Raw genomic sequence first — 55,833 nt, forward strand, 5'->3', positions numbered from 1 at the left:
AGCGCCCTTCCCAATCCCTGACGCTGATAGTCAGGATCGACCGCAATATTGAACAATGTAGCTTCATCCAGCACCACTTGCGTAATCGCAAACGCCGCCATTTTGCCGTTTTGCGTTAACTGAAAGTTGAGATAACGCTCGCCCTGATTGCTGGCAAAGGTTTTTTCACTCCACGGAAAGGCGTGGGCGCGTTGTTCAATGTGGTAAGCCGCTGGTAAATCAGTCGTTTCGAGGGAAGAAATCGTGTTCATATGTGCAAATCTGTTGCCATAACGCGGCGCGTGCCGTTGGGTTTGCCCGTAATTCGGTGAGCGCCGGTGATGCCACCTGAGCGCCTTCCAGTGATAGCGGTTCGTCAGTACCCAACCGCCAGCTGTTGCAGCGACTGCCTTGCGGCAGCATCGCGATTTTTTCTGGCGTCAGTTGCAGCACCTGGTCGGGGCTGACGGTTAATGCGCGCAGAACATCGCTCACTAAAGGATCGGTCAGGGCGGGAAGATCGTTTGCCACCATCACCAGACGGACGTGTGCCGGGATCGCAATGGCAATCTCCCCCTGCAACGCGCCAGGGCGACGCAGCGACCACTGGGTAATGCCCAGTTGCTGTAACTGCCAGTCTCGTCGGGATGTCATAGCGAATCGCTCCTGTTGTCAGGGGCGCAAATATAGCAAATTCGTCGATACCGCGCCAACATATGGCTATAATCGCCGCCAGTATCAATTGAGGAGCATTCCATGTCTGCATTTACCCCGGCAAGTGAAGTCTTGCTGCGTCACAGTGATGATTTCGAACAAAGCCGTATTCTGTTTGCCGGAGACTTACAGGATGACCTGCCCGCGCGTTTAGATACCGCGGCCAGCCGTGCTCATACCCAGCAATTCCACCACTGGCAGGTATTAAGCCGCCAGATGGGGGATAACGCCCGTTTCAGTCTGGTCGCCACGGCGGATGACGTCGCAGATTGCGATACGCTGATTTACTACTGGCCGAAGAACAAACCGGAAGCCCAGTTCCAGTTGATGAATTTACTTTCTCTGCTGCCAGTGGGGACAGATATTTTTGTCGTTGGCGAGAACCGCAGCGGCGTGCGCAGCGCCGAGCAGATGCTGGCAGATTATGCGCCGTTGAATAAAGTCGACAGCGCTCGTCGCTGTGGCCTCTATTTTGGTCGTCTGGAAAAACAGCCGGTATTTGATGCCGATAAATTCTGGGGCGAATACAGCGTCGATGGCCTGACGGTCAAAACGCTGCCTGGCGTGTTTAGCCGCGACGGTCTGGATGTCGGTAGCCAGTTGCTGCTCTCGACGTTAACCCCGCACACGAAAGGTAAAGTGCTGGATGTCGGCTGTGGCGCGGGTGTGCTTTCAGTTGCCTTTGCGCGCCATTCGCCGAAAATTCGTCTCACCTTGTGCGATGTCTCTGCGCCAGCGGTAGAAGCCAGCCGCGCAACACTTGCGGCCAACGGTGTTGAAGGTGAAGTCTTTGCCAGCAACGTCTTTTCCGAGGTGAAAGGTCGTTTTGATATGATCATCTCCAACCCGCCGTTCCACGATGGGATGCAAACCAGCCTGGATGCGGCGCAAACGCTGATTCGCGGCGCGGTGCGTCATCTTAATAGCGGCGGCGAGCTGCGAATTGTAGCGAACGCCTTCCTGCCTTACCCGGACGTGCTGGATGAGACATTTGGCTTCCATGAAGTGATTGCGCAAACCGGGCGTTTCAAGGTGTATCGCGCCATTATGACCCGCCAGGCGAAGAAAGGTTAATTATCTCGCCGAATACCGTGTCGGATGCGGCGTGAACGCCTTATCCGACCTACAAAACCTGCACGTTAGCCCTTCGTAGGCCAGATAAGACGCGCCCGCGTCGCATCTGGCATCTGCACCCAAATACCGTGTCGGATGCGGCGTGAACGCCTTATCCGACCTACAAAACTACCAAACCTGCACGTTAGTTTCCTGATGGACATTTTTCCAGCAATTACACCTCCGGCGATAATTAACTATTGACGAAAAGCTGAAAACCACTAGAATGCGCCTCCGTGGTAGCAATTCTTTTTAAGAATTGATGGTATGCGAAGGTGGCGGAATTGGTAGACGCGCTAGCTTCAGGTGTTAGTGTCCTTACGGACGTGGGGGTTCAAGTCCCCCCCCTCGCACCAAAAACCACGTTGATATTGCTCGCACTGGGCGAAGGTGGCGGAATTGGTAGACGCGCTAGCTTCAGGTGTTAGTGTTCTTACGGACGTGGGGGTTCAAGTCCCCCCCCTCGCACCAAACGAGGCGATATCAAAAAAAGTAAGATGACTGTGCGAAGGTGGCGGAATTGGTAGACGCGCTAGCTTCAGGTGTTAGTGTCCTTACGGACGTGGGGGTTCAAGTCCCCCCCCTCGCACCAATTATCTTTACTTCCTTTCTTGTTTCTTCCTTGATTTTTCATCCCTGATTCAAATTCATTAGCATCAGCATGATGCCAGCACTAAGCGCCAGGCACGATGGTAGCAAAATGTAATGCCGTAACTGTTTGTGATACAGCATCACCGGCGTCAATATCAATCCCATCAGAATGACAATCCGCCACTGATCCGGCGATAAATCCGCATACATCAGCCCTGCAATCAGCAATCCCGGCAGCAACACTCCCCAGCCACTGCCCAGCGTACGTTGCAACATGGTTTCATCTCTTTCATTGATAATGATAACCGATATCATATGATAATTTTTATCATTTGCAAGCCAGAGAAATCCCTTGCTATCGGGTAAACCTATCGCTAGGATTAGCAATCATTATCATTTAGATTACTATCCCGATTATGGCCTATCGTTCCGCACCGCTCTATGAAGATATCATCTGGCGAACGCATCTCCAGCCGCAGGATGCTGGGCTTGCACAAGCCGTACGTGCGACGATCGCCAAACATCGTGAACATTTGCTCGAGTTTATCCGCCTGGATGAACCCGCTCCGCTTAACGCCATGACGCTGGCGCAATGGTCATCACCGAATGCGCTAAGTTCTCTACTCGCGGTCTATTCCGATCATATCTATCGCAACCAACCAACGATGATCCGCGAGAACAAACCGCTGATCTCACTATGGGCACAATGGTATATCGGCCTGATGGTGCCACCATTAATGCTGGCGCTACTGACGCAGGAAAAGGCATTAGATGTGTCGCCGGAACATTTCCATGCTGAGTTTCACGAAACCGGACGCGTCGCCTGTTTCTGGGTCGATGTGTGTGAAGATAAAAACGCAACACCACATTCGCCGCAGCAGCGAATGGAAACGTTAATCAGCCAGGCGCTGGTTCCGGTTGTGCAGGCACTAGAAGCGACCGGAGAGATCAACGGCAAACTTATCTGGAGTAATACCGGTTATTTGATCAACTGGTATCTCACTGAGATGAAGCAGCTGCTCGGCGAGGCGACGGTTGAATCGCTGCGCCATGCCCTCTTTTTTGAGAAAACGCTCACGAACGGTGAAGATAATCCACTCTGGCGTACCGTGGTACTGCGCGATGGCCTGCTGGTGCGCCGCACTTGCTGCCAGCGTTATCGCTTACCGGATGTGCAGCAATGTGGCGATTGTACGCTGAAATGAAAGCACTGCCGGGGAAGTAAACCCGGCATCATGCGGATTAATAGGGATGCAACACATTACTTGCTTCGCAATGCCGCATACATAACAGAATATCTGCGGCCTCCAACAACCCTGCATCAGAACTGACGCCCAGTTTCGACATCACATTAAATTTATGTGCACGGATCGTTTTGATATTGCGTTTAAGCTGCTCGGCAATTTGTGTCATTGAGTAGCCACGCGACATAAAGCGCAATATTTCTCTCTCCGTGGGGCTTAGCGTCCGGCTTTGGTTAATGTACCACTGATTGTTCAGTCGGTCGGTCGCCTGACGTACACCATTTAATGACAAAAAGAGTTCCTGATGAAAAATCTCCAGCGTTGACGCTTTACTTAATACACCGTCCAGCGGTGATGGCGACAATGAACCAATCAGCCGAGCTTCAATATCATCATCCGCAATAACTAAACGCCGGGTACGCGGAAACTTAATCGCCAGTTCAGTCAGGCAAGATAATCCCTCTCTGCGCTCACTTCTCATGGCAGAAAAAGAAAAAATGACCGCCGCAAACGAGATCCGCGACATGGCATCCTGAAATGACTCCTGACTGGTATAGGTATGGAGCTTATAAGGGTTACCCGCAAACTTTCTGAATAAACTCTCAATACCGATACTACTCATGACGCATTTTTCTATGAGTGCGACATTTCTCTTCTTAATTCGGCTGTGTTCCATTCTGCGGCATCTCCATAAACAGAAGGCAAGTTAAGTTCTCTTGCACCCTGCGCGCTATTTATCCATGCATACATTTCAGCGTTGCTGTGAATTGCCAGTCGACGCATCGCACTGTTTTTTTGGGCGCTGATAGTTTTATTACTTTTCTTAAGCAATGAAGCTATCTGGTTGATGCCCCATCCTTTACCTAATAGCCGCAGCACCTTGCGCTCTGAAAGAGTGAGAATGACGGAGCGATAGCTAAAATCATGAGTTTCAGTCATTGCCGGAGAGGTCAGCATGGCGCTGATACGCTCTGCGTGCGTATTGCCGGAACGTACGGTCTTGACCAGATTCTCAATGGGTTCAACATCAGACAATAACGTCGCCGTAGGGCACATGAGCAGTTCTACTGCCTGGGAATACCAGGAGCGTGACACCATGAAAACCCAGTGAATTTCCCGATATTGTGAGATTAAAGAATAATAATGTTCACAAACAGAACGTGGATCTTCACTTTCACCGGCTAAATCAGCAATGACTAATCCGGAACGACGTAATTGTAATAAGGTAAGGTCCTCCGCAGAGGCGCTGGATATTATTTCATATTCAGGGAAGTGAGTCCTCATGACCTCTTTTAACCCTGCTTGCATAACAGGTATTTTACTGATAACAATTCCATTTTTGCAGCATCCTGGCAACATATTTCCTCCACATCCACTGTCTAAAAATTATGATGGTTTATTCAGGATATTCATTCCTTAAATGTTTCCAGCAAATTAATAGATTAAGCGAATAAATTATCCTTAGCATTCACTTTCATATCAGCATACTCCTGCTGCACAACAACTCCACTGCATGTGTCAGAAGGTTAGCATCAAATGATAACCTGGTGAAATAGCCTGGAGACATTTAAAATATCTACATTAAGTTGTTAGGAATACTTAATGAAAAACAGAAATCACATTCATTTAATTTATAATTAAATGATATCCCTTCCCGCAGAATGCGGGAATCACACAATCAATATTTATTCAATAAAATCTGATGATTTTAACTTGTTAACACTAAAAAACGCGCCCAGCTATCTATTATCCTGACCCGTAAAGGCTAAAACAATAAATTCATTATAGTGATAATATTCATGTGATAGTTTGTTTGCGGCGAGAGATAATTCGCTTTTTATCACCGAGCTTGTCCCGATAACCAGGATTAATCAGCGCAATTTTGATCTTAACCTACCGCAAAACAACCGTGCTTCATGATACAAATGGATTCTCATTATCTGAACAATACGCAGCACGTCTATGACAAAGGGCGAGTTATGCAAACTGAGCAACAGCGAGCCGTAACGCGGCTTTGTATCCAGTGTGGATTATTTCTTTTGCAACATGGTGCGGAAAGCGCGTTGGTTGATGAGCTTTCCTCACGACTGGGTCGGGCGTTGGGAATGGACAGCGTCGAAAGTTCTATCTCTTCGAACGCCATAGTGCTGACAACTATTAAAGATGGGCAATGCCTGACATCGACACGAAAAAATCACGATCGCGGCATTAATATGCATGTGGTGACTGAAGTCCAGCACATTGTGATTCTTGCGGAGCATCATCTGCTGGATTACAAAGGCGTAGAGAAACGATTTAGCCAAATTCAGCCATTACGTTACCCAAGATGGCTGGTAGCCTTAATGGTTGGCCTTTCTTGCGCCTGTTTCTGTAAACTCAATAACGGTGGCTGGGATGGTGCCGTCATCACCTTCTTTGCCAGTACGACCGCGATGTATATCCGCCAGCTGCTGGCACAACGTCATCTTCATCCACAGATCAACTTTTGCCTTACCGCTTTCGCCGCCACCACCATTTCCGGATTGCTTTTGCAACTTCCCACTTTCAGCGATACACCCACCATTGCGATGGCCGCCAGCGTTCTGCTGCTGGTGCCGGGCTTTCCGTTGATTAATGCCGTCGCCGATATGTTTAAAGGCCACATCAATACCGGACTGGCACGCTGGGCGATCGCCAGTCTGCTGACGCTGGCTACCTGCGTCGGCGTAGTGATGGCACTGACGATTTGGGGGCTACGCGGATGGGTGTGATCGAGTTTCTGTTTGCATTGGCGCAGGATATGATCCTCGCCGCCATTCCAGCGGTCGGCTTTGCGATGGTGTTCAACGTTCCCGTGCGGGCGTTACGCTGGTGTGCGCTGCTTGGCGCGATTGGCCATGGTTCACGAATGATCTTAATGACCAGCGGGCTGAATATTGAGTGGTCAACTTTTATGGCTTCTATGCTGGTCGGCACCATTGGTATTCAATGGTCGCGCTGGTATCTGGCGCATCCGAAAGTGTTTACCGTGGCGGCCGTTATCCCTATGTTCCCGGGCATATCGGCTTATACCGCAATGATTTCGGCGGTAAAAATCAGCCAGTTAGGTTACAGCGAACCGTTGATGATTACCCTGTTAACCAACTTTCTTACAGCTTCATCGATTGTTGGTGCGTTATCCATCGGTCTTTCCATTCCTGGATTATGGTTGTACCGCAAGCGCCCTCGCGTATAAAATTGCCTCGCTTAAGCACACGGATGAGAGACAGCCTCCTCTCCTCCGTGTGTTACTATAAAAGTTATCTCCCTTCTCGTTCATCGTTCCATATTTGAGAAACAGTATGTCTTCCAGAGTTTTGACCCCGGACGTCGTTGGTATTGACGCCCTGGTACACGATCACCAAACCGTTCTGGCAAAAGCTGAAGGCGGTGTGGTTGCCGTATTTGCTAACAATGCCCCGGCGTTTTATGCCGTCACGCCTGCACGTCTGGCTGAACTGCTGGCGCTGGAAGAAAAGCTGGCGCGTCCGGGAAGCGATGTCGCTCTGGACGATCAACTCTATCAGGAACCGCAAGCCGCTCCCGTTGCTGTCCCCATGGGGAAATTCGCCATGTATCCGGACTGGCAACCCGATGCCGACTTTATCCGCCTGGCGGCGCTATGGGGCGTGGCGCTAAGAGAGCCGGTGACCACCGAAGAACTGGCCTCATTCATTGCCTACTGGCAGGCGGAAGGTAAAGTCTTTCACCATGTGCAGTGGCAACAAAAACTGGCGCGCAGCCTGCAAATCGGTCGTGCCAGCAACGGCGGACTGCCGAAACGAGATGTGAATACGGTCAGCGAACCTGACAGCCAAATTCCACCAGGATTCAGAGGGTAACGATGAAAAACGTTGGCGACCTGATGCAACGCCTGCAAAAAATGATGCCTGCCCATATCAAACCTGCATTCAAAACGGGTGAAGAGCTACTGGCCTGGCAGAAAGAACAAGGGGCGATCCGCTCCGCCGCTCTCGAACGTGAAAATCGGGCGATGAAAATGCAGCGCACCTTTAACCGCTCCGGTATTCGTCCACTGCATCAGAACTGCTCCTTTGAGAACTATCGCGTTGAGTGTGAAGGGCAGATGAATGCGTTAAGCAAAGCGCGCCAGTATGTCGAAGAGTTTGACGGCAACATCGCCAGCTTCATCTTTTCTGGTAAGCCAGGAACCGGCAAAAACCATCTGGCGGCGGCAATCTGCAACGAGCTGCTGCTACGCGGTAAATCCGTATTGATCATCACCGTGGCCGATATTATGTCGGCGATGAAAGATACCTTCAGGAATAGCGGTACCAGCGAAGAACAACTGCTTAACGATCTGAGCAACGTTGATCTGCTGGTGATCGATGAGATCGGCGTGCAGACCGAATCGAAATACGAAAAAGTGATCATCAACCAGATCGTCGATCGCCGCTCTTCTTCCAAACGCCCAACCGGGATGCTGACCAACAGTAATATGGAAGAGATGACCAAGTTGCTGGGCGAACGCGTGATGGACCGTATGCGCCTGGGTAACAGTTTGTGGGTGATCTTCAACTGGGATAGCTACCGTAGCCGGGTAACAGGTAAAGAGTATTAATCCCCGTTTCTGGCGGTATACTGCGACACAATTCCACCTTGAGTAATGATGATGAAAACTGTTAAACATCTTCTGTGCTGTGCCATTGCCGCCAGCGCATTAATTTCCACTGGGGTGCATGCTGCGTCCTGGAAAGATGCGCTCTCCAGCGCCGCCAGCGAACTTGGCAACCAAAACAGCACGACACAGGAAGGCGGTTGGTCGCTCGCGTCATTAACTAACTTGCTTAGCAGCGGGAACCAGGCCTTAAGCGCAGATAACATGAACAACGCCGCAGGCATTCTGCAATACTGCGCGAAGCAAAAGCTGGCGTCGGTAACCGATGCCGAAAACATCAAGAACCAGGTGCTGGAAAAGCTGGGCCTGAACAGTGAAGAACAAAAAGAAGACACCAACTATCTGGATGGCATTCAGGGTTTGCTGAAAACCAAAGATGGTCAGCAACTCAATCTGGATAACATCGGAACGACTCCGCTGGCAGAAAAGGTGAAAACCAAAGCCTGCGATCTGGTGTTAAAGCAGGGGCTGAACTTCATTTCCTGAACCGCGAAACGCCGCGTTTTAGCTGTTACCCGGCTGACGCGGCTCTCTCCTGCCCTTTTCCCTGCTCCTGGACGGTTTTCCCCCTGTTACACGGGAAGCGACCGCGATCAAAAAAGTCTGTTTATAAACTAATTCCTAACAACATCGCATTTTTTTGACACTAGAATTGCAGCAATATGGCGACGCCATTACATTGTGCTTCTCAAAAAGCTTAAACGTTGGCTAAACGGCCCGGTTTAGTGAGGATCGCCCGTTGTCAGAACTACTCTCTTTCGCCCTTTTTCTCGCCTCTGTGCTGATTTACGCATGGAAAGCGGGACGTAACACCTGGTGGTTTGCAGCCACATTAACGGTGCTGGGGCTATTTGTCGTTTTAAATATCACCCTGTTTGCCAGCGACTATTTTACTGGCGCTGGTATTAACGACGCGGTTCTCTATACCTTAACCAACAGCCTGACCGGTGCTGGCGTCAGCAAATACATCCTGCCGGGTATCGGCATTGTGCTGGGGCTGACAGCGGTGTTCGGTGCGCTGGGCTGGATCCTGCGCCGTCGTCGCCATCATCCGCACCATTTTGGTTACAGCCTGCTGGCGCTCTTACTGGCGCTGGGTTCGGTGGACGCCAGCCCGGCATTTCGTCAGATAACGGAACTGGTGAAATCCCAGTCACGCGATGGCGACCCGGACTTTGCGGCTTATTATAAAGAGCCGTCGAAAACTATCCCTGACCCGAAACTCAACCTGGTTTATATCTACGGCGAAAGTCTCGAGCGGACCTATTTTGATAACGAAGCTTTCCCGGATCTCACGCCTGAACTGGGCGCGTTGAAAAATGAAGGCCTGGATTTCAGCCACACGCAGCAGCTGCCAGGAACGGATTACACGATTGCGGGCATGGTGGCTTCTCAGTGCGGCATACCGCTGTTTGCCCCCTTTGAAGGCAACGCCTCCGCCTCTGTCTCCAGCTTCTTCCCGCAGAACATCTGTCTGGGCGATATCCTGAAAAACTCGGGTTATCAGAACTATTTCGTGCAGGGCGCGAATCTGCGTTTTGCCGGTAAAGATGTGTTCCTGAAGTCGCATGGCTTCGACCACTTATACGGCTCAGAAGAGCTGAAAAGCGTGGTGGCCGACCCGCACTATCGCAACGACTGGGGATTCTACGACGATACCGTTCTCGATGAAGCGTGGAAAAAGTTTGAAGAGCTTTCCCGCTCAGGTCAGCGATTCTCACTGTTTACCCTGACAGTCGATACCCATCACCCGGATGGTTTTATCTCGCGTACCTGTAACCGCAAAAAATATGATTTTGACGGTAAGCCGAACCAGTCATTCAGCGCGGTAAGTTGCAGCCAGGAGAATATCTCGGCGTTTATCAACAAAATCAAAGCGTCACCGTGGTTTAAAGATACCGTCATCGTCGTCTCTTCTGACCATTTAGCGATGAACAACACGGCGTGGAAATACCTCAATAAGCAGGATCGCAATAACCTGTTTTTTGTCATTCGTGGCGACAAGCCGCAGCAAGAGACGCTGGCAGTGAAGCGTAACACGATGGATAACGGCGCGACGGTGCTGGACATTCTCGGTGGCGATAACTATCTCGGACTTGGTCGTAGCAGTTTATCCGGGCAGTCAATGTCGGAAATCTTCCTCAATATCAAAGAGAAAACATTGGCGTGGAAGCCGGATATCATCCGCCTGTGGAAATTCCCTAAAGAGATGAAAGAGTTCACCATCGACCAGCAGAAAAACATGATTGCCTTCTCGGGTAGCCATTTCCGTTTGCCGCTGCTGTTGCGGGTTTCAGACAAACGCGTGGAACCGCTGCCGGAAAGCGAATACTCAGCACCGCTGCGTTTCCAGCTGGCCGATTTCGCTCCACGCGACAATTTCGTCTGGGTTGACCGTTGCTATAAGATGGCACAACTCTGGGCTCCGGAACTGGCACTCTCCACCGACTGGTGTGTCTCGCAAGGGCAGCTTGGCGGTCAGCAAATTGTTCAGCATGTTGACAAAACAACATGGCAGGGCAAAACGGCATTTAAAGATACGGTCATCGACATGGCGCGTTATAAAGGCAATGTCGATACGCTGAAAATTGTTGATAACGATATTCGCTACAAAGCCGACAGTTTCATCTTCAACGTCGCCGGTGCGCCAGAAGAGGTGAAACAGTTTAGTGGGATTTCCCGTCCAGAGTCGTGGGGCCGCTGGTCCAACGCGCAGCTGGGCGATGAAGTAAAAATCGAGTACAAGCATCCGCTGCCGAAGAAATTTGACCTGGTGATTACCGCCAAAGCATACGGCAATAACGCCAGCCGTCCTATTCCGGTACGCGTAGGCAATGAAGAACAAACTCTTGTGCTGGGCAATGAAGTGACCACCACCACACTGCATTTCGATAACCCAACCGATGCCGACACACTGGTAATTGTGCCGCCGGAACCTGTCTCAACCAACGAAGGGAATATCCTCGGACACTCGCCGCGTAAGCTCGGGATCGGCATGGTGGAAATTAAAGTTGTGGAACGTGAAGGGTAATTTCTGACTGATGTGTAGGTCGCATAAGGTGCGACCTACACATCTTCTCCGGCCTACAAAACATCATTGAGAAACAGAAAAAAAACAGCGCCCAACACTTCCCCGGACGCTGCATGGCAACTTTAATAATCTCGCCTTATCAGAAAGTAATTACACCCTTAATCAACTCACGATTGTTAATCACATCGCGCTCGTAGGTTTCTGCCAGCGTGGCGAACGGATAGCGATGGGTTAACATCATGTCAGCAGTGATTTTTCCTTCCGCCATCAGTCGACCGACTTTAGCAAAATCTTCCGGCGTGGCGTTGCGGCTACCCATCATCGTCGTTTCTTTTTTATGGAATTCCGGATCGGAGAACTGCAACTCACCTTTAAACAGGCCGACAAATACCACCGTGCCGCCGTGACGAATCAAATTCACGGTGTTATTCATCGCATGTTGATTACCTGTCGCGTCGATCACTTTCTGCGCCAGCGAACCACCAAACTGCGCCCGCAGCTGCGCGTCAAAATCTTCGGCTGACGGGTCCAGCACGGGCAACTCCAGACGCGTTGCCACATGTTCACGGCGCGCTGGACTGGTATCCGCCACCACCACCTGTGCGCCATCAGCTTTAGCGATTGCCGCCGCGCCCAGACCGATTGGCCCCGCCCCGACCACCAGCACCTGCTCGCCGGGAGCAATGGCTGCGCGACGCACCGCATGAGCGCTAATAGCGAAAGGTTCAATCAATGCGGCCGCCTGCGGGTCAATACCGTCTGCGGGCAAAATGTTCGCCACCGGCACGCTCAAATACTCACTAAAACCGCCATCCTGATGCACGCCAATGACTGAAATTTTTTCACAGCAATTGGTACGCCCGCTTTTACACGCCGGGCATTGCTGACAGGCAACATAAGGGATCACAGCAACTTGCTGACCATTTTTAAGATCAGCAATATTTTTACCCAGCCCAACAATCTCCCCACATATTTCATGGCCTAAAACACGTGGATAACTAAAAAATGGTTGATTTCCACCCCAGGCATGAATATCGGTACCGCAAATCCCGACAGACTTAATTTTTATTAATGCTTCATTGTCACCCGGAATAGGTATCTCGCGTTGTTTCCAGACTAATTCTTTCGGCTGCTGGCAAATTAAAACATTCATCGTAGACATGATTCGGCTCTCCATTTTTTGTTGCCTTAGATATCAATGAAAATGAAAAATGGCAGCGGAACGGAAAATCTGTTTTGTGAAAACACACGCATAAAAATGTTTTAAATCGGGTTTTAATGGACTCACAAGGAGGAAAATATGAGTCGTTCACAAAATTTACGCCACAATGTGATTAACCAGGTCATTGATGATATGGCGCGGGGTCATATCCCTTCCCCACTTCCATCGCAAAGTGCGCTGGCGGAAATGTACAACATCAGCCGCACTACAGTGCGTCATATTCTCAGCCACTTACGCGAATGCGGCGTCTTAACGCAGGTTGGAAACGACTATGTGATTGCGCGTAAACCTGACCATGATGACGGTTTCGCCTGTACTACCGCTTCAATGAGTGAACAAAACAAAGTGTTTGAGCAGGCTTTTTTCACGATGATAAACCAGCGCCAGTTACGCCCTGGGGAAACTTTTTCTGAACTGCAACTGGCTCGGGCCGCGGGTGTCAGCCCGGTTGTAGTAAGAGAATATCTTTTAAAATTCGGCCGTTATAATCTTATTCAAAGCGAAAAGCGCGGCCAGTGGAGCATGAAGCAATTCGATCAATCCTACGCCGAGCAGCTGTTTGAACTACGCGAAATGCTCGAAACACATTCACTTCAGCACTTTCTCAACCTGCCTGATCATGATCCCCGCTGGCTGCAGGCGAAAACCATGCTCGAACGTCATCGGCTACTGCGTGACAACATCGGCAATAGCTTTCGCATGTTCTCGCAACTTGACAGAGATTTTCACTCCTTACTGCTTTCAGCTGCCGACAATATCTTTTTTGATCAATCTCTTGAGATCATCTCAGTCATCTTTCATTTTCACTATCAATGGGACGAAAGCGATCTTAAACAGCGCAATATCATTGCCGTCGATGAGCATATGACCATTCTCAGCGCTCTGATTTGCCGCAGTGACCTTGATGCCACCCTTGCGCTCCGTAACCATTTGAATTCAGCTAAACAATCAATGATTCGATCCATTAATGAGAACATGCGTTATGCTCATTAAGTACGGATTAAAAACAGCAAACTATTAGCGGGTGCACAGTTTTATCAAAAGATAAATACCGGAAAATTCCCGCTTACCTATGCTCACAATCAGTCGACTAAAAATGTTTTTTTGTGAGCGGTAGTAAAGTCCTAAAACTTTAACCTGCCGTTAATGTCAACCTTGCGTAATGCACAATTACGTAAACAATTAAAATTATAAATACAGGAGTCCGGCGTGGAAAAAGAAAATATCACCCTCGATCCGCGTTCTTCATTTACTCCATCTTCGTCGGCAGATATTCCCGTGCCACCAGATGGATTAGTTCAACGCAGTACCCGAATTAAACGCATTCAAACCACCGCCATGTTGTTATTATTTTTTGCGGCGGTAATCAATTATCTCGACCGCAGTTCGCTGTCGGTAGCAAATTTAACGATTCGTGAAGAATTGGGATTAAGTGCCACCGAAATCGGCGCTTTGCTCTCCGTGTTTTCACTCGCTTACGGGATTGCGCAACTTCCTTGCGGCCCACTATTGGATCGTAAAGGCCCGCGCCTGATGTTGGGACTGGGGATGTTCTTCTGGTCACTGTTCCAGGCAATGTCTGGCATGGTGCACAGCTTTACGCAGTTCGTGTTGGTGCGTATCGGTATGGGAATTGGTGAAGCGCCGATGAACCCATGCGGTGTAAAAGTCATTAACGACTGGTTCAACATCAAAGAGCGCGGACGCCCGATGGGCTTCTTCAACGCAGCTTCTACCATTGGCGTTGCCGTAAGTCCACCGATTCTGGCGGCGATGATGCTGGTGATGGGCTGGCGCGGGATGTTTATTACCATTGGTGTACTGGGGATTTTTCTCACCATCGGCTGGTATATGCTCTATCGCAACCGCGAGCACGTAGAACTGACTGCCGTTGAACAAGCTTATCTCAATGCAGGTAGCGTCAATGCCCGCCGAGATCCGCTCAGTTTTGCCGAATGGCGCAGCTTGTTCCGTAACCGCACAATGTGGGGAATGATGCTCGGATTCAGTGGCATCAACTACACTGCGTGGCTGTATCTGGCCTGGCTTCCTGGTTACCTGCAAACAGCCTATAACCTGGATTTAAAAAGCACAGGGTTGATGGTGGCTATCCCTTTCCTGTTTGGGGCTGCCGGGATGCTGGTCAACGGTTACGTTACTGACTGGCTGGTCAAAGGGGGAATGGCTCCGATTAAAAGCCGTAAGATCTGCATTATTGCCGGGATGTTCTGTTCTGCCGCCTTTACGCTGGTCGTACCGCAAGCGACAACATCCATGACAGCGGTTCTGCTGATTGGTATGGCACTGTTCTGTATTCACTTTGCCGGAACATCCTGCTGGGGCTTGATCCACGTCGCAGTTGCTTCTCGCATGACTGCGTCGGTGGGCAGTATCCAGAACTTTGCCAGCTTCATCTGCGCCTCTTTTGCGCCGATCATTACTGGTTTTATTGTTGATACCACCCACTCATTCCGTCTGGCACTAATCATCTGCGGTTGCGTCACCGCAGCGGGGGCACTGGCGTACATCTTCCTGGTTCGTCAGCCGATCAACGACCCACGGAAAGATTAATCTCCCTATGCCCGATAACATTTTGCTTATCGGGCATTTTTATGGCGATTAAAACGTTTCCCAGTTCTCACCGCTATCTGCCACGGCCATTTTACGCGGCGCAGCTGGCATCACGGTTTTTACCACAGCCGATGTTTCACGCTGCTGTTGCTGCTGTTGCTGAATCCGGAACACTGCCACTGCTTCGGTCAGGCGACTGGCCTGCTCTTCCAGCGCGGCGGCGGCGGCGGCAGATTCTTCCACCAGCGCGGCGTTCTGTTGAGTTACCCGGTCCATCTCAGCAACCGCTAAGCCAACCTGATCGATACCACGGCTCTGCTCATCAGAAGCAGAAGCAATTTCGCCCATAATGTCCGTCACGCGGGTCACAGCACTGACAATCTCCGCCATTGTTTCCCCGGCGCTTTCGACCAGCGTAGAGCCAACATCCACTTTCCCCACCGAGTCTTCAATCAGGCTTTTAATTTCACGAGCCGCCTGGGCGCTACGCTGGGCCAGATTACGCACTTCTCCCGCAACCACCGCAAAACCACGTCCTTGCTCACCCGCACGCGCTGCTTCAACCGCCGCGTTCAAAGCCAGAATATTGGTCTGGAAGGCAATGCCGTCAATTACGCTGATAATATCGGCGATTTTCTGCGAACTGGTGGAGATATCACGCATAGTCTGCACCACGTTATCTACCACTTTGCCGCCGCGTTGCGCCGTTTCAGAAGCACTTAACGCCAGGTGGCTGGCCTGGCGCGCATTCTCGGCGTTCTGTTTCACCGTTGCGGTCAGTTGCTCCATGCTGGCTGCCGTCTCTTCCAGCGAAGCAGCCTGTTGCTCGGTGCGCGAAGAGAGATCGTTATTGCCGGTAGCGATTTCGCTGGCACCGCTATAGATGGCATTGGCCCCGTTGCGCACATCACCGACGGTACGCATCAGCTCTCCCTGCATATGGCGCAAACTCTCTGCCAGTTGCCCCATCTCATTAGAGCCATCCACCTCAATCGGTTTCACCAGATCGCCGCCTGCAATATGACGAATGCTGTCAATCAGGCGATTCATTGGCGCTACCAGCGAGGCTTTAATACCGAACCAGACGGCGAAGATGACCGCCAGTACGACGATCATCACGCCCACCAGAATCCACATCGCCTGGCTGTAGGAGGCATTGTTATCGCTGACGGCGATATCATGGAGCCGATCGTTTTGTTCCATGTAAGCCACATACTGCTTCTCGAAACCGTCCTGATATCCCTGAGTCGGCTGATCAAAGAACTCGTTGATTTTGCCTGCACCTAACAGTTGGATCAGCTCCGCCAGCGCATTGTGATAAATATCGTAATTACGTTTGATCTCTGCCGCTGCGGCGGTGCTCTGACGCGGGTCACGCGGCAACGCTTCGTAATCCGCCCAGTTTTTTTCCGCCTGTTTCAGCGAAATACTGGCACTCTGCATCAGCTCAGCAACGGTTGAACCGCTACCAATATTATTCTGATCCATCATGTAGCGGATACCCGCGCGGTTGAGGGTGTTACGCGTCTGCAACAACGCGACCCAGCTGCCATTCAGCGTGGATTGCTGCTGGCGAATGGTTTGTAAAACAGTGAAATTTTCTTTGTCATTCTTTAAGGCATTAAAGAACAGACCGCCTGATGTCAGTTGTAAAAGGCCAAAAACGGCCAAAACCAGCAGTAAGCTGGTCACGATCTTGATACGTTTTAACATGGTTTCTCTTTCCTGTGGACCGATGCAAGATTTTCGGCCTGGAAAGCAAAAACTTTATGAAAAGGTGTAACCCGCCATCCATGGAAAAACCAGGGGCTGGTTATCAGATACTAAAAAGTTATTCATTATCGCCCGGGATGTCTTCTTGTCGGGAATTGCCCAGAGCAATAAATTCCTCTAACAGATGGGTTAACAGTTGCATTTTCTCGGCAGTAAACTGAGCTTCAATCTGCCGATAGGCTTCTTCAATCTGTGTCTGAGCGCGGTTATACAGCGCCTGCCCCTCTTTGGTCAGCGAGATATAGAGCTTCCGCTGATCATTGATCGGCTTTAATCGCAACACTAAACCGTCGCGTTCCATCCGCGTAAGGATCCCGGTCAGGCTTGGGCGCAAAATGCAGGCACGATACGCCAGATCGTGAAAATCCATTGATGGGCTTTCCGCCAGAATACGCACGATGCGCCACTGTTGCTCAGTCAAATTATGCCGTTTAACGATTGGGCGAAAATAACTCATCGCCGCTTCTCGCGCCTGGAGCAACGCAATGGTTAGAGAGTCGTGCATTATCTTTCCCCTGAAAAATTCAAAATCATTAATATAGAAACAGTTAATCGTCACGTTACCGGGACTGCGCTGTCCCTGCAATTCCTGATTTTATCAAAATTGATGATATTTTATTAACTTACTGATATTTAATATTTTATTATCTTTAAATGTAAATAGTTTGTTAATTAGATCACATTTACATCACTTACTTTTGCCAAACTACGCAATCGGGAATAAAAGTAATCATTAACATATTAATGATTAAGATGATCGAATCCGAGGAGTGGTAATGAAAGGCACTATCTTCGCCGTAGCGTTGAACCATCGCAGCCAACTTGATGCATGGCAGGAAGCGTTCCAGCAATCCCCCTACAAAGCCCCGCCTAAAACTGCGGTCTGGTTTATTAAACCGCGCAATACGGTGATTGGTTGCGGTGAACCGATTCCCTTTCCACAGGGTGAAAAGGTACTGAGCGGTGCGACTGTTGCGCTGATTGTGGGAAAAACGGCGACGAAAGTACGTGAAGAAGATGCGGCAGAGTACATCGCCGGATATGCGCTGGCTAACGACGTCAGCCTGCCGGAAGAGAGCTTTTACCGCCCGGCAATCAAAGCAAAATGTCGTGATGGATTCTGCCCCATTGGCGAAACCGTGGCTCTCAGCAATGTCGATAATCTGACCATCTATACCGAGATCAACGGGCGTCCTGCCGATCACTGGAATACCGCCGATTTACAACGTAACGCCGCGCAGTTGCTGAGCGCCCTGAGCGAATTTGCCACACTGAATCCAGGCGATGCCATTCTGCTCGGCACGCCACAGGCGCGCGTGGAAATACAGCCAGGCGATCGCGTTCGTGTTCTCGCAGAAGGTTTCCCGCCGCTGGAAAATCCGGTAGTGGACGAACGTGAAGTGACCACGCGCAAGAGCTTCCCAACGCAGCCACACCCGCACGGCACGCTGTTTGCCCTCGGCCTGAACTACGCCGACCACGCCAGCGAACTGGAATTTAAGCCACCGGAAGAACCGCTGGTGTTCCTGAAAGCGCCAAATACCCTCACTGGCGATAACCAGACCTCCGTGCGTCCAAACAATATTGAATACATGCACTATGAAGCGGAGCTGGTGGTAGTTATTGGCAAACAGGCGCGTAACGTCAGCGAAGCCGATGCCATGGATTATGTCGCGGGCTACACCGTGTGTAACGACTACGCCATTCGCGACTATCTGGAAAACTACTACCGCCCTAACCTGCGGGTAAAAAGCCGCGACGGACTGACGCCGATGCTTTCAACCATCGTGCCGAAAGAGGCGATCCCGGACCCGCATAATCTGACCCTTCGCACCTTCGTCAACGGCGAGTTACGCCAGCAAGGCACCACCGCCGATCTGATCTTCAGCGTGCCCTTCCTGATCGCCTACTTAAGCGAATTTATGACCCTGAATCCGGGCGACATGATCGCCACCGGCACACCAAAAGGCTTATCTGACGTGGTGCCTGGCGATGAAGTAGTGGTGGAAGTAGAAGGCGTGGGCTGCCTGGTGAACCGAATTGTGAGTGAGGAAACAGCGAAATGAAAAAAGTAAATCATTGGATCAACGGCAAAAATGTTGCAGGTAACGACTACTTCCAGACCACCAATCCGGCGACGGGTGAAGTGCTGGCGGATGTGGCCTCTGGCGGTGAAGCGGAGATCAATCAGGCGGTAGCGGCAGCGAAAGAGGCGTTCCCGAAATGGGCCAATCTGCCGATGAAAGAGCGTGCGCGCCTGATGCGCCGTCTGGGCGATCTGATCGACCAGAACGTGCCTGAGATCGCCGCGATGGAAACCGCGGACACGGGCCTGCCGATCCATCAGACCAAAAATGTGTTGATCCCACGCGCTTCTCACAACTTTGAATTTTTCGCGGAAGTCTGCCAGCAGATGAACGGCAAGACCTATCCGGTTGACGACAAGATGCTCAACTACACGCTGGTGCAACCGGTAGGCGTTTGTGCGCTGGTATCGCCGTGGAACGTGCCGTTTATGACCGCCACATGGAAGGTCGCGCCGTGTCTTGCGCTGGGCAATACTGCGGTGCTGAAGATGTCAGAACTCTCCCCGCTGACCGCTGACCGCCTGGGTGAGCTGGCGCTGGAAGCCGGTATTCCGGCGGGCGTGCTGAACGTGGTACAGGGCTACGGCGCAACCGCAGGGGATGCGCTGGTCCGTCATCATGACGTGCGTGCCGTGTCGTTCACCGGCGGTACCGCCACCGGGCGCAACATCATGAAAAACGCCGGGCTGAAAAAATACTCCATGGAACTGGGCGGAAAATCGCCAGTGCTGATTTTTGAAGATGCCGATATTGAACGCGCGCTGGACGCCGCCCTGTTCACCATCTTCTCGATCAACGGCGAGCGCTGCACCGCCGGTTCGCGCATCTTTATTCAGCAAAGCATCTACCCGGAATTCGTTAAACGCTTTGCCGAACGCGCCAACCGTCTGCGCGTGGGCGATCCGAACGATCCGAATACCCAGGTTGGGGCACTTATCAGCCAGCAACACTGGGAAAAAGTCTCCGGCTATATCCGTCTCGGCATTGAAGAAGGCGCAACCCTGCTGGCGGGCGGCCCGGATAAACCGTCTGACCTGCCTGCGCACCTGAAAGGCGGCAACTTCCTGCGCCCAACGGTGCTGGCAGACGTAGATAACCGTATGCGCGTCGCCCAGGAAGAGATTTTCGGGCCGGTCGCCTGCCTGCTGCCGTTTAAAGACGAAGCCGAAGGCTTACGCCTGGCAAACGACGTGGAGTACGGCCTCGCGTCGTACATCTGGACACAGGATGTCAGCAAAGTGTTACGCCTGGCGCGTGGCATTGAAGCAGGCATGGTGTTCGTCAATACCCAGAACGTCCGCGACCTGCGCCAGCCGTTTGGCGGCGTAAAAGCCTCCGGCACCGGGCGTGAAGGCGGTGAGTACAGCTTCGAAGTGTTCGCGGAAATGAAGAACGTCTGCATTTCCATGGGCGACCATCCAATTCCGAAATGGGGAGTCTGATATGGGTAAGTTAGCGTTAGCCGCCAAGATCACGCACGTACCGTCGATGTATCTCTCTGAACTACCAGGAAAAAACCACGGTTGTCGCCAGGGTGCGATCGACGGGCATAAAGAGATCAGCAAGCGTTGCCGGGAAATGGGCGTCGATACCATTATCGTTTTCGACACCCACTGGCTGGTCAACAGTGCTTATCACATCAACTGTGCAGACCATTTTGAAGGCGTCTACACCAGTAACGAACTGCCGCATTTTATTCGTGACATGACCTACAACTACGAGGGCAACCCGGAGTTGGGGCAGCTAATTGCCGATGAAGCCTTAAAGCTCGGCGTGCGGGCAAAAGCGCACAATATTCCCAGCCTGAAACTGGAATACGGCACGCTGGTGCCGATGCGCTACATGAATGAAGACAAGCACTTCAAAGTGGTCTCCATTTCGGCTTTCTGCACGGTTCACGATTTTGCCGACAGCCGCAAGCTGGGCGAAGCGATTCTGAAAGCGATCGAACAGTACGACGGCACCGTGGCGGTCCTTGCCAGCGGTTCGTTATCGCACCGCTTTATTGACGATCAGCGTGCGGAAGAAGGGATGAACAGCTACACCCGCGAGTTCGACCGCCAGATGGACGAGCGCGTGGTGAAGCTGTGGCGCGAAGGCCAGTTCAAAGAGTTTTGCAATATGCTGCCGGAGTACGCCGACTACTGCTACGGCGAAGGCAATATGCACGACACGGTGATGCTGCTGGGGATGCTCGGCTGGGATAAATACGACGGCAAGGTGGAGTTTATTACCGAGCTGTTCCCAAGCTCTGGCACCGGTCAGGTTAACGCTGTTTTCCCGCTGCCCGCGTAAGGACGTTTTATGCCGCACTTTATCGTGGAATGTACTGAAAATATTCGTGAAGAAGCCCGCTTACCTGAGCTGTTTGCCAGTGTTAACACTGCACTGGCGGCAACGGGGATTTTTCCGCTTGGGGGAATACGTAGCCGGGCGCACTGGATCGATACCTGGCAAATGGCTGATGGCAAGCACGATTACGCCTTTGTGCATATGACGCTAAAAATCGGCAGCGGACGCAGTCTGGAAAGCCGTCAGGAAGTAGGAGAAATGCTGTTTGATCTGATTAAAACGCACTTCGCCTCACTGATGGAGAGCCGTTACCTGGCGCTTTCATTTGAGATTGCAGAGCTGCACCCGACGTTGAATTTCAAACAGAACAACGTACACGCGTTGTTTAAATAAATTTGCACCAGCTTCCAGGCCGGATAAGGCGCAGCAGCATCCGGCAATGCCACAGGATATCGCTATGTTCGACAAACACACCCACACCCTGATCGCCCAGCGTCTGGATCAGGCAGAAAAACAGCGCGAACAGATCCGCGCGATCTCGCTGGATTACCCGGAGATCACCATCGAAGACGCCTACGCCGTACAGCGCGAATGGGTCCGACTGAAAATCGCCGAAGGCCGCACGCTGAAAGGCCACAAAATCGGCCTGACCTCGAAAGCGATGCAGGCCAGCTCACAAATCAGCGAGCCAGATTACGGTGCATTGCTGGACGACATGTTCTTCCACGATGGCAGCGATATCCCGACCGATCGCTTTATCGTGCCGCGCATTGAAGTGGAGCTGGCTTTTGTGCTGGCAAAACCGCTGCGTGGGCCAAACTGCACGCTGTTCGACGTCTACAACGCCACGGACTACGTGATCCCGGCGCTGGAGCTGATCGACGCCCGCTGCCACAACATCGATCCGGAAACCCAGCGCCCGCGCAAAGTGTTCGACACCATTTCTGATAACGCCGCCAACGCCGGAGTGATCCTCGGCGGTCGTCCGATCAAACCAGACGAACTGGATCTGCGTTGGATCTCCGCCCTGATGTATCGCAATGGCGTGATTGAAGAAACTGGCGTCGCCGCTGGTGTGCTAAATCATCCGGCAAACGGCGTGGCCTGGCTGGCGAACAAACTCGCACCGTATGACGTACAACTGGAAGCCGGGCAAATCATTCTCGGCGGTTCGTTCACCCGCCCGGTTCCGGCGCGTAAGGGCGATACCTTCCACGTCGATTACGGCAACATGGGCTCCATTAGCTGCCGCTTTGTTTAAGGAGAGAACGATGGAAAACAGTTTTAAAGCGGCGCTGAAAGCAGGCCGCCCGCAGATCGGATTATGGCTGGGGCTGAGTAGCAGTTACAGCGCAGAGTTACTGGCCGGAGCAGGATTCGACTGGTTGTTGATCGACGGTGAACACGCGCCGAATAACGTGCAAACCGTGCTCACCCAGCTACAGGCGATTGCGCCCTACCCCAGTCAGCCAGTGGTACGCCCATCGTGGAACGATCCGGTGCAAATCAAACAACTGCTGGACGTCGGCACACAAACCTTGCTGGTGCCGATGGTACAAAACGCTGACGAAGCCCGTGAAGCGGTACGCGCCACCCGTTATCCCCCCGCCGGTATTCGCGGTGTGGGCAGTGCGCTGGCCCGCGCCTCGCGCTGGAATCGCATTCCTGATTACCTGCAAAAAGCCAACGATCAAATGTGCGTGCTGGTGCAGATCGAAACGCGTGAGGCAATGAAGAACTTACCGCAGATTCTGGACGTGGAAGGGGTCGACGGCGTGTTTATCGGCCCGGCGGATCTGAGCGCCGATATGGGTTATGCCGGTAATCCGCAGCACCCGGAAGTACAGGTCGCCATTGAGCAGGCGATCGTGCAGATCCGCGAAGCGGGTAAGGCGCCGGGGATCCTGATCGCCAATGAGCAACTGGCAAAACGCTATCTGGAACTGGGCGCGCTGTTTGTCGCCGTCGGCGTTGACACCACCCTGCTCGCCCGCGCCGCCGAAGCGCTGGCAGCACGGTTTGGCGCGCAGGCTACAGCGATTAAGCCCGGCGTGTATTAATGCCGGATGCGCTGCGCTTATCCGGCCTACACTCGCACCAAATCGTAGGCCTGATAAGGCGTTACGCCGCATCAGGCAAAAAGCCGTACCAAATCGCGGACCGGATAAGGCGTTTACGCCGCATCCGCCATAAACCTTGTCGTACCCTACAAAAATCCCATTAGAGGAAGAAAAATGAGCGACACCTCACCTGCCATACCGGAGAGTATCGATCCGGCGAATCAGCATAAAGCGCTGACTGCCGGACAACAGGCGGTTATTAAGAAGCTATTTCGCCGCCTGATCGTCTTTCTGTTCGTGCTGTTTATCTTCTCGTTCCTTGATCGCATCAACATTGGTTTTGCCGGACTAACTATGGGACGCGACCTCGGTCTGAGCGCCACCATGTTTGGCCTCGCTACCACCCTGTTCTACGCCGCTTATGTCATCTTCGGCATTCCCAGCAACATTATGCTGAGTATTGTCGGTGCACGGCGCTGGATCGCCACCATCATGGTGCTTTGGGGCATCGCCTCTACTGCTACCATGTTTGCCACTGGCCCCACCAGCTTGTACGTACTGCGTATACTGGTTGGCATTACCGAAGCCGGCTTTCTGCCTGGCATTCTGCTCTATTTAACCTTCTGGTTTCCGGCCTACTTCCGCGCCCGTGCCAACGCCTTGTTTATGGTGGCAATGCCGGTAACGACAGCGTTGGGATCGATCGTTTCCGGCTACATTTTGTCGCTGGATGGCGTAATGGCATTAAAAGGCTGGCAGTGGCTGTTTTTGCTGGAAGGCTTCCCGTCGGTATTACTCGGCGTCATGGTGTGGTTCTGGCTTGATGACTCACCGGACAAAGCTAAGTGGCTGACGAAAGAAGACAAAAAATGCCTGCAAGAGATGATGGATAACGATCGTCTGACGCTGGTTCAGCCAGAGGGAGCCATCAGCCACCATGCCATGCAACAACGCAGCATGTGGCGGGAGATCTTCACTCCGGTGGTGATGATGTATACCCTGGCGTATTTCTGCCTGACCAACACACTTAGTGCGATCAGCATCTGGACACCGCAGATCCTACAAAGCTTTAATCAAGGCAGCAGTAATATCACCATCGGCCTGCTGGCCGCCGTACCGCAGATTTGTACCATTCTCGGGATGATTTACTGGAGCCGTCACTCAGATCGCCGCCAGGAACGAAGGCATCACACCGCCCTTCCCTATTTGTTCGCTGCCGCTGGTTGGTTACTGGCTTCGGCAACTGATCACAACATGATCCAGATGCTGGGGATCATTATGGCTTCGACCGGATCATTCAGCGCAATGGCGATTTTCTGGACAACACCGGATCAGTCCATCAGCCTGCGGGCACGAGCGATCGGTATTGCGGTGATCAACGCCACTGGCAACATTGGTTCAGCATTAAGTCCGTTTATGATCGGCTGGTTGAAAGATCTGACCGGCAGCTTTAACAGTGGATTGTGGTTTGTTGCCGCGCTGCTGGTGATTGGTGCGGGGATTATCTGGGCAATTCCAATGCAGTCCTCCCGTCCGCGAGCGACCCCGTAAGGAACGACGATGTGTGACCGTCAGATTGCCAATATTGATATCAGCAAAGAGTACGATGAAAGCCTGGGCACGGACGATGTGCATTATCAGTCGTTCGCCCGCATGGCGGCCTTTTTTGGCCGCCATATGCTGCCACATCGCCACGAACAGTACTTTCAGATGCATTTCCTCAATAGCGGACAGATTGAGCTACAGCTTGACGATCATCGCTACTCGGTGGAAGCGCCCCTGTTTGTCCTGACGCCGCCGTCAGTACCTCATGCGTTTATTACGGAGTCTGATGCTGACGGTCATGTATTGACGGTACGGGAAGATCTGATCTGGCCCCTGCTGGAAGTTCTTTATCCGGGCACTCGGGAAACCTTCGGCCTGCCGGGGATTTGCCTGTCACTGGCAGATAAACCCGACGAACTGGCGGCGCTGGAACACTATTGGCAACTGATAGAGCGGGAATCGGTAGAACAACTGCCTGGACGGGAACACACCCTGACGTTACTGGCACAGGCAGTGTTCACCCTACTGCTGCGTAACGCAAAACTCGACGACCATGCCGCCAGCGGAATGCGCGGAGAATTAAAACTGTTCCAGCGTTTTCATATGCTTATTGAAAGCCATTTTCATCAGCACTGGACAGTACCGGATTACGCTAACGAACTGCATATCACCGAATCACGCCTCACGGACATCTGCCGCCGCTTTGCCAACCGTCCGCCAAAACGGTTGATTTTCGACAGGCAGCTACGAGAAGCCAAGCGGCTGCTGCTGTTTTCTGATAACGCCGTGAACAATATTGCCTGGCAACTCGGTTTTAAGGATCCGGCTTATTTTGCGCGCTTTTTTAATCGCTTAGTCGGTTGCTCGCCCAGTGCTTATCGTGCCAAAAAAGTACCTGTGACGTGAAATTCCCTTAGCCTTAACGGGAAACCAGGCACCACCTGCTATTCCCCTTTCTCCGCCTGGAGCAAGGGGATTTAGTAACGTTAAAAATCGCTAAAAGCGACCTCGATCACAAAACCGTACCCGACCTGAAAAGTACCAGCCATTGTCCCAAAAGTCTCTTCCCGTAATCGCCCCTGCAAGCTTCAATTGAATAACAAAAACAATACACAAAATTAACAATCGTATTCCGATTAATACTGTAGAGGTCGATATGAAACCAGAAGATTTCCGCGCCAGTACCCAACGTCCGTTCACCGGGGAAGAGTATCTGAAAAGCCTGCAGGATGGTCGCGAGATCTATATCTATGGCGAGCGAGTGAAAGACGTCACCACTCATCCGGCATTTCGTAATGCGGCAGCGTCTGTTGCCCAACTGTACGACGCGCTACACAAACCGGAGATGCAGGACTCTCTGTGTTGGAACACCGACACCGGTAGCGGCGGCTATACCCATAAATTCTTCCGCGTGGCGAAAAGTGCCGACGACCTGCGCCAGCAACGCGACGCCATCGCTGAGTGGTCACGCCTGAGCTATGGCTGGATGGGCCGTACCCCAGACTACAAAGCCGCTTTCGGTTGCGCACTGGGCGCGAATCCGGGCTTTTACGGTCAGTTCGAGCAGAACGCCCGTAACTGGTACACCCGTATTCAGGAAACTGGCCTCTACTTTAACCACGCGATTGTTAACCCACCGATCGATCGTCATTTGCCGACCGATAAAGTGAAAGACGTTTACATCAAGCTGGAAAAAGAGACTGACGCCGGGATTATCGTCAGCGGTGCGAAAGTGGTTGCCACCAACTCGGCGCTGACTCACTACAACATGATTGGCTTCGGCTCGGCACAAGTGATGGGCGAAAACCCGGACTTCGCACTGATGTTCGTTGCGCCAATGGATGCCGATGGCGTGAAATTAATCTCCCGCGCCTCTTATGAGATGGTCGCGGGTGCTACCGGCTCGCCGTACGACTACCCGCTCTCCAGCCGCTTCGATGAGAACGATGCGATTCTGGTGATGGATAACGTGCTGATCCCATGGGAAAACGTGCTGATCTACCGCGATTTCGATCGCTGCCGTCGCTGGACAATGGAAGGCGGTTTTGCCCGTATGTATCCGCTGCAAGCCTGTGTGCGCCTGGCAGTGAAATTAGACTTCATTACGGCACTGCTGAAAAAATCACTCGAATGTACCGGCACCCTGGAGTTCCGTGGTGTGCAGGCCGATCTCGGTGAAGTGGTGGCGTGGCGCAACACCTTCTGGGCATTGAGTGACTCGATGTGTTCAGAAGCGACGCCGTGGGTCAACGGGGCTTATTTACCGGATCATGCCGCACTGCAAACCTATCGCGTACTGGCACCAATGGCCTACGCGAAGATCAAAAACATTATCGAACGCAACGTTACCAGTGGCCTGATCTATCTCCCTTCCAGTGCCCGTGACCTGAACAATCCGCAGATCGACCAGTATCTGGCGAAGTATGTGCGCGGTTCGAACGGTATGGATCACGTCCAGCGCATCAAGATCCTCAAACTGATGTGGGACGCCATTGGCAGCGAATTTGGTGGTCGTCACGAGCTGTATGAAATCAACTACTCCGGTAGCCAGGATGAGATTCGCCTGCAGTGTCTGCGCCAGGCACAAAGCTCCGGCAATATGGACAAGATGATGGCGATGGTTGATCGCTGCCTGTCGGAATACGACCAGAACGGCTGGACTGTGCCGCACTTGCACAACAACGACGATATCAACATGCTGGATAAGCTGCTGAAATAACGCAGCAGGAGGTTAAGATGCAATTAGATGAACAACGCCTGCGCTTTCGTGACGCGATGGCCAGCCTGTCGGCAGCGGTAAATATTATCACCACCGAGGGCGACGCCGGACAATGCGGGATTACGGCAACGGCTGTCTGCTCGGTCACGGATACACCACCGTCGCTGATGGTGTGCATTAACGCCAACAGTGCGATGAACCCGGTTTTTCAGGGCAACGGTAAGTTGTGCGTCAACGTCCTCAACCATGAGCAGGAACTGATGGCACGCCACTTCGCGGGCATGACAGGCATGGCGATGGAAGAGCGTTTTAGCCTCTCATGCTGGCAAAAAGGTCCGCTGGCGCAGCCGGTGCTGAAAGGTTCGCTGGCCAGTCTTGAAGGAGAGATCCGCGATGTGCAGGCGATTGGCACACATCTGGTGTATCTGGTGGAGATTAAAAACATCATCCTCAGTGCAGAAGGTCACGGACTTATTTACTTTAAACGCCGTTTCCATCCGGTGATGCTGGAAATGGAAGCTGCGATTTAAGCTCCAGCCCCTTCACGCATTCGTCGAAGGGGTATTTTTATTGTGATCTCAATCACATATCCACCCGATGAATAATTCTTGCCCAACCGCTCACCGCCATTCCTGACCGCTTACATCCCTAAAATAACCACTCAGTTATTTACCTTACTTTACGCGCGCGTATCTCTGGCAACATCACTGCAGGATAGCGGTCAATTTACCTCCTCAAACGCAACGCAAACCTAGAACGGCTTCGGCCTATGATTAACAAATTACTCTATGGATTTTGGTTTGCAGGAAGGCAGCAAGTGAGTGAATCCCCGGGAGCTTGCAACAGTAAGTGACAGGGGTGAACGAACGCAGCTGCCGCACCTGTAAGCCAAAAGACGACGAGTAAAATGCCAGGTTTTACTATGGATACGAAAAAACTATTCAAGCACATACCCTGGGTGATTCTCGGAATCATCGGTGCATTCTGCCTCGCGGTAGTTGCATTACGTCGGGGGGAGCACGTCAGCGCCCTGTGGATCGTGGTCGCCTCTGTATCGGTGTATCTGGTGGCGTATCGCTACTACAGTCTGTACATCGCCCAGAAGGTGATGAAACTCGACCCCACGCGCGCGACGCCTGCGGTTATTAACAACGACGGTCTGAACTACGTTCCGACCAACCGTTACGTGTTGTTTGGTCACCACTTCGCCGCTATCGCCGGTGCTGGTCCGCTGGTTGGTCCGGTTCTCGCCGCGCAGATGGGCTACCTGCCCGGCACGCTGTGGCTGCTGGCGGGGGTAGTGCTGGCCGGTGCGGTACAGGACTTTATGGTGCTGTTTATCTCCTCTCGCCGTAACGGCGCATCTCTCGGTGAGATGATCAAAGAAGAGATGGGACCAGTACCGGGGACTATCGCGCTGTTTGGCTGTTTCTTAATCATGATCATCATCCTTGCCGTCCTGGCGCTGATTGTGGTTAAAGCCCTGGCAGAAAGTCCGTGGGGTGTCTTCACCGTTTGCTCAACCGTACCGATTGCGCTGTTTATGGGTATCTACATGCGCTTTATCCGTCCGGGGCGTGTGGGTGAAGTCTCTGTAATCGGTATCGTGCTGCTGGTTGCCTCTATCTACTTCGGTGGCGTGATTGCTCACGATCCGTACTGGGGTCCGGCACTGACCTTTAAAGACACCACCATTACCTTCGCGCTGATTGGCTATGCGTTTGTTTCCGCGCTGCTGCCGGTGTGGCTGATCCTCGCACCACGCGACTATCTGGCAACCTTCCTGAAAATCGGCGTTATCGTCGGCCTGGCGCTGGGTATCGTGGTGCTGAACCCGGAACTGAAAATGCCTGCGATGACCCAGTACATTGACGGTACTGGCCCGCTGTGGAAAGGCGCTCTGTTCCCGTTCCTGTTCATCACTATCGCCTGTGGTGCGGTATCTGGCTTCCACGCGCTGATCTCTTCCGGTACGACGCCGAAATTGCTGGCTAACGAAACCGACGCGCGTTTCATTGGCTACGGCGCAATGCTGATGGAGTCCTTCGTGGCGATTATGGCGCTGGTTGCTGCGTCCATCATCGAACCAGGTCTTTACTTCGCGATGAACACCCCGCCTGCTGGCCTTGGCATCACCATGCCTAACCTGCATGAAATGGGGGGCGAGAATGCGCCGATCATCATGGCGCAGCTGAAAGACGTTACCGCACACGCGGCGGCGACCGTCAGCTCCTGGGGCTTCGTGATTTCGCCAGAGCAGATCCTGCAAACCGCGAAAGACATTGGTGAGCCTTCTGTCCTGAACCGTGCAGGTGGTGCGCCGACACTGGCGGTAGGTATCGCGCACGTGTTCCACAAAGTGCTGCCGATGGCTGACATGGGCTTCTGGTATCACTTCGGTATTCTGTTCGAAGCCCTGTTCATCCTGACCGCGCTGGATGCGGGTACCCGTTCTGGCCGCTTTATGCTGCAGGACCTGCTGGGTAACTTCATCCCGTTCCTGAAAAAAACCGACTCTCTGGTTGCTGGTATCATCGGTACTGCGGGCTGTGTGGGTCTGTGGGGCTACCTGCTGTATCAGGGCGTGGTCGATCCGCTGGGCGGCGTTAAGAGCCTGTGGCCGCTGTTCGGTATTTCCAACCAGATGCTGGCAGCCGTAGCGCTGGTACTGGGCACTGTTGTGCTGATTAAGATGAAGCGCACCCAATACATCTGGGTAACTGTTGTTCCGGCTGTATGGCTGCTTATCTGCACCACCTGGGCGCTGGGCCTGAAACTGTTCAGCACCAACCCGCAGATGGAAGGCTTCTTCTACATGGCAAGCCAGTACAAAGAGAAGATTGCTAACGGTACTGACCTGACGGCGCAGCAGATTGCCAACATGAACCACATCGTTGTGAACAACTACACCAACGCAGGCCTGAGTATTCTGTTCCTGATTGTGGTGTACAGCATCATCTTCTACGGTTTCAAAACCTGGCTTGCGGTGCGTAACAGCGACAAACGTACTGACAAAGAAACTCCGTACGTTCCAATCCCGGAAGGCGGCGTGAAGATTTCTTCGCACCACTAACCGTGTTTAGCCCCGCTTCGGCGGGGCTTTGTTCTTATCAGAGTGAACTATGTTTGGTAACTTAGGACAGGCAAAAAAATATCTCGGCCAGGCGGCGAAGATGTTGATTGGCATTCCAGACTACGACAACTACGTCGAGCATATGAAGACCAACCATCCCGACAAGCCGTACATGAGCTATGAAGAATTCTTCCGCGAACGCCAGAACGCGCGCTACGGCGGCGATGGTAAAGGCGGTATGCGCTGTTGTTAATGGAGAGAGCATGAACCCGATTGCAGTTACCCTACTCACCGGTTTTTTAGGCGCGGGCAAAACCACCCTGCTGCGCCATATTCTTAATGAACAACACGGCTACAAGATTGCCGTGATTGAAAACGAATTCGGCGAAGTCTCCGTTGATGATCAACTGATTGGCGACCGCGCCACGCAGATCAAAACGCTGACCAACGGCTGCATCTGCTGTTCGCGCTCCAACGAGCTGGAGGACGCGCTACTCGACCTGCTGGATAATCTCGACAAGGGCAATATTCAGTTCGATCGTCTGGTCATTGAATGCACCGGCATGGCCGATCCTGGCCCGATTATTCAAACCTTTTTCTCCCATGAGATTTTATGCCAGCGCTACCTGCTGGACGGCGTGATTGCGCTGGTGGATGCGGTACATGCCGATGAGCAGATGAACCAGTTCACCATCGCCCAGTCCCAGGTGGGCTACGCCGACCGTATTCTGCTGACTAAAACCGACGTCGCAGGCGAAGCAGAAAAACTGCGTGAACGTCTGGCACGCATCAACGCCCGTGCACCGGTCTACACCGTCACCCACGGCGACATCGACCTGGGTCTGCTGTTCAACACCAACGGTTTTATGCTGGAAGAAAACGTCGTCAGCACCAAACCGCGTTTCCATTTTATCGCGGACAAACAAAACGATATTTCGTCGATTGTGGTGGAACTGGATTACCCGGTAGATATCAGCGAAGTTTCCCGCGTGATGGAAAACCTGCTGCTGGAATCGGCGGATAAACTGCTGCGTTACAAAGGGATGCTGTGGATTGACGGCGAACCTAATCGCCTGCTGTTCCAGGGCGTCCAGCGCCTCTACAGCGCCGACTGGGACCGCCCGTGGGGCGATGAAAAACCGCATAGCACGATGGTGTTTATCGGGATTCAGCTGCCGGAGGATGAGATTCGGGCGGCGTTTGCGGGGTTGAGGAAGTAATCGTGAAAGGTTGAGTGTAAAGCAGCTCAATGCCCCATTTAGCAGTGAGGGGGGAAACAGAACGACGTGCTCCCCTCCGCTAAGTTTTATTGCGCGTGAATACCTGGATCTGGCAAAAAATTGCCGCGTTTGGCGTCAGACCATGCTTCGCTACCAGAAGCAGGAATGTCGCTGTAATCAATGTCTTCGTCGGATTTATTAACCAAAGCCATGAGTTCAGCTTCTTGCTGCACATCAAGTGTGTAGAGTGTGCCCCGTTTATGTTTAACCATGCTCATTTATGACCAGGGTAATGACTCCAACTTATTGATAGTGTTTTATGTTCAGATAATGCCCGATGACTTTGTCATGCAGCTCCACCGATTTTGAGAACGACAGCGACTTCCGTCCCAGCCGTGCCAGGTGCTGCCTCAGATTCAGGTTATGCCGCTCAATTCGCTGCGTATATCGCTTGCTGATTACGTGCAGCTTTCCCTTCAGGCGGGATTCATACAGCGGCCAGCCATCCGTCATCCATATCACCACGTCAAAGGGTGACAGCAGGCTCATAAGACGCCCCAGCGTCGCCATAGTGCGTTCACCGAATACGTGCGCAACAACCGTCTTCCGGAGCCTGTCATACGCGTAAAACAGCCAGCGCTGGCGCGATTTAGCCCCGACATAGCCCCACTGTTCGTCCATTTCCGCGCAGACGATGACGTCACTGCCCGGCTGTATGCGCGAGGTTACCGACTGCGGCCTGAGTTTTTTAAGTGACGTAAAATCGTGTTGAGGCCAACGCCCATAATGCGGGCTGTTGCCCGGCATCCAACGCCATTCATGGCCATATCAATGATTTTCTGGTGCGTACCGGGTTGAGAAGCGGTGTAAGTGAACTGCAGTTGCCATGTTTTACGGCAGTGAGAGCAGAGATAGCGCTGATGTCCGGCGGTGCTTTTGCCGTTACGCACCACCCCGTCAGTAGCTGAACAGGAGGGACAGCTGATAGAAACAGAAGCCACTGGAGCACCTCAAAAACACCATCATACACTAAATCAGTAAGTTGGCAGCATCACCCTAACTTCCATCTTATTTTCATTAATTTTTAGCTGGACTTTCCCCATATTTACTGATGATATATACAGGTATTTAGCGCGGTGCGGATGTGCGCCAACACACCCGCACCGCTAATCACAATCACTATTTATAGGGAATAGCAGTTATGACTGACACGCATTCTATTGCACAACCGTTCGAAGCAGAAGTCTCCCCGGCAAATAACCGTCAATTAACCGTGAGTTATGCGAGTCGCTACCCGGATTACAGCCGTATTCCCGCCATCACCCTGAAAGGTCAGTGGCTGGAAGCCGCCGGTTTTGCTACCGGCACGCCCGTTAATGTCAAAGTGATGGAAGGCTGTATTGTCCTCACCGCCCAACCACCCGCCGCCGCCGAGAGCGAACTGATGCAGTCGCTGCGCCAGGTGTGCAAGCTGTCGGCGCGTAAACAAAGGCAGGTGCAGGAGTTTATTGGGGTAATTGCGGGTAAACAGAAAGTCGCCTGATACATTGACCCGGTAGCGCCAGTACTACCGGGCATTTTTCGCCGCGTTATACCAAGGCGCTCTCCATCTGTTTTTCAAATGCCTGACGAATTAATCCCATAATGTAAGGAAGTTGTGCGAGGTCACTGAAACCAATTTCCACATCGCCATTGCCCCATCGCCCAACATTTGTCACATCTTTGGCAATACCTTTCGGATCGACCAGTTCATGAAACTGCATATTAAGCGACAATCGCAGTCGGCTTTTTTGCGGCACAACATCAACAAAATTCGTTTCCGCTTTAAACGCAATATAGAGCTTCAATACTTCCTGCGTGATCCCTGCGTCCAGGCGCATAACTTCATCGCGAAGATGATCAAATAACAACCGGCTATGCGAACCATCAGCAAGAAAAGGATAATCACTCAGGCTGTAACTGTTTTTGTTTTCAGGCTGTCCCCGATAAACAGCTAAAACCTCTTCAGGAAGAGAAGGCGCTTGCCAGACCTGAACCGCGAGATCGGCCAGGCGATCGGCACGGGCGCGAATGGCGGCTTCATCCCATTTTTCGCACTGCCCAAGACCGATATTCAAATAGAGCGGGCTATGTTTAAAGCCGTCTTCAATATCGCGTTTTTCCGCGAAAGGTCTGTCACTGTAGCGGGAGTTATAGCGCGTTAAAGTGAGATTCCCCAACGTATGTAACAGTTCTTTATGCACACGCTGCCAGTCGCTTCCCAGCTCTTCACGCCATTTAGCCGACAGATTTTCGTTCTGCGGCATAATGTGCTCAATCGTAAACTCTTCCACGCGCTCTCTGCGTTTATCGTTTTCCAGTCGTCGTAACCAGTAGCTGCGGCTGCGGAAGTTATAGAGATCGCGAATTTTTAATTCCCGTTTAAATTCATCATCGTTGGGGAAACGACGATATGAAGGCAGGTTCATAAAATGTACCTGAATACTTTCCAGATATTTTTCTTTATTAATGACCTTATAAAAAGTAGCAAACGTCTTGTTAAGAGAATTCGTCGGAATCGCACATACTGCACGGCGGAAAACATAAGATTCAATTAAACGAATTATGCTCAGGAAATCTTCGTGAGACAAAACGCCATTTTTATAGTCATGATAAAGCGCCAGTAAGAAAGGATACGCCACATCGACTTTTAACTCGCGCAAATCCTGAAAAGCCGTAGCAAGCGATTTGTCACTTTCTTTACCCAAAGCCATTGCACAGTAATACTCCGCGTAGATATGAATATCTTCAACCAGCCGATCTACGCCTTTTTCAGCAACACTCTGGCTGCGGGCATGGAGTTTAAATGCCTCATAGACTTCATCTGTCCGAGGGATCTCCCCCGTTTTTACCGTCAGATAATGACGCATAAAACTGTCAAAATATTCGCTGTAACCTTGCTGACCAAAGGCGACTTCCATTGGACGCCAGTGATCTTCATACAACCGGGTTTGATGCTCTGGTTCGAGGCCCATCAGAATAAAATTGCGCACCAGATCGGCCTGACTTAACGCCTTACCGGTGGAGTTCATACTTTCAAAAATCAGTTGCGGATTATCCTGACCACGATTAAGCGCCACATCGACAATTAATAACTTTGCTAACCCACGACATAAGGGGATCAAGTCATCACCGAGTTTGGCAATTTGTTCATCAAAGAAAGTAAAGTTTTCCATTATTCGATGGGAATAGTTTTCTGGCATCGGTCTTTGTTTTATTAACGCCAGCAAACTGTCTTTATCAGTCTCGGTCAGCAGTAATTTAAAACCTTTCTCGCCGGACTCATAAGGATTGAGCAAATAATAATTACGCAATTTCATTGCTGAAAAGCCATCAAAAACTTCGTCTTCGCCAAGATGGCGCGATAAAGCCTCAATCAGCAACATTGCGGTCGTCAGCCGTTGTTGACCATCAATGACCAGTAACGGAGAAATACCAGAAACCTGATACAACCCCTGCTCAATATAAACAACCGAACCGATAAAATGCGCTGATATATCGTCACGCTTTCCTGCACGAATGATGTCGTCCCAAAGTTGCCGACATTGTTGTTCTGTCCATGAATAAGTCCGTTGATAAATGGGAATAACAAACTGCTGCGAACGTTTTAAAAAATCGAGTAGGCGAGCTTCTGTAGCTTTCATTCTGACGTCTTTCCGTGAAGCGATGATTTCGCAATAATAACCACTTCCTTGTGGAGGTTATAGAGAAATCCTGTTTATCCGCGACGAACATCCCCCTCACTCCACATCCTCCCTGCGTAACCCAATATCTTTCAACCGCTCATCACTCATCTGCTGTAACACTCGTCGGGTCTGCATTTGCCGCCGCCAACGCCTCACCGCCTGCCAGAGTTGCACAAGTCTGATAAACGGCGTTTTGGCTTTGTTTTCGTGAAATTCCATCTGCTGCCTCCTCATCTTTCAGAGGCTTCATCATCCGCCTTCTGGCAGTTCACAATACAGATGCAAATATTAGTTTTATTTAACATACAGACAGGTTAAAACAGCATCTGCATCCGGTTTTTTAGCCTCATCTGTACCGGTTTCTCTCTCTGTATGGTCCAAATAAGGAATACAGCATGACGCGTTATCAACATCTGGCAACTCTGCTTGCCGAGCGGATTGAGCAAGGGCTGTATCGTCACGGGGAGAAATTGCCGTCGGTGCGCAGCTTAAGTCAGGAGCACGGCGTCAGCATCAGCACCGTGCAGCAGGCGTACCAGACGCTGGAGACGATGAAGCTCATCACTCCGCAGCCGCGTTCGGGTTATTTTGTCGCACAACGTAAAACCCAGCCGCCTGTACCGCCGATGACGCGTCCGGTGCAGCGCCCGGTGGAAATTACCCAGTGGGATCAGGTGCTGGATATGCTGGTGGCGCATAGCGACAGTTCCATTGTTCCGTTAAGCAAAAGCACGCCGGATGTCGAAACGCCCAGCCTGAAACCGCTCTGGCGGGAGCTAAGCCGGGTGGTGCAGCATAATCTGCAAACCGTGCTCGGTTATGACTTGTTAGCCGGTCAGCGGGTATTGCGAGAGCAGATTGCCCGCCTGATGCTCGACAGCGGCTCGGTGGTCACCGCCGATGACATCATCATCACCAGCGGCTGCCATAACTCGATGTCGCTGGCGTTAATGGCGGTGTGTAAACCGGGCGATATTGTCGCGGTCGAATCCCCCTGTTATTACGGTTCGATGCAGATGCTGCGCGGCATGGGCGTGAAAGTGATTGAAATCCCAACCGATCCAGAAACAGGCATCAGCGTTGAAGCGCTGGAACTGGCGCTGGAACAGTGGCCGATTAAAGGCATCATTCTGGTGCCAAACTGTAATAATCCGCTGGGATTTATTATGCCGGACGCGCGCAAACGGGCCGTTCTCTCTCTCGCTCAGCGTCATGATATTGTGATTTTTGAAGATGATGTCTACGGCGAACTGGCAACGGAGTATCCGCGCCCGCGGACCATTCATTCCTGGGATATCGACGGGCGAGTGCTGTTGTGCAGCTCGTTCAGTAAAAGCATTGCACCTGGCCTGCGCGTGGGCTGGGTCGCACCGGGGCGATATCACGATAAACTGCTGCATATGAAATATGCCACCAGCAGCTTTAATGTACCGTCCACGCAAATGGCGGCGGCAACGTTTGTGCTGGAAGGTCACTATCATCGCCATATCAGGCGGATGCGGCAGAACTATCAGCGCAATTTGGCGCTTTATACCTGCTGGATACGGGAATATTTTCCCTGCGAAATCTGTATTACGCGCCCGAAAGGCGGATTTTTACTGTGGATAGAATTGCCTGAACAGGTCGATATGGTCTGCGTTGCGCGGCAGCTGTGCCGCATGAATATCCAGGTGGCAGCAGGCTCGATTTTCTCGGCTTCCGGCAAATACCGTAATTGTCTACGCATCAACTGCGCTTTGCCGCTCAGCGAAACCTATCGCGAAGCACTAAAGCAAATTGGCGAGGCCGTGTATCGGGCAATGGAATAAATTCGAATTAGTGGCGAAGCACCTGATTTCCTCTCACGAATCGCCTGTAACTCGTTGTATCTTTGCAGGGTCATCGCCACGTTCCAGCATGGCTTAGGCAAAGTGTGCTTCGTTCATACCGGATGCGGCGTGAACGCCTTATCCGGCCTACAAACCGCGCAAATTCAATAGATTGCAGAGGAAATGTAGGTCTGATAAGCGTAGCGCATCAGGCAGCTTTGCGTTTGTCATCCGTCTCTGATTAGTATTCGATCCATGGATCGCGCTTGATTTCAGGCAAGGGCTGCTCTAATGCCTGCATTTGCTCTGTCGAAAGTCCGGTAATCTTTTGTATCCATTCAGGATCTGCCCCATTCTGCAACAACAATCTAAGGAGGCGTTGTTCCCCTTCTTCTTTCCCCTTTTCCATCCCCAACAGCCATCCATCATTATAAATTCGCTCTGCAATCGTCATTATTCGCTCCCTGTGTTGTGGCATCCGACGGGTAAGTTCGCTGATAAACTTCTTAAAACGCGCTTCATCGCCAGTCAGTAAAATGTAATTTAACAGCGCAGTTATCTGGCTGTCATTAGCACACTCTGTAACCAGTAATACTACCAGTTGGTCGATAAGCCCCATCAGATCGCGCTGGCGAATATGCTTTTGGATCAACTCCAACAGGGCGACTCTGCGATGCTGCACAATCACGTCGTCTGGCACGACAGTGATATCCACCAGCGGGAACGCGGCGGTATAAAGCTTCCGTGCGGTAGTCGGGTCGGCAAATTCGTCCAGCCAGCACAGGGACCAGGGATAAGGACTACGGCTACCGTGATAAAACAGCATCGGGATGACCAGCGGTAGCGGCCGGCGTTTATCATGCTCAATATGGCGCTGCATCACCGCCATGGAATATCGCATCAGGCGAAAGGCCATATGAATATCCTCACGGCTCTGATGTTCAATCACTACGTAAATATAACCACCACCTTCACGGGTCTTTACCGACCACAGAATATCGGAGTGTAGCGCCCGCAATTTTTCATCGACAAAGCTGGCGGATTCCAGTTTTAAACTGTCGAGATCGCACTGTTCACGTAAATCTTTAGGTAAGTGGATCTCCATAAAATCCCGCGCGGTGTCAGGGTGCATGAGAAAGGATTTAAATAATGCGTCATGCGGCGTGCTGGTCGTGAAGTTTGTCATGGCGATCCGTCACCTGTAGATAAGATGGCCCGACTGTAGCGACTAACAAAACCATTCTCACCCGGCAATTTCTCGTTCCCCGAGGTGCTTTCCAGGCTATTTTTGTTCCTCTGCAAACGATACATTTTTCCGGAAACAGGCTCGCGTTTTACATTTCCTGTACCCGGCAGATATTCCCCTTTCCAGCGCGCTCTTTTGATTAACCGCAAATTTTAATTACACTTAAGGTGTATATTTTCTATGCAACCCATCAATTCAAGAGGTGTAATGTGCTGATGACTATTTGTAATCGTTATACATTCTGACCCGAAGTCAGAAGGTATTTCTCTGTCTGTGTGTTCACAGGCAGTGTGGTTGATTACATGAAATTCAGTACATTTGCAGTCTCGTTGCCCTTCTCGCCTGCCTTTCGTCATTACCGACGGTATTGAATTTCGTTTTCCCCGTTGGGGTTCTCCGGACAAGGAGTTGTTTGTTATGCCACGTTTTTTTGCCCGCCATACCGCCACGCTGTTTTTCCCGATGGCGTTGATTTTGTATGATTTTGCCGCGTACCTGTCGACGGACCTGATTCAGCCAGGGATCATTAATGTGGTCCGTGATTTTAATGCCGATGTCAGTCTGGCCCCGGCTGCCGTCAGTCTCTATCTCGCTGGAGGCATGGCATTGCAGTGGCTGCTGGGGCCGCTTTCCGACAGGATTGGCCGCAGGCCGGTGCTGATTACCGGGGCGCTAATATTTACCCTTGCCTGCGCTGCGACAATGTTCACAACGTCTATGACACAGTTTCTTATCGCGCGTGCAATTCAGGGCACCAGTATCTGTTTTATTGCTACCGTTGGTTATGTCACGGTGCAGGAGGCGTTCGGACAGACAAAAGGGATTAAGTTGATGGCGATTATCACCTCCATCGTACTGATTGCGCCGATTATTGGCCCGCTTTCCGGCGCAGCTCTGATGCACTTTGTGCACTGGAAAGTCCTTTTTGCCATCATTGCGGTTATGGGGTTTATCTCATTTGTTGGCTTACTGCTGGCGATGCCAGAGACGGTGAAGCGCGGCGCGGTTCCATTTAGCGCCAAAAGCGTCTTGCGCGATTTTCGTAATGTCTTTTGCAATCGGCTGTTCCTCTTTGGCGCAGCAACCATCTCTTTAAGCTATATCCCAATGATGAGTTGGGTGGCTGTCTCGCCGGTGATCCTGATCGACGCGGGCGGCTTAACAACTTCGCAGTTCGCCTGGACACAGGTTCCGGTGTTCGGCGCGGTGATTGTCGCGAATGCCATCGTGGCGCGTTTCGTTAAAGATCCGACCGAACCGCGCTTTATCTGGCGTGCCGTACCCATTCAACTGGTCGGCCTCGCGCTGTTGATTATCGGCAATCTGCTGTCACCGCACGTCTGGCTGTGGTCGGTGCTGGGCACCAGTCTGTATGCTTTCGGGATTGGTTTGATCTTCCCGACCTTATTCCGCTTTACGCTTTTTTCCAATAACTTACCGAAAGGGACCGTCTCCGCATCGCTGAATATGGTGATCCTGATGGTGATGTCTGTCTCGGTCGAAATCGGCCGCTGGCTGTGGTTTAACGGCGGTCGCTTGCCGTTTCATCTGTTAGCCGTCGTGGCGGGCGTTATCGTCGTTTTCACCCTGGCAGGATTGCTCAATCGCGTGCGCCAACATCAGGCTGCCGAGCTGGCGGAGGAGCGGTGATTTTTGCGCGATCCTGCCGTCAGGCTCTATTCTTAACGTTATGAATAAACTCATTGAACTCAGACGCGCCAAAATGTTGGCGCTCTCTTTACTGCTTATCGCCGCTGCTACCTTTGTCGTTACGCTGTTTTTGCCGCCCAATTTTTGGGTGAGCGGCGTGAAGGCGATTGCTGAAGCGGCGATGGTCGGCGCGCTGGCGGACTGGTTTGCGGTGGTGGCGCTGTTTCGCCGCGTGCCGATTCCGATCATTTCTCGTCATACGGCGATTATCCCGCGTAATAAAGACCGGATTGGCGAAAATCTCGGTCAGTTCGTGCAGGAAAAATTTCTCGATACCCAGTCGCTGGTGGCATTGATTCGACGTCACGAACCGGCGTTGTTGATTGGCAACTGGTTTAGTCAGCCGGAGAACGCCCGCCGCGTTGGTCAGCATCTGTTGCAGATCATGAGCGGTTTTCTTGAACTGACCGATGATGCGCGTATTCAGCGCCTGCTTAAGCGCGCGGTCCATCGGGCGATTGATAAGGTCGATCTTTCCGGAACCAGTGCGTTGATGCTGGAGAGTATGACCAAAAACGATCGTCATCAGGTGCTGCTCGATACGCTGATCGCACAGTTGATCGCCCTTCTCCAGCGCGATAAATCGCGCAAGTTTATTGCCCAGCAAATTGTTCGCTGGCTGGAGAGTGAGCATCCACTGAAAGCCAAAATTCTCCCCACCGAATGGTTGGGCGAACATAGCGCGGAGTTGGTTTCTGACGCGGTGAATTCTTTGCTTGATGATATCAGCCGTGATCGTGCGCATCAGATCCGTCATGCGTTTGATCGCGCCACTTTTGCCCTGATCGACAAGTTGAAAAACGATCCGGAAATGGCAGCGCGAGCCGATGCCGTAAAAAGTTATCTGAAAGAAGATGAAGCTTTTAACCGCTATCTCAGTGAATTGTGGGGGGATTTACGGGAATGGCTGAAAGCGGATATCAACAGTGAAGATTCTCGTGTGAAAGAACGTATCGCGCGGGCGGGTCAATGGTTTGGCGAAACGTTAATTGCCGATGATGCCTTGCGGGCATCGTTAAATGGTCACCTGGAACAAGCCGCGCACCGCGTCGCGCCTGAGTTTTCCGCATTCCTGACGCGCCACATCAGCGATACAGTAAAAAGCTGGGATGCTCGGGATATGTCGCGGCAAATCGAGTTAAATATCGGCAAAGATCTGCAGTTTATCCGTGTCAACGGTACGCTGGTTGGCGGTTGTATTGGGCTAATTTTATATTTGTTGTCGCAGCTCCCGGCCTTGTTCCCCCTCAGCAATTTTTAGAAATCCATAAAAAACTAAGTGGCTAACCGCGAGAGAGATCAAATAAACCACACTAAAAGAATGGTAATAATGTGGCCTCTTTTCATTATCTCCCGTGGTACGGGGAAGGAAAATCATGTCACTTGTCACCGATCTACCCGCCATTTTCGATCAGTTCTCTGAAGCTCGCCAGAAAGGCTTTCTCACCGTCATGGATCTCAAGGAGCGCGGCATTCCGCTGGTTGGCACTTACTGCACCTTTATGCCGCAAGAGATCCCGATGGCAGCCGGTGCGGTTGTGGTTTCGCTCTGTTCTACCTCTGATGAAACCATTGAAGAAGCGGAGAAAGATCTGCCGCGCAACCTCTGCCCGCTGATTAAAAGCAGCTACGGCTTCGGCAAAACCGATAAATGCCCCTACTTCTACTTTTCGGATCTGGTGGTCGGTGAAACCACCTGCGACGGCAAAAAGAAAATGTATGAATACATGGCGGAGTTTAAGCCCGTTCATGTGATGCAGTTGCCGAACAGCGTTAAGGACGATGCCTCGCGTGCGTTATGGAAAGCCGAGATGCTGCGCTTGCAAAAAACGGTAGAAGAACGTTTTGGGCACGAGATTAGCGAAGATGCTCTGCGCGATGCCATTGCGCTGAAAAACCGCGAACGTCGCGCACTGGCCAATTTTTATCATCTTGGGCAGTTAAATCCTCCGGCGCTTAGCGGCAGCGACATTCTGAAAGTGGTCTACGGCGCAACCTTCCGGTTCGATAAAGAGGCGTTGATCAATGAACTGGATGCAATGACCGCCCGCGTTCGTCAGCAGTGGGAAGAAGGCCAGCGACTGGACCCGCGTCCACGCATTTTAATCACCGGCTGCCCGATTGGCGGCGCAGCAGAAAAAGTGGTGCGCGCGATTGAAGAGAATGGCGGCTGGGTTGTCGGTTATGAAAACTGCACCGGGGCGAAAGCGACCGAGCAATGCGTGGCAGAAACGGGCGATGTCTACGACGCGCTGGCGGATAAATATCTGGCGATTGGCTGCTCCTGTGTTTCGCCGAACGATCAGCGCCTGAAAATGCTCAGCCAGATGGTGGAAGAATATCAGGTCGATGGCGTAGTTGATGTGATTTTGCAGGCGTGCCATACCTACGCGGTGGAATCGCTGGCGATTAAACGTCATGTGCGCCAGCAGCACAACATTCCTTATATCGCTATTGAAACAGACTACTCCACCTCGGATGTCGGGCAGCTCAGTACCCGTGTCGCGGCCTTTATTGAGATGCTGTAAGGAGTGGCAGTGACATATTCGATTGGCATTGATTCTGGTTCTACCGCCACCAAAGGGATCTTACTGGCAGACGGCGTGATTACGCGCCGTTTCCTCGTTCCAACACCCTTTCGTCCGGCAACAGCAATTACTGAAGCCTGGGAAACTCTGCGCGAAGGGTTAGAGACAACGCCGTTTCTGACGCTCACCGGCTATGGACGGCAACTGGTGGATTTTGCCGATAAACAAGTGACGGAAATCTCCTGTCACGGGCTGGGCGCACGGTTTCTTGCGCCAGCAACGCGCGCGGTAATCGACATCGGTGGTCAGGACAGCAAAGTGATTCAGCTTGATGATGACGGTAACCTGTGCGATTTCCTGATGAATGACAAATGCGCGGCGGGCACCGGGCGTTTCCTGGAGGTGATCTCGCGCACGCTTGGCACCAGCGTCGAGCAACTCGACAGCATTACCGAAAATGTCACGCCGCACGCCATCACGAGTATGTGCACAGTGTTTGCCGAATCAGAAGTGATCAGCCTGCGCTCAGCGGGCGTCGCGCCAGAAGCGATTCTCGCCGGAGTGATTAACGCGATGGCGCGGCGGAGTGCCAATTTCATTGCTCGTCTCTCCTGTGAAGCGCCGATTCTGTTTACTGGTGGCGTTAGTCATTGCCAGACGTTTGCCCGGATGCTGGAATCTCACCTGGGAATGCCGGTAAATACCCACCCTGATGCGCAATTTGCTGGCGCAATTGGTGCGGCGGTAATTGGTCAACGAGTGAGGACACGCCGATGAAAGAGTTTTTATTTTTATTTCACTCCACGGTCGGCGTCATACAAACCCGCAAAGCGTTGCAGGCAGCGGGCATGACTTTTCGCGTCAGCGATATTCCCCGTGATTTACGCGGCGGCTGCGGGTTATGCATTTGGCTGACCTGTCCCCCCGGCGAGGAAATACAATGGGTGATCCCTGGGCTGACTGAGTCAATTTATTGCCAGCAGGATGGTGTCTGGCGCTGCATTGCACATTACGGGGTTTCTCCGCGTTAAGGATTCATTAAGGTCGCTACGTATACTTCTCGATATCTTATTGATTTGCCTTAAAGGGATTACCGTGACAAAAAGTATTTCGTTAAGTAAACGCATCTCCGTTATTGTGATTCTTTTTGCCATTGTGGCAGTGTGTACTTTCTTCGTGCAATCTTGCGCCCGTAAAAGCAATCATGCAGCATCATTTCAGAATTACCACGCCACCATTGACGGCAAAGAAATTGCAGGCATAACGAATAATATCTCTTCGCTGACCTGGTCGGCACAAAGCAATACTCTTTTTAGCACTATCAACAAACCTGCCGCCATTGTTGAAATGACCACCAATGGTGATTTTATCCGCACAATTCCTCTGGATTTTGTTAAGGATCTCGAGACGATCGAATACATTGGCGATAATCAGTTTGTCATTAGCGATGAGCGCGATTACGCCATTTATGTGATTTCACTGACCCCAAACTCGGAAGTAAAAATCCTCAAAAAAATAAAAATCCCGCTGCAAGACTCCCCAACCAATTGCGGTTTTGAAGGGTTGGCTTATTCTCGCCAGGATCACACTTTCTGGTTTTTTAAAGAGAAAAATCCGATTGAGGTCTACAAAGTTAACGGGCTGTTAAGTAGCAATGAATTACACATCAGCAAAGACGAGGCACTACAACGGCAATTTACTTTAGATGATGTGTCCGGCGCAGAATTTAACCAGCAAAAAAATACGCTTCTGGTGCTGTCTCATGAATCTCGCGCACTCCAGGAAGTAACCCTGGTTGGCGAGGTTATCGGTGAAATATCACTAACCAAAGGTAGTCGAGGTTTGTCGCATAACATCAAACAGGCCGAAGGGATTGCGATGGATGCCTCTGGTAATATTTATATCGTTAGCGAACCAAATCGTTTTTATCGCTTTACCCCTAAATCATCGCATTAACAGGCTGGCATATTTCACCTTTTTGTTATTAACTTGTTAACAACAAAAATGACATACAAGGTTAAACATGCCTTCGTCCTCGCATCCCGTAGAACGCTTTTCTTTCAGCACCGCGCTTTTCGGGATGCTGGTTCTGACCTTAGGTATGGGATTAGGTCGCTTCCTTTATACGCCTATGTTGCCCGTCATGATGGCGGAAGGGGCGTTTTCATTTAGCCAGCTCTCGTGGATTGCCAGCGGCAACTATGCGGGGTATCTGGCTGGCAGTCTGCTATTTTCGTTTGGCGCATTTCACCAGCCGTCGCGCCTGCGCCCATTTCTGTTGGTTTCTGCCCTGGCGAGCGGGTTGTTGATCCTCGCAATGGCATGGTTGCCGCCATTTATTCTGGTGTTATTGATTCGCTTCCTGGCGGGTGTCGCCAGCGCCGGTATGCTGATTTTTGGTTCGACGCTGATTATGCAGCACACGCGCCATCCTTTTGTGCTGGCAGCTTTGTTTTCTGGCGTTGGCATTGGCATTGCACTGGGCAACGAATATGTTCTGGCAGGCCTGCATTTTGCCTTATCCTCGCAAACGTTATGGCAAGGCGCCGGGGCGCTTTCTGGCATGATGCTGATTGCACTTACGCTTTTAATGCCCTCGAAAAAACACGCCATCGCACCAATGCCATTGGCAAAAACGGAGCAACAGATAATGAGCTGGTGGTTACTGGCTATTCTGTACGGCCTGGCGGGATTTGGTTATATCATCGTCGCGACTTACCTGCCGCTCATGGCGAAAGATGCAGGCTCACCATTGTTAACCGCCCATCTCTGGACGTTAGTCGGCTTATCAATTGTGCCAGGCTGCTTTGGCTGGCTATGGGCAGCAAAACGTTGGGGGGCTTTGCCTTGCCTGACGGCGAATTTGCTGGTGCAGGCTATCAGTGTGCTGCTTACTCTCGCCAGCGACTCTCCTCTCTTGCTTATCATTAGTAGTATCGGTTTTGGCGGTACCTTTATGGGCACGACATCTCTGGTGATGACTATCGCCCGCCAACTGAGCGTTCCGGGAAATCTCAATCTTTTAGGCTTTGTGACGCTCATTTACGGCATTGGACAAATCCTCGGCCCGGCGCTGACCAGTATGCTCGGCAATGGAACATCGGCGCTTGCCGGCGCCACTCTCTGCGGCGCGGCGGCGTTGTTTATTGCTGCGCTTATCAGCACAGTACAATTATTTAAGCTGCAAGTGGTCACTTCATGAGGAGTGTTTCCCTTACCACTCAAGAAACTCAACAGCAACCGTTGATGTCAGCCAGACCCCGTTTTCCGCTTGCCAGAAAGGGATGCCTCGTTTCGCCATTTCCTGTGCTTTGACGGTTAAGATAACCGGCGATCCGTGTCTTGCTCCCACTTTGCGTGCCGTTGCTTCATCAGCAGAGAGATGTACGTAATGACGCTCCCCTGCAATCAGCCCCTGTTTTTTTATCTCGTCAAGGAAACGGCTTGCCGTACCGTGGTAGAGAAACTGTGGCGGTGTTTTTTCGGCAAAGGAAATGGCGACCTGCGAAGTCGAATGCCCCTGAACCGCGCGGATGCACCTACCATCACTGGAATAACTAAAACGCTTTTTATCGCTGGTGGCAACCACAGTATCCAGCAATGCACGGGTTAACCGCTTGCCCGCTTTTTGGGCACAGAGTATAAGCTTATCGATATCCGCCCATCCTTCACGGTCAAGTACGATACCAATCGCCTCCGGTTTGTGTCGGAGGACAAAACTTAAAAACTTGCTCGTATCCGCCAGCTCTTTTTCGTTGTACTTTGCCATCTCGTTTTCGTCCCTGGATTTTCTGTTTTTATTTACTGATGTCATTGTCACTTGGTTTATGAATTTTCTGCAACTCAATCCTGCGCAGAGCCTTTTCCACACAGCGTAATTTTTCCGCTATGCAAAAAACGCATAGCCAGAAACATACTTGCATTTTCCCCATACCCACATGGCTGATAAGGTTTTTCAGTTCCAGGAATTTTCCTGGCTCAAGCAACACACAAACACAAAAAAACAATGGGGATTGTTATGACACAACAAGGGGATGCTGTAGCCGGGGAGCTGGCGACAGAAAAAGTGGGCATTAAAGGGTATCTGGCCTTTTTTCTCACCATAATCTTTTTTTCCGGTGTTTTTTCCGGAACAGACAGCTGGTGGCGCGTTTTTGATTTTTCCGTTCTGAACGGATCGTTTGGGCAACTGCCTGGTGCGAACGGAGCCACCACCTCATTTCGCGGCGCGGGTGGCGCGGGGGTTAAAGATGGCTTTCTCTTTGCGCTGGAGCTGGCACCGTCAGTCATTCTCTCTCTGGGGATTATTTCAATTACCGATGGTCTTGGTGGATTACGCGCCGCGCAGCAGTTAATGACACCTGTGCTAAAACCGTTGTTGGGCATTCCAGGGATCTGCTCGCTGGCGCTGATCGCTAACCTGCAAAACACCGATGCCGCCGCCGGTATGACCAAAGAGCTGGCGCAGGAAGGTGAAATTACCGAACGCGATAAAGTGATTTTCGCCGCATATCAAACCAGCGGTAGCGCCATCATCACCAACTACTTCTCTTCCGGCGTCGCGGTGTTTGCCTTTCTGGGCACGTCCGTAATCGTACCTTTAGCCGTCATCCTGGTGTTTAAATTTGTCGGAGCCAACATTTTGCGCGTCTGGCTTAACTTCGAAGAACGTCGCAACCCAACGCAAGGAGCGCAAGCATGACAACTCAGGTCCGCAAAAACGTCATGGATATGTTTATCGATGGTGCGCGCCGTGGCTTTACTATCGCCACGACCAACCTGCTGCCAAACGTGGTGATGGCGTTTGTCATCATTCAGGCGCTGAAAATTACCGGCCTGCTCGACTGGGTGGGGCATATCTGTGAACCCGTAATGGCGCTGTGGGGATTACCCGGTGAAGCGGCAACCGTCCTTTTAGCCGCATTAATGAGTATGGGCGGCGCAGTCGGTGTTGCCGCCAGTCTGGCGACCGCCGGCGCATTAACCGGTCACGATGTCACCGTTTTACTGCCCGCGATGTATTTAATGGGCAACCCGGTGCAAAATGTCGGTCGCTGCCTGGGGACAGCCGAAGTGAATGCCAAATATTACCCGCATATCATTACGGTCTGCGTGATTAACGCATTGCTGTCGATCTGGGTTATGCAGCTTATTGTTTAACAAGGAGTTACCATGATTGATTATACCGCAGCCGGTTTTACCCTGCTGCAGGGAGCGCATTTGTATGCGCCGGAAGATCGGGGAATTTGCGATGTCCTCGTCGCTAACGGCAAAATTATCGCCGTTGCCAGCAATATCCCTTCTGACATTGTACCGGACTGCACGGTTGTCGATCTCAGCGGGCAGATCCTCTGTCCTGGTTTTATTGATCAACACGTCCATTTGATTGGTGGTGGCGGTGAAGCAGGTCCTACGACGCGCACGCCAGAAGTGGCGCTAAGTCGCCTGACGGAAGCGGGCGTCACGTCAGTGGTTGGTCTGCTGGGCACCGACTCTATCTCTCGCCACCCGGAATCCCTGCTCGCCAAGACCCGTGCGCTCAATGAAGAAGGCATCAGCGCCTGGATGCTGACCGGCGCTTATCATGTCCCTTCCCGCACCATTACAGGTTCCGTGGAAAAAGACGTGGCGATTATCGATCGTGTGATTGGCGTGAAATGCGCCATCTCTGATCACCGTTCTGCCGCACCGGACGTTTATCACCTGGCTAATATGGCGGCGGAATCCCGCGTTGGCGGTTTGCTCGGCGGTAAACCTGGCGTCACCGTGTTCCACATGGGCGACAGCAAAAAGGCGTTACAGCCTGTCTATGACCTGCTGGAAAACTGCGATGTGCCGATCAGCAAGTTGCTGCCGACCCACGTTAACCGCAACGTTCCGTTGTTTGAGCAGGCGCTGGAGTTCGCGCGCAAAGGCGGCACTATCGATATCACCAGCAGCATTGACGAACCGGTCGCCCCTGCCGAAGGTATTGCCCGCGCCGTTCAGGCGGGTATTCCGCTGGCACGCGTCACCCTCAGCTCCGACGGCAACGGTAGCCAGCCGTTCTTCGATGACGAAGGGAATTTAACCCATATCGGTGTTGCCGGTTTTGAAACGTTGCTGGAAACCGTGCAGGTGCTGGTCAAAGACTATGATTTCAGTATCAGCGATGCCCTGCGCCCGCTCACCAGTAGCGTAGCCGGTTTCCTTAACCTGACCGGGAAAGGCGAAATTCTGCCAGGCAATGATGCTGACTTGCTGGTCATGACGCCAGAACTGCGCATTGAGCAGGTATACGCTCGCGGCAAACTGATGGTCAAAGACGGCAAAGCCTGCGTGAAAGGAACGTTTGAAACGGCTTAAACGGTTGTCAGCCGCCCGAATGGACGTAGAATGCCCGCAAGGGCGGCTGACAGAGTAAAACGTAATGGATGACTGTGGTGCGATTTTGCATAATATTGAAACCAAATGGCTTTATGATTTTCTGACCCTGGAAAAATGCCGCAATTTTTCCCAGGCGGCAGTCAGTCGCAACGTCTCGCAACCGGCATTCAGCCGCCGCATCCGTGCGCTGGAACAGGCGATTGGTGTTGAATTGTTTAACCGCCAGGTAACGCCGCTGCAACTCTCAGAACAAGGGAAAATCTTCCATTCGCAGATCCGCCATCTGTTGCAACAGTTAGAGAGCAATCTGGCAGAGCTGCGTGGCGGCAGCGATTACGCGCAACGAAAAATCAAGATAGCCGCTGCACACTCTCTTTCCCTCGGACTGTTACCGTCCATTATCAGCCAGATGCCGCCGCTCTTTACCTGGGCAATTGAAGCTATTGATGTCGATGAAGCGGTCGATAAACTGCGTGAAGGGCAAAGTGACTGTATTTTTTCCTTTCACGACGAAGATTTGCTGGAAGCGCCGTTTGACCACATTCGCTTATTTGAATCTCAATTGTTCCCTGTCTGCGCCAGTGACGAACACGGAGAAGCACTTTTTAACCTCGCGCAGCCACACTTTCCGTTACTGAAATACAGCCGCAACTCCTACATGGGGCGATTGATTAATCGCACCCTGACGCGCCACAGTGAGTTAAGTTTCAGCACCTTTTTTGTCTCTTCGATGAGCGAGCTTTTAAAGCAGGTTGCCCTCGACGGCTGTGGGATTGCCTGGCTGCCGGAGTACGCCATCCAACAAGAAATTCGCAGCGGGAAGCTCGTTGTACTGAATCGGGACGAACTGGTGATCCCGATTCAGGCCTATGCATACCGAATGAATACCCGCATGAATCCAGTTGCCGAACGCTTCTGGCGTGAACTGCGCGAGCTGGAGATTGTGCTTAGCTGACATTCTCCAGCATCGCACTACACCAACCGCCATTATCCCAGACCAGATCAAACGTTAGCGGTTCACCGTCGTGGTACAGCATTATCTCAAGGCTGATCGCCAGAGTGTGGCAGTACGCTTCTTTAAAATTAACCTGCAACGCCGCAATCCGTGGCTCATGAAATAACAGTGCAGAACGCAGCTGACGGCAATACCAGCTCTGGAGATGTTTGTCGCTCTGGTTATGCACTTGCCACTCGGGCATGCCTGAAACAAGTAATGACGGTAATGCCGAATGAGGAGAATTAAAAAGAGTGAGGATATCGCTGCATACCGATTTACGCAGCAATGACGTTTTATTGCCTGAAATTTCAGGTAAAACAGCCTGAAGTGATTGGCGCATCATTTTGCGCACTCCTGACGTTTAGCAACATATGCGGCTTGCCCTGAACACCGGGCACCACTGTATTGATGCTCATTTTCCATAGCCATTCCCTTTTGTTCATTACATCCATGTCAGTCTGAGACAGGCCTGAATCCTGTCAGCAAAGTATAAAACCTTACTTGCCTATGAATATCTACTGACTTTTCAGGAAAAAAGTCATGATTTGATAAAAATCATCAAACTCAAAAAAAAACCGCTAGTATATTCTGAATATTCCGAATAGTTACGTAGATGAAAATACTTGTCACCGCCGCTACTTAATTCCGGTGGAAAATTATTTATTTCCGCATAATCAGCCATGTATTATTTGAAACAATTAGTTTGTAAATAATATAAATTGATAACATATCAAATACATCAAAAATACCATTCACAGGCATTATTAATATAGACCTCAATATAGCAACATCAAATTCCAATTAGTAATAAGATATGCTTTTTAATTGCATGCAAATAATTTTAAATGAGCGTTTTTTGATACTTTAGAGTGTTTCCCACCCTTTAATATCACCATGTAGAGTTGATATCACTACAACAGAAACATGCATGTCATTTGTTTACTTCTCTTTTTACTACAGAAAAATTTATCTATTTTTCTAAACATCAGTGAAATACTCATAAAAGGTAACTATTATGTCTATGCCATTAAGCAATGCCCTTCAGAGTCAAATTATTACAGATGATCACTTCCTTCATCACCCAATAGTCGACAGTGAGTTAATACGTAAATATGAACGTGCACGCCTGGATACGGAAAATATCTATCTTCTGCCTCTTGTTCGTGGCAATAACCATAATTACGATGGAAAAAGCGTTGTCGAAATTAGAAAGCTTGATATTAGTAAAGAGTACTGGCCATTTAATTATGTGACAGAAACATGCAGAGAATCCGATGGTATTACAACAACAGGACGTATGCTCTATCGAAACTTGAAAATCACCTCAGCTTTAGACGATATATATGGTGGTATATGTAAAAAGGCGCATGCTGCCACAGAGTTAGCAGAAGGATTACGGCTAAATTTATTTATGAAGAGCCCTTCCTATCCTGTTGAGAACTATACAGTTCATGAAATAACATTAGGCCCTGGTTGCAATGTTCCAGGTTACGCCGGAACCACGATAGGATATATTTCAACCCTTCCAGCTTCTCAGGCAAAAAGATGGACCAATGAGCAGCCAAGGATTGATATCTATATTGATCAGATAATGACTGTCTCAGGGGTGGCAAATTCTTCCGGATTCGCCCTTGCCGCATTACTTAATGCTAATATTGAGTTGGGTAATGACCCAATAATTGGTATAGAAGCCTATCCCGGTACCGCGGAGATCCATGCAAAAATGGGATATAAAGTTATCCCGGGTGATGAAAATGCACCACTCAAACGTATGACTCTGCAACCGTCATCTCTTCCAGAACTGTTTGAATTAAAAAATGGTGAATGGAATTATATTGGTAAATAGCCACTGAGAAGAATGAGTACTAACATTCAGGTTATACAGATAGCTAAACAATACCCTGCAATTTACAAAGTAATACTCATTGCGACTTCTTAATTTAAGAAAGCGCAAGGAACGTTTACCCTTGCGCTTATTATAATAAGTCAGGCGTCGACTTTATCCAGCGGCCATGAATCAAACAGATAGCCATCAAAATAAATATCGTCAACGTTCGAGAATTCCAGCAGACGTTGCTTAACGTTTTCCAGATGCTGCCACATTGCCAGCTTCGCCGCTCGGGCATCTTTTTTGATTAACGCGGCGAGGATCTGTTTGTGATCGCCCAACCACTCTTTGCGATACAGGCTGTCATCCAGATGGCTGTGCAACTGGATCCACATTGGATTGTTTTCCCGCCACTGCCAGGACTGACGGAACAGCTCCACCAGCATGCTGTTATGCGTTGCTTCGGCAATAGCGAGATGGAACTGCATGTCACCGCTTTCGCTGCTGCCCGGCGCACTGGAAGCCAGTTCACGCTCTTCCAGTTGCAATGCCTGACGCATTTTGACGATATCTTCGCGGGTAGCCTGCAAAGCGGCAAACTCGGCGATGTTGCTCTCCAATAACTGCCGCGCCTGTAACAGCTCAAAAGGACCGGCATCGTTGCAGACGTTGGCATCCGGACTGTCTGTGTTCTGGCTGCCTGAGTTATCAAGAACATAGATACCGGCACCCCGGCGTACTTCCACCAGCCCTTTGATCTCCAGCATGATCAGCGCTTCACGTACCACCGTCCGCGTGACATCAAGCATTTCTGCAATTTCACGCTCCGGCGGCAGCCGTTCGCCAGGATTGTACGGCGTCTTTATGATCAGATCGCGGATCATCGCCCCGACTTCCTGGTAAGGTCTTTGCGCAGAGGTGGCAGATTTCATGGTGTTGTGTCCGTTAGGTGCGGTTAATCAAATTTTTGCCGGATGCGGCGTGAACGCCTTATCCGGCCTACAACGGGCAATTTTACGGCCCCCGTTAATCTCAAACTATACCATTAGCACTGGAAGTTGGCACGTATAGGTGGGCAAAAAAACGAAAACTGGTCAACCAAATATCAGTTTGATTGACCAGTAAGTCTGTAGGGTAATCAGTTAGTTACAGCGCAGCCACACACTCGCGCGCACCGCGTTCGCACAGCTGCTGATATGCCGCCGTCACTGCGCCAACAAAGTCGGCATTCTGCGGCAGATCATCGGCAAAAATACCGCTCAGGCCCAGCAGCGCTTTCACGCGGTCTGCGCCCTGATACTGCGCGTTGACCTTCTGGAACTCCGCCAGCATCGGGTCGACCACGTCAATGGCATTACCCTGCTCATCCACGCCCTGGGTGTAACGCATCCAGCCAGCCACGCCCAGCGCCAGGTGACGCCAGCTGCCGCCGTTTTGCAGGTGCAGACGCACCGGGTCCAGCAGACGCTGCGGTAACTTCTGGCTGCCGTCCATCGCAATCTGCCAGGTACGGTGACGCAGAGACGGGTTGCTGAAACGCTCGATCAGCAGCGTCGCATAGGCGTTCAGGTCCGTACCTTCCGGCATCGACAGCGTTGGCGCTTGTTCCTGCATCATCAAGGAGAAGGCCGCTTTGCGATAATCCGGGTTAGTCATGGTGTCGGCAATGGTTTCATAGCCGCCGAGGTAACCGAGGTATGCCAGGAAAGAGTGGCTGCCGTTCAGCATACGCAGCTTCATCATTTCGAACGGCACAACGTCTGCAACGAACTGTGCGCCCACTTTATCCCAGTCCGGGCGACCGTTAACGAAGTTATCTTCAATCACCCACTGACGGAACGGTTCGCAGGCAATGGCGCACGGGTCGTAAACACCCAGCTGGTCAGCAATTTCCTGCAAGGTTTCTGGCGTCGCCGCCGGAACGATGCGGTCAACCATGGTGCACGGGAAGGTGACGTTTTCTTCAATCCATGCCGCCAGCTGCGGGTCACGCGCCTGAGCCAGTCCCAGTACCGCGACCTTCGCCACATGGCCGTTTTCACGCACGTTATCGCAGGACATCACCGTAAACGCTTTCAACCCTTTTTCACGACGCAGCCGCAGGGCTTCGACGATGTAACCAATCGCGGACTTCGGCGCAGTCGGGTTTTCCAGATCGTGCTTGATCAGTGGGTTATTGAGATCCAGCTGACCGCTTGCCGCATCAGCGCAGTAGCCTTTTTCCGTGACTGTCAGAGAGACAATCGCCGTCTGCGGACGCGCCATCGCATTGAGAATACCTTCGCAGCCGTCGATTTCCGGATGCAGCGCTTCTTTCATCGAACCGATAATTTTCAGCTCGGTGCTTTCCGCGCCTTTTTCCGCCACGGTGTACAGCAGTTGCTGTTTTTTCAGGTTTTCGATCAGCACGCGGTCGTTGCCTGGCATCAGGTTAACTTCGCAGATACCCCAGTCGCTGTCGGTGCTTTCCAGCAGGTGATGGGTATACAGCGCCTGGTGCGCGCGGTGAAACGCCCCGCAACCGAGATGCACAATGCGTGATTCCAGACGAGAATGCTCCCATGACGGGCGGGCAACCGGCAGATTGCTGTCAACAATAGTAGTCATCGTAAACTCCAGAATCCGTCTTCAGAGAGTGACGGCAAGGAAGAAGGAACCGGCACGGCGCGCAGCCATGCCGGTGGGTATTAACGGCTAAAGAAAGCGCGCTGGATCGCCAGTTCGACACCGCGAACTTCGGCCAGGCCTTTCAGACGACCAATTGCGGAGTAACCTGGGTTGGTTTTCTTCTTCAGGTCGTCCAGCATCTGATGACCGTGGTCCGGACGCATCGGGATCAGGTCTTCTTTGCCTTCCGCTTTACGACGGTGTTCTTCTTCAACAATCGCTTTCACCACTTCGTACATATCAACGTCACCGTTCAGGTGCGCCGCTTCGTGGAAGGTTTTCGGGTTATCTTCACGCATGGTGGAGCGCAGATGGGTGAAGTAAATACGCGGACCGAACTGCTTGATCATATCAACCAGATCGTTGTCAGCACGCACGCCGTAGGAACCGGTGCACATGGTGAAACCGTTCGCCATGCTGTTTACGGTATCAACCATCCACTGCATATCTTCAATGGTGGAAACAATGCGCGGCAGGCCAAGGATCGGGCGCGGCGGATCGTCCGGGTGAACCGCCATACGCACGCCAACTTCTTCAGCAACTGGAATAATCGCTTTCAGGAAGACGGCAAAGTTTTCGCGCAGCTTCGCTTTATCGATATCTTTGTACAGCTCCAGGTGCTTACGGAACTGGTCGAGGGTATACCCTTCTTCCGCGCCCGGCAGACCGGCAATGATGTTACGCGTCAGACGCGCTTTGTCTTCGTCGCTCATAGTGGCGAAGCGAACAGCAGCCTGAGCAATTTCTTCTTCGGTGTAATCCGCTTCCGCGCCTGGACGTTTCAGGATATGCATTTCGAATGCAGCGAATTCGATCTGGTCGAAGCGCAGAGCTTTGGAGCCGTCTGGCAGCACGTATTCGAGGTCAGTACGGGTCCAGTCGAGCACCGGCATGAAGTTGTAGCACACGGTGCGAATGCCGCACTGCGCCAGGTTGCGCAGAGTCTGCTGATAGTTAGCGATCCACTGCTCATAGTTGCCAGTGTGGGTTTTGATATCTTCGTGAATTGGTACGCTTTCTACGACAGACCACACCAGGCCTGCGTCTTCAACGATCGCCTTGCGTTT

58 protein-coding genes, 3 tRNA genes and 1 pseudogene (2 of these 62 running past the window's edge) are annotated in these 55,833 nt (G+C 51.5%); 40 read left to right on the top strand and 22 right to left on the bottom strand.

Annotation, left to right across the window (positions count from 1 at the left end):
* Together rimI and holD are read right to left on the bottom strand one after the other, a co-directional pair.
* Positions 1-251, bottom strand: the 5' portion of a protein-coding gene (gene rimI, locus ACU8XX_RS20860) for a ribosomal protein S18-alanine N-acetyltransferase (RefSeq protein WP_001092461.1). The gene continues 196 nt to the left of window position 1, outside the view; the window shows 251 of its 447 coding nt (coding positions 1-251); its start codon is at positions 249-251; its stop codon lies beyond the left edge, outside the window.
* Complete coding sequence (gene holD / locus ACU8XX_RS20865) at positions 220-633, bottom strand: DNA polymerase III subunit psi (protein WP_000204018.1); 414 nt, start codon at positions 631-633, stop codon at positions 220-222. The genes rimI and holD overlap by 32 nt, the downstream gene beginning before the upstream one ends.
* A 102-nt stretch (positions 634-735) precedes the next feature.
* Here holD and rsmC point away from each other — a divergent pair, with 102 nt between their 5' ends.
* The 4 genes from rsmC to ACU8XX_RS20885 all read left to right on the top strand — a co-directional run bounded on the left by rsmC (position 736) and on the right by ACU8XX_RS20885 (position 2,398).
* Positions 736-1,767: a 16S rRNA (guanine(1207)-N(2))-methyltransferase RsmC gene (gene rsmC, locus ACU8XX_RS20870; RefSeq protein WP_001272323.1), complete on the top strand. Its 1,032-nt coding sequence runs from the start codon at positions 736-738 to the stop codon at positions 1,765-1,767.
* Positions 1,768-2,075: 308 nt separating this feature from the next.
* Positions 2,076-2,162: transfer RNA gene (locus ACU8XX_RS20875), tRNA-Leu, on the top strand.
* Between the two features lie 28 nt (positions 2,163-2,190).
* Positions 2,191-2,277 (top strand) — tRNA-Leu (locus tag ACU8XX_RS20880).
* A gap of 34 nt (positions 2,278-2,311) precedes the next feature.
* Positions 2,312-2,398: transfer RNA gene (locus tag ACU8XX_RS20885), tRNA-Leu, on the top strand.
* 38 nt (positions 2,399-2,436) lie between these two features.
* On the opposite strand, the gene ACU8XX_RS20890 is transcribed toward ACU8XX_RS20885, so the two are convergent.
* Positions 2,437-2,673 carry a DUF1435 domain-containing protein gene (locus ACU8XX_RS20890; protein ID WP_001360092.1) on the bottom strand — a complete coding sequence of 79 codons (237 nt, stop codon included), beginning with the start codon at positions 2,671-2,673 and terminating at the stop codon, positions 2,437-2,439.
* Positions 2,674-2,813: 140 nt separating this feature from the next.
* On the opposite strand from ACU8XX_RS20890, the gene fhuF reads away from it, so the two are divergent.
* Positions 2,814-3,602 (top strand): siderophore-iron reductase FhuF, encoded by a 789-nt coding sequence (fhuF, locus tag ACU8XX_RS20895; protein ID WP_000331559.1) that lies wholly within the window; start codon positions 2,814-2,816, stop codon positions 3,600-3,602.
* Between the two features lie 37 nt (positions 3,603-3,639).
* On the opposite strand, the gene bglJ is transcribed toward fhuF, so the two are convergent.
* Together bglJ and ACU8XX_RS20905 are read right to left on the bottom strand one after the other, a co-directional pair.
* Positions 3,640-4,317: a DNA-binding transcriptional activator BglJ gene (gene bglJ / locus ACU8XX_RS20900; protein WP_001300509.1), complete on the bottom strand. Its 678-nt coding sequence runs from the start codon at positions 4,315-4,317 to the stop codon at positions 3,640-3,642.
* Positions 4,275-5,000 carry a helix-turn-helix domain-containing protein gene (locus tag ACU8XX_RS20905; RefSeq protein ID WP_000936635.1) on the bottom strand — a complete coding sequence of 242 codons (726 nt, stop codon included), beginning with the start codon at positions 4,998-5,000 and terminating at the stop codon, positions 4,275-4,277. The genes bglJ and ACU8XX_RS20905 overlap by 43 nt, the downstream gene beginning before the upstream one ends.
* 620 nt (positions 5,001-5,620) lie before the next feature.
* Between ACU8XX_RS20905 and ACU8XX_RS20910 the strand changes: the two genes are divergently transcribed.
* The 6 genes from ACU8XX_RS20910 to opgB all read left to right on the top strand — a co-directional run bounded on the left by ACU8XX_RS20910 (position 5,621) and on the right by opgB (position 11,329).
* A complete protein-coding gene (locus tag ACU8XX_RS20910) occupies positions 5,621-6,391 on the top strand; it encodes a threonine/serine exporter family protein (RefSeq protein WP_001341281.1) in 771 nt (256 codons plus the stop codon).
* Positions 6,382-6,855 (top strand): threonine/serine exporter, encoded by a 474-nt coding sequence (locus ACU8XX_RS20915; protein WP_000538176.1) that lies wholly within the window; start codon positions 6,382-6,384, stop codon positions 6,853-6,855. The genes ACU8XX_RS20910 and ACU8XX_RS20915 overlap by 10 nt, the downstream gene beginning before the upstream one ends.
* Positions 6,856-6,961: 106 nt before the next feature.
* On the top strand, positions 6,962-7,501 hold the full coding sequence (dnaT, locus tag ACU8XX_RS20920) for a primosomal protein DnaT (protein WP_000098818.1): 540 nt from the start codon (positions 6,962-6,964) through the stop codon (positions 7,499-7,501).
* A gap of 2 nt (positions 7,502-7,503) precedes the next feature.
* Complete coding sequence (gene dnaC, locus ACU8XX_RS20925; RefSeq protein WP_000799911.1) at positions 7,504-8,241, top strand: DNA replication protein DnaC; 738 nt, start codon at positions 7,504-7,506, stop codon at positions 8,239-8,241.
* 48 nt (positions 8,242-8,289) lie between these two features.
* The gene (gene yjjA, locus ACU8XX_RS20930; RefSeq protein WP_001308243.1) at positions 8,290-8,784 is read left to right on the top strand and encodes a DUF2501 domain-containing protein YjjA; all 495 of its coding nucleotides are present in this window, start codon (positions 8,290-8,292) and stop codon (positions 8,782-8,784) included.
* Between the two features lie 253 nt (positions 8,785-9,037).
* A complete protein-coding gene (gene opgB / locus ACU8XX_RS20935; RefSeq protein WP_240765285.1) occupies positions 9,038-11,329 on the top strand; it encodes a phosphatidylglycerol--membrane-oligosaccharide glycerophosphotransferase in 2,292 nt (763 codons plus the stop codon).
* Positions 11,330-11,468: 139 nt separating this feature from the next.
* On the opposite strand, the gene lgoD is transcribed toward opgB, so the two are convergent.
* On the bottom strand, positions 11,469-12,491 hold the full coding sequence (gene lgoD, locus ACU8XX_RS20940) for an L-galactonate oxidoreductase (RefSeq protein WP_000106033.1): 1,023 nt from the start codon (positions 12,489-12,491) through the stop codon (positions 11,469-11,471).
* A gap of 138 nt (positions 12,492-12,629) precedes the next feature.
* Between lgoD and ACU8XX_RS20945 the strand changes: the two genes are divergently transcribed.
* A complete protein-coding gene (locus ACU8XX_RS20945) occupies positions 12,630-13,544 on the top strand; it encodes a GntR family transcriptional regulator (protein WP_001543395.1) in 915 nt (304 codons plus the stop codon).
* A gap of 216 nt (positions 13,545-13,760) precedes the next feature.
* A complete protein-coding gene (locus ACU8XX_RS20950; protein WP_202837336.1) occupies positions 13,761-15,122 on the top strand; it encodes an MFS transporter in 1,362 nt (453 codons plus the stop codon).
* A gap of 48 nt (positions 15,123-15,170) precedes the next feature.
* Here ACU8XX_RS20950 and tsr read toward each other — a convergent pair whose 3' ends face one another.
* Both tsr and hpaR read right to left on the bottom strand, forming a co-directional pair.
* Positions 15,171-16,835, bottom strand: a complete 1,665-nt coding sequence (gene tsr, locus ACU8XX_RS20955; RefSeq protein WP_000919544.1) for a methyl-accepting chemotaxis protein — start codon at positions 16,833-16,835, stop codon at positions 15,171-15,173.
* A gap of 118 nt (positions 16,836-16,953) precedes the next feature.
* Entirely contained in the window at positions 16,954-17,400 is a 447-nt protein-coding gene (gene hpaR, locus ACU8XX_RS20960) for a homoprotocatechuate degradation operon regulator HpaR (protein ID WP_000543914.1), read from the bottom strand.
* Positions 17,401-17,671: 271 nt separating this feature from the next.
* On the opposite strand from hpaR, the gene hpaG reads away from it, so the two are divergent.
* The 13 genes from hpaG (at position 17,672) to yjiA (ending at position 31,891) form a co-directional block, all read left to right on the top strand.
* Positions 17,672-18,961, top strand: coding sequence for a 4-hydroxyphenylacetate degradation bifunctional isomerase/decarboxylase (gene hpaG / locus ACU8XX_RS20965; RefSeq protein WP_000679090.1), 1,290 nt, complete (start codon positions 17,672-17,674; stop codon positions 18,959-18,961).
* Positions 18,958-20,424, top strand: a complete 1,467-nt coding sequence (gene hpaE / locus ACU8XX_RS20970) for a 5-carboxymethyl-2-hydroxymuconate semialdehyde dehydrogenase (protein WP_000757512.1) — start codon at positions 18,958-18,960, stop codon at positions 20,422-20,424. The genes hpaG and hpaE overlap by 4 nt, the downstream gene beginning before the upstream one ends.
* Before the next feature lies 1 nt (position 20,425).
* Positions 20,426-21,277 (top strand): 3,4-dihydroxyphenylacetate 2,3-dioxygenase, encoded by an 852-nt coding sequence (gene hpaD, locus ACU8XX_RS20975; protein ID WP_000516990.1) that lies wholly within the window; start codon positions 20,426-20,428, stop codon positions 21,275-21,277.
* A 9-nt stretch (positions 21,278-21,286) separates the two neighbouring features.
* Entirely contained in the window at positions 21,287-21,667 is a 381-nt protein-coding gene (locus tag ACU8XX_RS20980; RefSeq protein ID WP_001119868.1) for a 5-carboxymethyl-2-hydroxymuconate Delta-isomerase, read from the top strand.
* A gap of 64 nt (positions 21,668-21,731) precedes the next feature.
* On the top strand, positions 21,732-22,535 hold the full coding sequence (gene hpaH / locus ACU8XX_RS20985) for a 2-oxo-hept-4-ene-1,7-dioate hydratase (RefSeq protein ID WP_000459750.1): 804 nt from the start codon (positions 21,732-21,734) through the stop codon (positions 22,533-22,535).
* A gap of 10 nt (positions 22,536-22,545) precedes the next feature.
* On the top strand, positions 22,546-23,334 hold the full coding sequence (gene hpaI / locus ACU8XX_RS20990; protein ID WP_001612285.1) for a 4-hydroxy-2-oxoheptanedioate aldolase: 789 nt from the start codon (positions 22,546-22,548) through the stop codon (positions 23,332-23,334).
* A 174-nt stretch (positions 23,335-23,508) separates the two neighbouring features.
* The gene (hpaX, locus tag ACU8XX_RS20995) at positions 23,509-24,885 is read left to right on the top strand and encodes a 4-hydroxyphenylacetate permease (protein ID WP_001285764.1); all 1,377 of its coding nucleotides are present in this window, start codon (positions 23,509-23,511) and stop codon (positions 24,883-24,885) included.
* Between the two features lie 9 nt (positions 24,886-24,894).
* Positions 24,895-25,785, top strand: a complete 891-nt coding sequence (hpaA, locus tag ACU8XX_RS21000; protein ID WP_000332890.1) for a 4-hydroxyphenylacetate catabolism regulatory protein HpaA — start codon at positions 24,895-24,897, stop codon at positions 25,783-25,785.
* Between the two features lie 250 nt (positions 25,786-26,035).
* Positions 26,036-27,598, top strand: coding sequence for a 4-hydroxyphenylacetate 3-monooxygenase, oxygenase component (gene hpaB, locus ACU8XX_RS21005; protein ID WP_000801473.1), 1,563 nt, complete (start codon positions 26,036-26,038; stop codon positions 27,596-27,598).
* Between the two features lie 17 nt (positions 27,599-27,615).
* A complete protein-coding gene (locus tag ACU8XX_RS21010; RefSeq protein WP_001175455.1) occupies positions 27,616-28,128 on the top strand; it encodes a 4-hydroxyphenylacetate 3-monooxygenase reductase subunit in 513 nt (170 codons plus the stop codon).
* Positions 28,129-28,520: 392 nt separating this feature from the next.
* On the top strand, positions 28,521-30,671 hold the full coding sequence (gene btsT / locus ACU8XX_RS21015; protein ID WP_001298933.1) for a pyruvate/proton symporter BtsT: 2,151 nt from the start codon (positions 28,521-28,523) through the stop codon (positions 30,669-30,671).
* A gap of 49 nt (positions 30,672-30,720) precedes the next feature.
* On the top strand, positions 30,721-30,924 hold the full coding sequence (locus ACU8XX_RS21020) for a YbdD/YjiX family protein (RefSeq protein ID WP_000467859.1): 204 nt from the start codon (positions 30,721-30,723) through the stop codon (positions 30,922-30,924).
* A gap of 10 nt (positions 30,925-30,934) precedes the next feature.
* Positions 30,935-31,891, top strand: a complete 957-nt coding sequence (gene yjiA, locus ACU8XX_RS21025) for a GTPase (RefSeq protein WP_001295525.1) — start codon at positions 30,935-30,937, stop codon at positions 31,889-31,891.
* 86 nt (positions 31,892-31,977) lie between these two features.
* On the opposite strand, the gene ACU8XX_RS21030 is transcribed toward yjiA, so the two are convergent.
* Both ACU8XX_RS21030 and ACU8XX_RS21035 read right to left on the bottom strand, forming a co-directional pair.
* Positions 31,978-32,169, bottom strand: coding sequence for an antitoxin (locus ACU8XX_RS21030; protein ID WP_000063145.1), 192 nt, complete (start codon positions 32,167-32,169; stop codon positions 31,978-31,980).
* A gap of 25 nt (positions 32,170-32,194) precedes the next feature.
* Positions 32,195-32,892 (bottom strand): IS1-like element IS1A family transposase gene (locus ACU8XX_RS21035; RefSeq protein WP_103215986.1). Its coding sequence is split into 2 segments (ribosomal slippage): positions 32,195-32,643 and positions 32,643-32,892, totalling 699 coding nucleotides; the frame shifts between segments, so codons are not numbered across the junction.
* A 200-nt stretch (positions 32,893-33,092) separates the two neighbouring features.
* Here ACU8XX_RS21035 and symE point away from each other — a divergent pair.
* Positions 33,093-33,434 carry an endoribonuclease SymE gene (gene symE / locus ACU8XX_RS21040; RefSeq protein WP_000132628.1) on the top strand — a complete coding sequence of 114 codons (342 nt, stop codon included), beginning with the start codon at positions 33,093-33,095 and terminating at the stop codon, positions 33,432-33,434.
* Positions 33,435-33,480: 46 nt separating this feature from the next.
* Here symE and ACU8XX_RS21045 read toward each other — a convergent pair whose 3' ends face one another.
* From ACU8XX_RS21045 to ACU8XX_RS21055, 3 genes and pseudogenes are all read right to left on the bottom strand, one after another.
* Positions 33,481-34,644, bottom strand: coding sequence for a GmrSD restriction endonuclease domain-containing protein (locus ACU8XX_RS21045; protein WP_112924531.1), 1,164 nt, complete (start codon positions 34,642-34,644; stop codon positions 33,481-33,483).
* A gap of 276 nt (positions 34,645-34,920) precedes the next feature.
* Positions 34,921-35,574: pseudogene (locus ACU8XX_RS21050) on the bottom strand (DUF262 domain-containing protein); the annotation flags it as partial.
* Between the two features lie 96 nt (positions 35,575-35,670).
* Positions 35,671-35,835, bottom strand: a complete 165-nt coding sequence (locus ACU8XX_RS21055; RefSeq protein ID WP_016241822.1) for a DUF1127 domain-containing protein — start codon at positions 35,833-35,835, stop codon at positions 35,671-35,673.
* A gap of 176 nt (positions 35,836-36,011) precedes the next feature.
* Between ACU8XX_RS21055 and ACU8XX_RS21060 the strand changes: the two genes are divergently transcribed.
* Entirely contained in the window at positions 36,012-37,424 is a 1,413-nt protein-coding gene (locus ACU8XX_RS21060; RefSeq protein ID WP_240765286.1) for an aminotransferase-like domain-containing protein, read from the top strand.
* 241 nt (positions 37,425-37,665) lie between these two features.
* Here the strand turns inward: ACU8XX_RS21060 and ACU8XX_RS21065 are convergent, their stop codons facing one another.
* Positions 37,666-38,610 carry an Rpn family recombination-promoting nuclease/putative transposase gene (locus ACU8XX_RS21065; RefSeq protein WP_000181148.1) on the bottom strand — a complete coding sequence of 315 codons (945 nt, stop codon included), beginning with the start codon at positions 38,608-38,610 and terminating at the stop codon, positions 37,666-37,668.
* 477 nt (positions 38,611-39,087) lie between these two features.
* Between ACU8XX_RS21065 and mdtM the strand changes: the two genes are divergently transcribed.
* The 7 genes from mdtM to ACU8XX_RS21100 all read left to right on the top strand — a co-directional run bounded on the left by mdtM (position 39,088) and on the right by ACU8XX_RS21100 (position 46,110).
* Positions 39,088-40,320, top strand: a complete 1,233-nt coding sequence (mdtM, locus tag ACU8XX_RS21070; protein WP_001564407.1) for a multidrug efflux MFS transporter MdtM — start codon at positions 39,088-39,090, stop codon at positions 40,318-40,320.
* Positions 40,321-40,360: 40 nt separating this feature from the next.
* Positions 40,361-41,641 (top strand): DUF445 domain-containing protein, encoded by a 1,281-nt coding sequence (locus ACU8XX_RS21075; protein WP_001037377.1) that lies wholly within the window; start codon positions 40,361-40,363, stop codon positions 41,639-41,641.
* A 115-nt stretch (positions 41,642-41,756) separates the two neighbouring features.
* A complete protein-coding gene (locus ACU8XX_RS21080; protein ID WP_001299707.1) occupies positions 41,757-42,908 on the top strand; it encodes a double-cubane-cluster-containing anaerobic reductase in 1,152 nt (383 codons plus the stop codon).
* Positions 42,909-42,917: 9 nt separating this feature from the next.
* Positions 42,918-43,685, top strand: coding sequence for a putative 2-hydroxyacyl-CoA dehydratase activator YjiL (gene yjiL / locus ACU8XX_RS21085; RefSeq protein WP_000222495.1), 768 nt, complete (start codon positions 42,918-42,920; stop codon positions 43,683-43,685).
* Positions 43,682-43,939 (top strand): DUF3343 domain-containing protein, encoded by a 258-nt coding sequence (locus tag ACU8XX_RS21090; RefSeq protein ID WP_000657675.1) that lies wholly within the window; start codon positions 43,682-43,684, stop codon positions 43,937-43,939. Before yjiL ends, ACU8XX_RS21090 begins: the two co-directional genes overlap by 4 nt.
* A 64-nt stretch (positions 43,940-44,003) precedes the next feature.
* Positions 44,004-44,864: an SdiA-regulated domain-containing protein gene (locus ACU8XX_RS21095; protein WP_001298932.1), complete on the top strand. Its 861-nt coding sequence runs from the start codon at positions 44,004-44,006 to the stop codon at positions 44,862-44,864.
* 67 nt (positions 44,865-44,931) lie between these two features.
* Positions 44,932-46,110 carry an MFS transporter gene (locus tag ACU8XX_RS21100; RefSeq protein WP_001141202.1) on the top strand — a complete coding sequence of 393 codons (1,179 nt, stop codon included), beginning with the start codon at positions 44,932-44,934 and terminating at the stop codon, positions 46,108-46,110.
* A 12-nt stretch (positions 46,111-46,122) separates the two neighbouring features.
* Here ACU8XX_RS21100 and kptA read toward each other — a convergent pair whose 3' ends face one another.
* Positions 46,123-46,677, bottom strand: coding sequence for an RNA 2'-phosphotransferase (kptA, locus tag ACU8XX_RS21105; protein ID WP_001151854.1), 555 nt, complete (start codon positions 46,675-46,677; stop codon positions 46,123-46,125).
* A 249-nt stretch (positions 46,678-46,926) separates the two neighbouring features.
* Here kptA and ACU8XX_RS21110 point away from each other — a divergent pair, with 249 nt between their 5' ends.
* The 4 genes from ACU8XX_RS21110 to hypT all read left to right on the top strand — a co-directional run bounded on the left by ACU8XX_RS21110 (position 46,927) and on the right by hypT (position 50,229).
* Positions 46,927-47,610 (top strand): nucleoside recognition domain-containing protein, encoded by a 684-nt coding sequence (locus tag ACU8XX_RS21110; RefSeq protein WP_128424457.1) that lies wholly within the window; start codon positions 46,927-46,929, stop codon positions 47,608-47,610.
* Complete coding sequence (locus ACU8XX_RS21115) at positions 47,607-48,068, top strand: YjiG family protein (protein ID WP_000211971.1); 462 nt, start codon at positions 47,607-47,609, stop codon at positions 48,066-48,068. The genes ACU8XX_RS21110 and ACU8XX_RS21115 overlap by 4 nt, the downstream gene beginning before the upstream one ends.
* Positions 48,069-48,080: 12 nt before the next feature.
* Positions 48,081-49,253 carry a beta-aspartyl-peptidase gene (iadA, locus tag ACU8XX_RS21120; RefSeq protein WP_000568417.1) on the top strand — a complete coding sequence of 391 codons (1,173 nt, stop codon included), beginning with the start codon at positions 48,081-48,083 and terminating at the stop codon, positions 49,251-49,253.
* Positions 49,254-49,317: 64 nt separating this feature from the next.
* Entirely contained in the window at positions 49,318-50,229 is a 912-nt protein-coding gene (gene hypT, locus ACU8XX_RS21125; protein WP_446908312.1) for a hypochlorite stress DNA-binding transcriptional regulator HypT, read from the top strand.
* On the opposite strand, the gene iraD is transcribed toward hypT, so the two are convergent.
* From iraD to ACU8XX_RS21145, 4 genes are all read right to left on the bottom strand, one after another.
* Positions 50,222-50,614, bottom strand: a complete 393-nt coding sequence (gene iraD, locus ACU8XX_RS21130) for an anti-adapter protein IraD (protein ID WP_000986204.1) — start codon at positions 50,612-50,614, stop codon at positions 50,222-50,224. The two genes, hypT and iraD, sit on opposite strands and share 8 nt — an antisense overlap.
* Positions 50,611-50,694: an iraD leader peptide IdlP gene (idlP, locus tag ACU8XX_RS21135; protein ID WP_120795393.1), complete on the bottom strand. Its 84-nt coding sequence runs from the start codon at positions 50,692-50,694 to the stop codon at positions 50,611-50,613. Before idlP ends, iraD begins: the two co-directional genes overlap by 4 nt.
* Before the next feature lie 115 nt (positions 50,695-50,809).
* Positions 50,810-50,953, bottom strand: coding sequence for a protein YtiD (ytiD, locus tag ACU8XX_RS21140; RefSeq protein WP_001329085.1), 144 nt, complete (start codon positions 50,951-50,953; stop codon positions 50,810-50,812).
* Positions 50,932-51,033: a hypothetical protein gene (locus ACU8XX_RS21145; RefSeq protein ID WP_001144941.1), complete on the bottom strand. Its 102-nt coding sequence runs from the start codon at positions 51,031-51,033 to the stop codon at positions 50,932-50,934. Before ACU8XX_RS21145 ends, ytiD begins: the two co-directional genes overlap by 22 nt.
* Before the next feature lie 253 nt (positions 51,034-51,286).
* Here ACU8XX_RS21145 and ACU8XX_RS21150 point away from each other — a divergent pair, with 253 nt between their 5' ends.
* Entirely contained in the window at positions 51,287-52,117 is an 831-nt protein-coding gene (locus ACU8XX_RS21150) for a DUF2686 family protein (RefSeq protein ID WP_000062554.1), read from the top strand.
* Between the two features lie 140 nt (positions 52,118-52,257).
* Here ACU8XX_RS21150 and uxuR read toward each other — a convergent pair whose 3' ends face one another.
* From uxuR to uxuA, 3 genes are all read right to left on the bottom strand, one after another.
* Positions 52,258-53,031: a Uxu operon transcriptional regulator gene (gene uxuR, locus ACU8XX_RS21155; RefSeq protein ID WP_000833679.1), complete on the bottom strand. Its 774-nt coding sequence runs from the start codon at positions 53,029-53,031 to the stop codon at positions 52,258-52,260.
* Between the two features lie 214 nt (positions 53,032-53,245).
* A complete protein-coding gene (locus ACU8XX_RS21160) occupies positions 53,246-54,706 on the bottom strand; it encodes a fructuronate reductase (RefSeq protein ID WP_000208222.1) in 1,461 nt (486 codons plus the stop codon).
* Between the two features lie 80 nt (positions 54,707-54,786).
* Positions 54,787-55,833, bottom strand: partial view of a mannonate dehydratase gene (gene uxuA / locus ACU8XX_RS21165; RefSeq protein WP_000438591.1) — the 3' portion only. Its footprint extends 138 nt past the window's final position; 1,047 of the gene's 1,185 nt are visible here — the last part of the coding sequence; the start codon falls outside the window, past its right edge; the stop codon is at positions 54,787-54,789.

Source organism: Escherichia sp. MAL-1 (assembly GCF_052948035.1).

What these genes read in the sequence shown, in the direction of transcription:
- holD (WP_000204018.1), bottom strand. Translation starts at nt 633, where the DNA reads ATGACATCCCGACGAGACTGGCAGTTACAGCAACTGGGCATTACCCAG.
- rsmC (WP_001272323.1), top strand. Translation starts at nt 736, where the DNA reads ATGTCTGCATTTACCCCGGCAAGTGAAGTCTTGCTGCGTCACAGTGAT.
- ACU8XX_RS20890 (WP_001360092.1), bottom strand. Translation starts at nt 2,673, where the DNA reads ATGTTGCAACGTACGCTGGGCAGTGGCTGGGGAGTGTTGCTGCCGGGA.
- fhuF (WP_000331559.1), top strand. Translation starts at nt 2,814, where the DNA reads ATGGCCTATCGTTCCGCACCGCTCTATGAAGATATCATCTGGCGAACG.
- bglJ (WP_001300509.1), bottom strand. Translation starts at nt 4,317, where the DNA reads ATGGAACACAGCCGAATTAAGAAGAGAAATGTCGCACTCATAGAAAAA.
- ACU8XX_RS20905 (WP_000936635.1), bottom strand. Translation starts at nt 5,000, where the DNA reads ATGTTGCCAGGATGCTGCAAAAATGGAATTGTTATCAGTAAAATACCT.
- ACU8XX_RS20910 (WP_001341281.1), top strand. Translation starts at nt 5,621, where the DNA reads ATGCAAACTGAGCAACAGCGAGCCGTAACGCGGCTTTGTATCCAGTGT.
- ACU8XX_RS20915 (WP_000538176.1), top strand. Translation starts at nt 6,382, where the DNA reads ATGGGTGTGATCGAGTTTCTGTTTGCATTGGCGCAGGATATGATCCTC.
- dnaT (WP_000098818.1), top strand. Translation starts at nt 6,962, where the DNA reads ATGTCTTCCAGAGTTTTGACCCCGGACGTCGTTGGTATTGACGCCCTG.
- dnaC (WP_000799911.1), top strand. Translation starts at nt 7,504, where the DNA reads ATGAAAAACGTTGGCGACCTGATGCAACGCCTGCAAAAAATGATGCCT.
- yjjA (WP_001308243.1), top strand. Translation starts at nt 8,290, where the DNA reads ATGATGAAAACTGTTAAACATCTTCTGTGCTGTGCCATTGCCGCCAGC.
- lgoD (WP_000106033.1), bottom strand. Translation starts at nt 12,491, where the DNA reads ATGTCTACGATGAATGTTTTAATTTGCCAGCAGCCGAAAGAATTAGTC.
- ACU8XX_RS20945 (WP_001543395.1), top strand. Translation starts at nt 12,630, where the DNA reads ATGAGTCGTTCACAAAATTTACGCCACAATGTGATTAACCAGGTCATT.
- tsr (WP_000919544.1), bottom strand. Translation starts at nt 16,835, where the DNA reads ATGTTAAAACGTATCAAGATCGTGACCAGCTTACTGCTGGTTTTGGCC.
- hpaR (WP_000543914.1), bottom strand. Translation starts at nt 17,400, where the DNA reads ATGCACGACTCTCTAACCATTGCGTTGCTCCAGGCGCGAGAAGCGGCG.
- hpaG (WP_000679090.1), top strand. Translation starts at nt 17,672, where the DNA reads ATGAAAGGCACTATCTTCGCCGTAGCGTTGAACCATCGCAGCCAACTT.
- hpaE (WP_000757512.1), top strand. Translation starts at nt 18,958, where the DNA reads ATGAAAAAAGTAAATCATTGGATCAACGGCAAAAATGTTGCAGGTAAC.
- hpaD (WP_000516990.1), top strand. Translation starts at nt 20,426, where the DNA reads ATGGGTAAGTTAGCGTTAGCCGCCAAGATCACGCACGTACCGTCGATG.
- ACU8XX_RS20980 (WP_001119868.1), top strand. Translation starts at nt 21,287, where the DNA reads ATGCCGCACTTTATCGTGGAATGTACTGAAAATATTCGTGAAGAAGCC.
- hpaH (WP_000459750.1), top strand. Translation starts at nt 21,732, where the DNA reads ATGTTCGACAAACACACCCACACCCTGATCGCCCAGCGTCTGGATCAG.
- hpaI (WP_001612285.1), top strand. Translation starts at nt 22,546, where the DNA reads ATGGAAAACAGTTTTAAAGCGGCGCTGAAAGCAGGCCGCCCGCAGATC.
- hpaX (WP_001285764.1), top strand. Translation starts at nt 23,509, where the DNA reads ATGAGCGACACCTCACCTGCCATACCGGAGAGTATCGATCCGGCGAAT.
- hpaA (WP_000332890.1), top strand. Translation starts at nt 24,895, where the DNA reads ATGTGTGACCGTCAGATTGCCAATATTGATATCAGCAAAGAGTACGAT.
- hpaB (WP_000801473.1), top strand. Translation starts at nt 26,036, where the DNA reads ATGAAACCAGAAGATTTCCGCGCCAGTACCCAACGTCCGTTCACCGGG.
- ACU8XX_RS21010 (WP_001175455.1), top strand. Translation starts at nt 27,616, where the DNA reads ATGCAATTAGATGAACAACGCCTGCGCTTTCGTGACGCGATGGCCAGC.
- btsT (WP_001298933.1), top strand. Translation starts at nt 28,521, where the DNA reads ATGGATACGAAAAAACTATTCAAGCACATACCCTGGGTGATTCTCGGA.
- ACU8XX_RS21020 (WP_000467859.1), top strand. Translation starts at nt 30,721, where the DNA reads ATGTTTGGTAACTTAGGACAGGCAAAAAAATATCTCGGCCAGGCGGCG.
- yjiA (WP_001295525.1), top strand. Translation starts at nt 30,935, where the DNA reads ATGAACCCGATTGCAGTTACCCTACTCACCGGTTTTTTAGGCGCGGGC.
- ACU8XX_RS21030 (WP_000063145.1), bottom strand. Translation starts at nt 32,169, where the DNA reads ATGAGCATGGTTAAACATAAACGGGGCACACTCTACACACTTGATGTG.
- symE (WP_000132628.1), top strand. Translation starts at nt 33,093, where the DNA reads ATGACTGACACGCATTCTATTGCACAACCGTTCGAAGCAGAAGTCTCC.
- ACU8XX_RS21045 (WP_112924531.1), bottom strand. Translation starts at nt 34,644, where the DNA reads ATGGCTTTGGGTAAAGAAAGTGACAAATCGCTTGCTACGGCTTTTCAG.
- ACU8XX_RS21055 (WP_016241822.1), bottom strand. Translation starts at nt 35,835, where the DNA reads ATGGAATTTCACGAAAACAAAGCCAAAACGCCGTTTATCAGACTTGTG.
- ACU8XX_RS21060 (WP_240765286.1), top strand. Translation starts at nt 36,012, where the DNA reads ATGACGCGTTATCAACATCTGGCAACTCTGCTTGCCGAGCGGATTGAG.
- ACU8XX_RS21065 (WP_000181148.1), bottom strand. Translation starts at nt 38,610, where the DNA reads ATGACAAACTTCACGACCAGCACGCCGCATGACGCATTATTTAAATCC.
- mdtM (WP_001564407.1), top strand. Translation starts at nt 39,088, where the DNA reads ATGCCACGTTTTTTTGCCCGCCATACCGCCACGCTGTTTTTCCCGATG.
- ACU8XX_RS21075 (WP_001037377.1), top strand. Translation starts at nt 40,361, where the DNA reads ATGAATAAACTCATTGAACTCAGACGCGCCAAAATGTTGGCGCTCTCT.
- ACU8XX_RS21080 (WP_001299707.1), top strand. Translation starts at nt 41,757, where the DNA reads ATGTCACTTGTCACCGATCTACCCGCCATTTTCGATCAGTTCTCTGAA.
- ACU8XX_RS21090 (WP_000657675.1), top strand. Translation starts at nt 43,682, where the DNA reads ATGAAAGAGTTTTTATTTTTATTTCACTCCACGGTCGGCGTCATACAA.
- ACU8XX_RS21100 (WP_001141202.1), top strand. Translation starts at nt 44,932, where the DNA reads ATGCCTTCGTCCTCGCATCCCGTAGAACGCTTTTCTTTCAGCACCGCG.
- kptA (WP_001151854.1), bottom strand. Translation starts at nt 46,677, where the DNA reads ATGGCAAAGTACAACGAAAAAGAGCTGGCGGATACGAGCAAGTTTTTA.
- ACU8XX_RS21110 (WP_128424457.1), top strand. Translation starts at nt 46,927, where the DNA reads ATGACACAACAAGGGGATGCTGTAGCCGGGGAGCTGGCGACAGAAAAA.
- ACU8XX_RS21115 (WP_000211971.1), top strand. Translation starts at nt 47,607, where the DNA reads ATGACAACTCAGGTCCGCAAAAACGTCATGGATATGTTTATCGATGGT.
- iadA (WP_000568417.1), top strand. Translation starts at nt 48,081, where the DNA reads ATGATTGATTATACCGCAGCCGGTTTTACCCTGCTGCAGGGAGCGCAT.
- hypT (WP_446908312.1), top strand. Translation starts at nt 49,318, where the DNA reads ATGGATGACTGTGGTGCGATTTTGCATAATATTGAAACCAAATGGCTT.
- iraD (WP_000986204.1), bottom strand. Translation starts at nt 50,614, where the DNA reads ATGATGCGCCAATCACTTCAGGCTGTTTTACCTGAAATTTCAGGCAAT.
- idlP (WP_120795393.1), bottom strand. Translation starts at nt 50,694, where the DNA reads ATGGAAAATGAGCATCAATACAGTGGTGCCCGGTGTTCAGGGCAAGCC.
- ytiD (WP_001329085.1), bottom strand. Translation starts at nt 50,953, where the DNA reads ATGGCTGATTATGCGGAAATAAATAATTTTCCACCGGAATTAAGTAGC.
- ACU8XX_RS21145 (WP_001144941.1), bottom strand. Translation starts at nt 51,033, where the DNA reads ATGCCTGTGAATGGTATTTTTGATGTATTTGATATGTTATCAATTTAT.
- ACU8XX_RS21150 (WP_000062554.1), top strand. Translation starts at nt 51,287, where the DNA reads ATGTCTATGCCATTAAGCAATGCCCTTCAGAGTCAAATTATTACAGAT.
- uxuR (WP_000833679.1), bottom strand. Translation starts at nt 53,031, where the DNA reads ATGAAATCTGCCACCTCTGCGCAAAGACCTTACCAGGAAGTCGGGGCG.
- ACU8XX_RS21160 (WP_000208222.1), bottom strand. Translation starts at nt 54,706, where the DNA reads ATGACTACTATTGTTGACAGCAATCTGCCGGTTGCCCGCCCGTCATGG.